Annotated in this window: 56 protein-coding genes and 1 CRISPR repeat array (2 of these 57 only partly in view); of the genes, 28 read left to right on the forward strand and 28 right to left on the reverse strand. The window is 47.6% G+C overall.

The genetic code is table 11. From position 1 onward, the window contains the following. Nucleotides 1-330, forward strand: the 3' portion of a protein-coding gene (locus tag NIES2104_RS25300; protein ID WP_192843625.1) for a PH domain-containing protein. The gene continues 93 nt to the left of window position 1, outside the view; 330 of the gene's 423 nt are visible here — the last part of the coding sequence; its start codon lies beyond the left edge, outside the window; it ends in the stop codon at nt 328-330. An 88-nt stretch (nt 331-418) separates the two neighbouring features. Here NIES2104_RS25300 and NIES2104_RS25305 read toward each other — a convergent pair whose 3' ends face one another. The 8 genes from NIES2104_RS25305 to NIES2104_RS25340 all read right to left on the reverse strand — a co-directional run bounded on the left by NIES2104_RS25305 (nt 419) and on the right by NIES2104_RS25340 (nt 6368). Next, entirely contained in the window at nt 419-1369 is a 951-nt protein-coding gene (locus NIES2104_RS25305) for a F0F1 ATP synthase subunit gamma (protein WP_059001035.1), read from the reverse strand. Between the two features lie 218 nt (nt 1370-1587). Continuing rightward, the gene (gene atpA / locus NIES2104_RS25310) at nt 1588-3105 is read right to left on the reverse strand and encodes a F0F1 ATP synthase subunit alpha (RefSeq protein WP_059001037.1); all 1518 of its coding nucleotides are present in this window, start codon (nt 3103-3105) and stop codon (nt 1588-1590) included. Between the two features lie 40 nt (nt 3106-3145). Continuing rightward, nucleotides 3146-3703, reverse strand: a complete 558-nt coding sequence (gene atpH, locus NIES2104_RS25315) for an ATP synthase F1 subunit delta (RefSeq protein WP_059001039.1) — start codon at nt 3701-3703, stop codon at nt 3146-3148. 4 nt (nt 3704-3707) lie between these two features. After that, nucleotides 3708-4271, reverse strand: a complete 564-nt coding sequence (locus NIES2104_RS25320) for a F0F1 ATP synthase subunit B (RefSeq protein WP_192843626.1) — start codon at nt 4269-4271, stop codon at nt 3708-3710. Between the two features lie 87 nt (nt 4272-4358). After that, on the reverse strand, nt 4359-4781 hold the full coding sequence (locus tag NIES2104_RS25325) for a F0F1 ATP synthase subunit B' (RefSeq protein ID WP_059002069.1): 423 nt from the start codon (nt 4779-4781) through the stop codon (nt 4359-4361). 71 nt (nt 4782-4852) lie between these two features. Then, on the reverse strand, nt 4853-5098 hold the full coding sequence (atpE, locus tag NIES2104_RS25330) for an ATP synthase F0 subunit C (RefSeq protein WP_017289641.1): 246 nt from the start codon (nt 5096-5098) through the stop codon (nt 4853-4855). Between the two features lie 45 nt (nt 5099-5143). Next, a complete protein-coding gene (atpB, locus tag NIES2104_RS25335; protein ID WP_059001041.1) occupies nt 5144-5896 on the reverse strand; it encodes a F0F1 ATP synthase subunit A in 753 nt (250 codons plus the stop codon). 61 nt (nt 5897-5957) lie between these two features. Beyond that, nucleotides 5958-6368 (reverse strand): hypothetical protein, encoded by a 411-nt coding sequence (locus tag NIES2104_RS25340; protein ID WP_059001043.1) that lies wholly within the window; start codon nt 6366-6368, stop codon nt 5958-5960. 378 nt (nt 6369-6746) lie between these two features. On the opposite strand from NIES2104_RS25340, the gene NIES2104_RS25345 reads away from it, so the two are divergent. The 6 genes from NIES2104_RS25345 to NIES2104_RS31375 all read left to right on the forward strand — a co-directional run bounded on the left by NIES2104_RS25345 (nt 6747) and on the right by NIES2104_RS31375 (nt 9544). Beyond that, nucleotides 6747-7049, forward strand: a complete 303-nt coding sequence (locus tag NIES2104_RS25345; protein WP_059001045.1) for an isochorismate lyase — start codon at nt 6747-6749, stop codon at nt 7047-7049. Nucleotides 7050-7083: 34 nt separating this feature from the next. Continuing rightward, nucleotides 7084-7251, forward strand: coding sequence for a type II toxin-antitoxin system HicB family antitoxin (locus NIES2104_RS31035; protein ID WP_072218134.1), 168 nt, complete (start codon nt 7084-7086; stop codon nt 7249-7251). Between the two features lie 93 nt (nt 7252-7344). Beyond that, nucleotides 7345-7791 (forward strand): PIN domain-containing protein, encoded by a 447-nt coding sequence (locus tag NIES2104_RS25350; protein ID WP_059001048.1) that lies wholly within the window; start codon nt 7345-7347, stop codon nt 7789-7791. A gap of 11 nt (nt 7792-7802) precedes the next feature. Then, complete coding sequence (locus tag NIES2104_RS25355; protein WP_059001050.1) at nt 7803-8354, forward strand: PIN domain-containing protein; 552 nt, start codon at nt 7803-7805, stop codon at nt 8352-8354. A gap of 114 nt (nt 8355-8468) precedes the next feature. After that, nucleotides 8469-8972 (forward strand): winged helix-turn-helix domain-containing protein, encoded by a 504-nt coding sequence (locus NIES2104_RS31370; RefSeq protein ID WP_059001052.1) that lies wholly within the window; start codon nt 8469-8471, stop codon nt 8970-8972. 5 nt (nt 8973-8977) lie between these two features. Continuing rightward, nucleotides 8978-9544 (forward strand): IS630 family transposase, encoded by a 567-nt coding sequence (locus tag NIES2104_RS31375; RefSeq protein WP_225895326.1) that lies wholly within the window; start codon nt 8978-8980, stop codon nt 9542-9544. A gap of 235 nt (nt 9545-9779) precedes the next feature. Here the strand turns inward: NIES2104_RS31375 and NIES2104_RS25375 are convergent, their stop codons facing one another. From NIES2104_RS25375 to NIES2104_RS25385, 3 genes are all read right to left on the reverse strand, one after another. Next, nucleotides 9780-10037: an immunity 17 family protein gene (locus tag NIES2104_RS25375; RefSeq protein ID WP_072218135.1), complete on the reverse strand. Its 258-nt coding sequence runs from the start codon at nt 10035-10037 to the stop codon at nt 9780-9782. Nucleotides 10038-10357: 320 nt separating this feature from the next. After that, nucleotides 10358-10681 (reverse strand): hypothetical protein, encoded by a 324-nt coding sequence (locus NIES2104_RS25380; RefSeq protein ID WP_059001057.1) that lies wholly within the window; start codon nt 10679-10681, stop codon nt 10358-10360. After that, complete coding sequence (locus NIES2104_RS25385) at nt 10674-10892, reverse strand: hypothetical protein (RefSeq protein ID WP_059001058.1); 219 nt, start codon at nt 10890-10892, stop codon at nt 10674-10676. The genes NIES2104_RS25380 and NIES2104_RS25385 overlap by 8 nt, the downstream gene beginning before the upstream one ends. 166 nt (nt 10893-11058) lie before the next feature. Between NIES2104_RS25385 and NIES2104_RS25390 the strand changes: the two genes are divergently transcribed. Both NIES2104_RS25390 and NIES2104_RS25395 read left to right on the forward strand, forming a co-directional pair. Further along, nucleotides 11059-11484: a hypothetical protein gene (locus NIES2104_RS25390; RefSeq protein ID WP_059001060.1), complete on the forward strand. Its 426-nt coding sequence runs from the start codon at nt 11059-11061 to the stop codon at nt 11482-11484. A 275-nt stretch (nt 11485-11759) separates the two neighbouring features. Further along, nucleotides 11760-11972, forward strand: a complete 213-nt coding sequence (locus NIES2104_RS25395) for a hypothetical protein (RefSeq protein ID WP_156427049.1) — start codon at nt 11760-11762, stop codon at nt 11970-11972. A 32-nt stretch (nt 11973-12004) separates the two neighbouring features. On the opposite strand, the gene hemL is transcribed toward NIES2104_RS25395, so the two are convergent. Beyond that, complete coding sequence (gene hemL / locus NIES2104_RS25400) at nt 12005-13303, reverse strand: glutamate-1-semialdehyde 2,1-aminomutase (RefSeq protein WP_059001064.1); 1299 nt, start codon at nt 13301-13303, stop codon at nt 12005-12007. 106 nt (nt 13304-13409) lie between these two features. On the opposite strand from hemL, the gene NIES2104_RS25405 reads away from it, so the two are divergent. Next, on the forward strand, nt 13410-13607 hold the full coding sequence (locus tag NIES2104_RS25405; RefSeq protein WP_059001066.1) for a ChaB family protein: 198 nt from the start codon (nt 13410-13412) through the stop codon (nt 13605-13607). Between the two features lie 45 nt (nt 13608-13652). Here NIES2104_RS25405 and NIES2104_RS25410 read toward each other — a convergent pair whose 3' ends face one another. Next, on the reverse strand, nt 13653-14030 hold the full coding sequence (locus tag NIES2104_RS25410) for a DUF1257 domain-containing protein (protein WP_059001068.1): 378 nt from the start codon (nt 14028-14030) through the stop codon (nt 13653-13655). Between the two features lie 11 nt (nt 14031-14041). Continuing rightward, nucleotides 14042-15625, reverse strand: coding sequence for an AAA family ATPase (locus NIES2104_RS25415; protein ID WP_059001070.1), 1584 nt, complete (start codon nt 15623-15625; stop codon nt 14042-14044). Nucleotides 15626-15689: 64 nt separating this feature from the next. Here NIES2104_RS25415 and NIES2104_RS25420 point away from each other — a divergent pair, with 64 nt between their 5' ends. The 4 genes from NIES2104_RS25420 to NIES2104_RS25435 all read left to right on the forward strand — a co-directional run bounded on the left by NIES2104_RS25420 (nt 15690) and on the right by NIES2104_RS25435 (nt 21409). Continuing rightward, the gene (locus NIES2104_RS25420; protein ID WP_059001072.1) at nt 15690-16493 is read left to right on the forward strand and encodes a hypothetical protein; all 804 of its coding nucleotides are present in this window, start codon (nt 15690-15692) and stop codon (nt 16491-16493) included. A gap of 172 nt (nt 16494-16665) precedes the next feature. Continuing rightward, nucleotides 16666-17856, forward strand: coding sequence for an ABC transporter ATP-binding protein (locus NIES2104_RS25425; protein WP_059001074.1), 1191 nt, complete (start codon nt 16666-16668; stop codon nt 17854-17856). 67 nt (nt 17857-17923) lie between these two features. Continuing rightward, entirely contained in the window at nt 17924-20068 is a 2145-nt protein-coding gene (locus NIES2104_RS25430) for a PAS domain S-box protein (protein ID WP_059001076.1), read from the forward strand. Nucleotides 20069-20119: 51 nt separating this feature from the next. Next, nucleotides 20120-21409 (forward strand): sugar ABC transporter substrate-binding protein, encoded by a 1290-nt coding sequence (locus NIES2104_RS25435; protein WP_059001078.1) that lies wholly within the window; start codon nt 20120-20122, stop codon nt 21407-21409. A gap of 38 nt (nt 21410-21447) precedes the next feature. On the opposite strand, the gene NIES2104_RS25440 is transcribed toward NIES2104_RS25435, so the two are convergent. Beyond that, nucleotides 21448-21717: a DUF1830 domain-containing protein gene (locus tag NIES2104_RS25440; protein WP_059001080.1), complete on the reverse strand. Its 270-nt coding sequence runs from the start codon at nt 21715-21717 to the stop codon at nt 21448-21450. Between the two features lie 415 nt (nt 21718-22132). Beyond that, nucleotides 22133-22615, reverse strand: coding sequence for a hypothetical protein (locus NIES2104_RS25445; protein ID WP_059001082.1), 483 nt, complete (start codon nt 22613-22615; stop codon nt 22133-22135). A gap of 138 nt (nt 22616-22753) precedes the next feature. Between NIES2104_RS25445 and hetZ the strand changes: the two genes are divergently transcribed. Beyond that, nucleotides 22754-23896, forward strand: a complete 1143-nt coding sequence (hetZ, locus tag NIES2104_RS25450; protein ID WP_202815115.1) for a heterocyst differentiation protein HetZ — start codon at nt 22754-22756, stop codon at nt 23894-23896. A 12-nt stretch (nt 23897-23908) separates the two neighbouring features. After that, nucleotides 23909-24898 (forward strand): hypothetical protein, encoded by a 990-nt coding sequence (locus NIES2104_RS25455; protein ID WP_059001087.1) that lies wholly within the window; start codon nt 23909-23911, stop codon nt 24896-24898. Nucleotides 24899-25057: 159 nt separating this feature from the next. On the opposite strand, the gene NIES2104_RS25460 is transcribed toward NIES2104_RS25455, so the two are convergent. Together NIES2104_RS25460 and NIES2104_RS25465 are read right to left on the reverse strand one after the other, a co-directional pair. Further along, nucleotides 25058-25657 carry a pyridoxamine 5'-phosphate oxidase family protein gene (locus tag NIES2104_RS25460; protein ID WP_059001089.1) on the reverse strand — a complete coding sequence of 200 codons (600 nt, stop codon included), beginning with the start codon at nt 25655-25657 and terminating at the stop codon, nt 25058-25060. Between the two features lie 9 nt (nt 25658-25666). Beyond that, entirely contained in the window at nt 25667-26284 is a 618-nt protein-coding gene (locus NIES2104_RS25465; protein WP_059001092.1) for a glutathione S-transferase family protein, read from the reverse strand. Nucleotides 26285-26378: 94 nt separating this feature from the next. On the opposite strand from NIES2104_RS25465, the gene NIES2104_RS25470 reads away from it, so the two are divergent. After that, nucleotides 26379-26933, forward strand: a complete 555-nt coding sequence (locus NIES2104_RS25470; protein WP_059001094.1) for a TetR/AcrR family transcriptional regulator — start codon at nt 26379-26381, stop codon at nt 26931-26933. A 22-nt stretch (nt 26934-26955) separates the two neighbouring features. On the opposite strand, the gene NIES2104_RS25475 is transcribed toward NIES2104_RS25470, so the two are convergent. The 3 genes from NIES2104_RS25475 to NIES2104_RS25485 all read right to left on the reverse strand — a co-directional run bounded on the left by NIES2104_RS25475 (nt 26956) and on the right by NIES2104_RS25485 (nt 29702). Next, nucleotides 26956-27357, reverse strand: a complete 402-nt coding sequence (locus NIES2104_RS25475; protein WP_059001095.1) for a salt stress protein, Slr1339 family — start codon at nt 27355-27357, stop codon at nt 26956-26958. Nucleotides 27358-27372: 15 nt separating this feature from the next. Continuing rightward, complete coding sequence (locus NIES2104_RS25480; protein WP_059001097.1) at nt 27373-27990, reverse strand: VWA domain-containing protein; 618 nt, start codon at nt 27988-27990, stop codon at nt 27373-27375. A gap of 113 nt (nt 27991-28103) precedes the next feature. After that, the gene (locus NIES2104_RS25485; RefSeq protein ID WP_059001100.1) at nt 28104-29702 is read right to left on the reverse strand and encodes an NAD(P)H-quinone oxidoreductase subunit 4; all 1599 of its coding nucleotides are present in this window, start codon (nt 29700-29702) and stop codon (nt 28104-28106) included. A gap of 57 nt (nt 29703-29759) precedes the next feature. On the opposite strand from NIES2104_RS25485, the gene NIES2104_RS32485 reads away from it, so the two are divergent. Further along, the gene (locus tag NIES2104_RS32485; RefSeq protein WP_192843627.1) at nt 29760-29945 is read left to right on the forward strand and encodes a hypothetical protein; all 186 of its coding nucleotides are present in this window, start codon (nt 29760-29762) and stop codon (nt 29943-29945) included. 363 nt (nt 29946-30308) lie between these two features. Here NIES2104_RS32485 and NIES2104_RS25490 read toward each other — a convergent pair whose 3' ends face one another. Together NIES2104_RS25490 and NIES2104_RS25495 are read right to left on the reverse strand one after the other, a co-directional pair. Then, on the reverse strand, nt 30309-31241 hold the full coding sequence (locus tag NIES2104_RS25490; RefSeq protein WP_059001102.1) for a glycosyltransferase family 2 protein: 933 nt from the start codon (nt 31239-31241) through the stop codon (nt 30309-30311). Nucleotides 31242-31283: 42 nt separating this feature from the next. Continuing rightward, nucleotides 31284-31994 carry a hypothetical protein gene (locus tag NIES2104_RS25495; protein WP_059001105.1) on the reverse strand — a complete coding sequence of 237 codons (711 nt, stop codon included), beginning with the start codon at nt 31992-31994 and terminating at the stop codon, nt 31284-31286. Between the two features lie 72 nt (nt 31995-32066). Between NIES2104_RS25495 and cobU the strand changes: the two genes are divergently transcribed. Then, the gene (cobU, locus tag NIES2104_RS25500) at nt 32067-32606 is read left to right on the forward strand and encodes a bifunctional adenosylcobinamide kinase/adenosylcobinamide-phosphate guanylyltransferase (protein WP_059001107.1); all 540 of its coding nucleotides are present in this window, start codon (nt 32067-32069) and stop codon (nt 32604-32606) included. A gap of 364 nt (nt 32607-32970) precedes the next feature. Here the strand turns inward: cobU and NIES2104_RS25505 are convergent, their stop codons facing one another. Continuing rightward, entirely contained in the window at nt 32971-33252 is a 282-nt protein-coding gene (locus NIES2104_RS25505) for an IS1 family transposase (RefSeq protein WP_202815116.1), read from the reverse strand. A gap of 675 nt (nt 33253-33927) precedes the next feature. On the opposite strand from NIES2104_RS25505, the gene NIES2104_RS25510 reads away from it, so the two are divergent. The 8 genes from NIES2104_RS25510 (at nt 33928) to NIES2104_RS31975 (ending at nt 45199) form a co-directional block, all read left to right on the forward strand. Continuing rightward, complete coding sequence (locus tag NIES2104_RS25510; protein ID WP_192843628.1) at nt 33928-34803, forward strand: hypothetical protein; 876 nt, start codon at nt 33928-33930, stop codon at nt 34801-34803. Between the two features lie 1110 nt (nt 34804-35913). Then, nucleotides 35914-37614, forward strand: coding sequence for a type III-B CRISPR-associated protein Cas10/Cmr2 (locus NIES2104_RS25525; RefSeq protein WP_059001115.1), 1701 nt, complete (start codon nt 35914-35916; stop codon nt 37612-37614). Next, the gene (locus tag NIES2104_RS25530) at nt 37607-38668 is read left to right on the forward strand and encodes a type III-B CRISPR module-associated Cmr3 family protein (protein WP_059001116.1); all 1062 of its coding nucleotides are present in this window, start codon (nt 37607-37609) and stop codon (nt 38666-38668) included. The genes NIES2104_RS25525 and NIES2104_RS25530 overlap by 8 nt, the downstream gene beginning before the upstream one ends. 31 nt (nt 38669-38699) lie before the next feature. Beyond that, entirely contained in the window at nt 38700-39512 is an 813-nt protein-coding gene (locus NIES2104_RS25535) for an RAMP superfamily CRISPR-associated protein (protein WP_059001118.1), read from the forward strand. 2 nt (nt 39513-39514) lie between these two features. Further along, nucleotides 39515-39937 (forward strand): hypothetical protein, encoded by a 423-nt coding sequence (locus NIES2104_RS25540; protein WP_059001120.1) that lies wholly within the window; start codon nt 39515-39517, stop codon nt 39935-39937. After that, nucleotides 39921-41609, forward strand: a complete 1689-nt coding sequence (locus tag NIES2104_RS25545; RefSeq protein WP_059001122.1) for a hypothetical protein — start codon at nt 39921-39923, stop codon at nt 41607-41609. Before NIES2104_RS25540 ends, NIES2104_RS25545 begins: the two co-directional genes overlap by 17 nt. Nucleotides 41610-41801: 192 nt before the next feature. Further along, a CRISPR array of direct repeats spans nt 41802-44477; the repeat unit is 36 nt; unit sequence CTTGCACCGATCCTTTGCGATCGGATTAGTTGGAAA. A 73-nt stretch (nt 44478-44550) separates the two neighbouring features. Further along, complete coding sequence (locus tag NIES2104_RS25550) at nt 44551-45039, forward strand: type II toxin-antitoxin system VapC family toxin (RefSeq protein ID WP_059001124.1); 489 nt, start codon at nt 44551-44553, stop codon at nt 45037-45039. Beyond that, a complete protein-coding gene (locus NIES2104_RS31975) occupies nt 45023-45199 on the forward strand; it encodes a hypothetical protein (RefSeq protein ID WP_156427050.1) in 177 nt (58 codons plus the stop codon). Before NIES2104_RS25550 ends, NIES2104_RS31975 begins: the two co-directional genes overlap by 17 nt. Nucleotides 45200-45815: 616 nt before the next feature. Here the strand turns inward: NIES2104_RS31975 and NIES2104_RS25560 are convergent. Continuing rightward, complete coding sequence (locus tag NIES2104_RS25560) at nt 45816-49190, reverse strand: Swt1 family HEPN domain-containing protein (RefSeq protein WP_059001129.1); 3375 nt, start codon at nt 49188-49190, stop codon at nt 45816-45818. A gap of 3 nt (nt 49191-49193) precedes the next feature. Next, nucleotides 49194-51989 (reverse strand): DUF1156 domain-containing protein, encoded by a 2796-nt coding sequence (locus tag NIES2104_RS25565; RefSeq protein WP_059001131.1) that lies wholly within the window; start codon nt 51987-51989, stop codon nt 49194-49196. Between the two features lie 338 nt (nt 51990-52327). Here NIES2104_RS25565 and NIES2104_RS25570 point away from each other — a divergent pair, with 338 nt between their 5' ends. Beyond that, the gene (locus NIES2104_RS25570) at nt 52328-53272 is read left to right on the forward strand and encodes a DUF4351 domain-containing protein (protein ID WP_059001133.1); all 945 of its coding nucleotides are present in this window, start codon (nt 52328-52330) and stop codon (nt 53270-53272) included. A gap of 1 nt (nt 53273) precedes the next feature. Here NIES2104_RS25570 and NIES2104_RS25575 read toward each other — a convergent pair whose 3' ends face one another. Both NIES2104_RS25575 and mobF read right to left on the reverse strand, forming a co-directional pair. After that, nucleotides 53274-56834 carry a helicase-related protein gene (locus tag NIES2104_RS25575; protein WP_059001135.1) on the reverse strand — a complete coding sequence of 1187 codons (3561 nt, stop codon included), beginning with the start codon at nt 56832-56834 and terminating at the stop codon, nt 53274-53276. Nucleotides 56835-56963: 129 nt separating this feature from the next. Continuing rightward, nucleotides 56964-57671: the 3' end of a MobF family relaxase gene (gene mobF, locus NIES2104_RS25580; RefSeq protein WP_059001136.1), read on the reverse strand. 2163 nt of this gene lie beyond the right edge of the window; the window shows 708 of its 2871 coding nt (coding positions 2164-2871); the start codon falls outside the window, past its right edge; the stop codon is at nt 56964-56966.

The following is a 57671-nucleotide window of genomic DNA, read 5'->3' on the forward strand; positions in this document are numbered from 1 at the left end:
AGATTTTTTCTATTTCTTCTTGTCTTATTTGTCATTACTGCTCCTGCTAGTGCTTTAGCATACATGGACTATTCCTTCTCAGAATTTGCGGTGACTAATAAACGAGTGATTGCAAAAGTCGGTGTAATTCGACGCAGTTCGCTAGAGTTGCTTCTATCAAAGATTGAAGGATTCCGTATTGAGCAAGGCATTTTGGGACGCTTTTTAGATTTCGGTACCATCATCACTTCTGGGACTGGAAGCACGAAAAATCCTTTTTCGTATGTTGCGTATCCGTTAAAGCTGAAAAGATGTGTTCACGAACAACTTGACAGATTTGAAAAGAGTTGAAATCAGGTAATCTTGATGAAGCTCGCTCTAATATCAAACAAAAAGCGCCCAGGAAATCTTGGGCGCTTTTAACATTGCAAAGTCGCTTTTAGGTCAGTGCATCTGCACCCGCGACCACTTCCAGCAGTTCTTGAGTAATCGCCGCCTGACGTGCCTTGTTATAAGACAACGTGAGCGAACCGATCAAATTCTTTGCGTTATCACTCGCGTTGTTCATCGCGGTCATCCGAGCCGCCAACTCACTCGCCGCCGATTCTTGCAGCGCTCTGAGCAATTGGTTATTCAGATACAACGGCAACAGCGCATCGAGAATCTGTACCGGATCTTGCTCGAAGATCATATCTTGCGGGAAGCTTTGACCTTCAGGAGCCGTGACCTTCTCGCGTTCGACTTGGAACTGTCCACCACGAGTTGTTAAGCGGAAGATTTCATCATCTGAAACCTCTAATCCTTGCGGATCAAGCGGTAACAAAGTCTGAACCACCGGACGAGACGCAATCAACGACACAAACTTGGTGTAGATTAGCTCGACTCGATCGACACTATCCGACAAAAACTGCGACAACACCACATCCGCGATTTGTGCCGCTTCTGCTGCGGTCGGAATTTGCTCTAAGCCTGCATAGCTTTCCACGATCGGATAATCCCGACGCTGAAAATACTGTGCCGCCTTCCGCCCGACCACAACCATTTTGTAGTCGATGCCTTCAGCTTTGAGTTCTTTGGCGCGAATTTCCGCCCGACGGATGACGTTCGCATTGTAGCCGCCGCACAATCCGCGATCGCCCGAAATCACGAGCAATCCAACGGTATTGACTTCGCGCTTTCTCAAGAGCGGTAGATCCGCTTCTTCAAATCTCAATCGTGCTTGTAAGCCGTACAGCACTTGCGCTAAACGATCGGCAAACGGACGGGTTGCGGTAACTTGTTCTTGTGCCCGACGCACTTTTGCTGCTGCCACAAGCCGCATCGCTTCTGTAATTTTTTTGGTATTCTTGACCGACTGAATGCGATCGCGAATTGCTTTTAGGTTTGGCATAGTTTGAAACGATTTAGAACTAAACGGAAGTGGGATGAGTTCTTTCGCTTCGTTGCCATCCTTAAATCCGTGATTCAGTCCCCTTTAGTGGACTTCGCACTGTTAGCCCCGAATTCTATTCCGGGGCGGACTGACAACGGAGCAAATAATCTCGATCGACGCTCCACAACTTAGATGTCGAACTCTGAATCAATCAAGATCCAGAGTTCAACCTAACTCTAAGCTGCCGCCATCATGGTTTGCTTCGTCTCGGTAATCGCTTCTTTCAGCAGACTTTCCGCTTCGTCGCTCAATACCTTCTGACCTTGAACGATCTCAACATACTTCGGTTTACCCGTCTTCAGGTAATCGCGCAAGCTCTTCACAAACGTCACCACCTTATCAACCGGGATGTCATCGAGATATCCGTTAATACCCGCGTAGATCACAGCAACTTGCTCTGCCACCGACAGCGGCGAGTATTGCGGCTGCTTCAGAATTTCACGCAGACGAACACCACGCGCCAACTGATTCTGAGTTGCTTTATCCAGGTCAGATGCGAACTGTGCGAATGCTTCCAATTCAGCAAACTGTGCAAGCTCCAGTTTCACCTTACCCGCGACTTTCTTCATCGCTTTGGTTTGTGCTGCCGAACCCACACGCGATACCGAAATACCCGCGTTCACAGCCGGACGTAGACCCGCGTTGAACAAGTCAGACGACAAGAAGATTTGACCATCGGTAATCGAAATTACGTTAGTTGGAATGTACGCTGAAACGTCACCCGCTTGAGTTTCGATGATCGGCAATGCAGTCATGCTACCGCCACCCAGTTCATCGCTGAGTTTTGCAGCACGTTCGAGCAGGCGGGAGTGAACGTAGAATACATCTCCCGGATAAGCTTCACGTCCCGGCGGACGACGCAGCAAGAGCGACATCTGACGGTAAGCCTGAGCTTGCTTAGACAAGTCATCGTAGATTACTAGGGTTGCTTTGCCCTTGTACATGAAGTACTCAGCCAAAGCTGCACCGGTGTAAGGTGCGAAGTATTGCAGGGTTGCCGGATCGTTCGCGTTTGCTGCAACAACGATCGTATATTCCATCGCCCCACGATCTTGCAGCACTTGAACAATGTTCGCTACGGTCGAAGCTTTCTGACCGACTGCAACATACACGCAGATCACATCTTCGCCTGCTTGGTTCAGAATCGTGTCAACAGCAACCGAGGTTTTTCCGGTTTGACGGTCACCGATGATTAACTCACGCTGTCCCCGACCGATTGGAATCATGGAATCGATCGCGGTAATTCCGGTTTGCATCGGTTCACACACGGACTTCCGCGCAATGATACCGGGAGCCATCGACTCGATCAAACGGGTTTCGCTGGTATTGATATCGCCTTTTCCGTCTAGAGGACGTGCCAAAGCATCAACCACGCGACCGATCATCGCTTCGCCCACGGGAATTTGAGCAATCCGTCCGGTTGAAGTGACCGAGCTTCCTTCTTGGATGCTGCGACCGTCGGACATCAAGACCGCACCGACGTTATCTTCTTCCAGGTTCAACGCCATCCCGACGGAACCATCTTCAAACTGCACCAGTTCACCGGACATGCACTTTTCCAAGCCATAAATCCGAGCAATACCGTCACCGACTTGCAACACGGTTCCGACATTTGCGACTTTCACGCCTTGATCGTAGGTTTCGATCTGTTGGCGAATAATATTGCTAATTTCGTCTGGTCTGATTGCTGCCATTGGAAACCTCTGTTAAAGGAATGAGAAAGGAAAAGGGGGTTTAGTTTGAACTGGTCAAACGTAGCGTAATCCGACGGAGTTGACCGCGCAGACTCGCATCAATCACTTGTGAACCAACTTTGATGATCACACCACCGATCAAGTCTGGATCGATCTTAGTTTCGATTTCGACAGAGTTCGCATTCGTCATCGCAATGACTTTCTGGCGAACCGCGTTCTTCTGATCGTCGTTGAGTTCAACCGTCGAGGTGACTTCCGCTAAAACGGTTTGCTTCAGCTTCCGGTACAGTCGTTGATACTGCTGACAGATCCCTTCGAGAAACACCACACGACGACGATCGATAAGCAACATGATGAAATTCCGCATGAACGGATGCACCGCGTCACCGAACACCTGAGACAAAACCTCTCTTTTGAGATCGCCTTTTGCCAAGGGATTCGCGATAAAGTCCTTCAAGTCTTGCGAACCGTTCAACGTATCGAGAATGTTGCCGACATCTTCAGCAAAGCGATCGGTAAGATCATTCGACTTGCCCAAAGACATCAACGCCTGAGCATAGGGATCTAAAACTTCTGACCTTAAAATATTGTCTGCCATCGCTCTATCCCTCGCTCAATAACGCAATACTGCGATCGACTAACCGCTGCTGAGATTCATCATTCAAGCGTCCGGGCAATTCACCTTCGGCGCGTTGCAGTGCCATATTTGCCACTCGCTGACGCAATTCGTTGATGATGCGTTCTTGCTCTGATGAGATGTCTGCCGCTGCGGTTTCACGCATCCGAATGATGTCTTGTTCTGCTTTCGCAAGAATTTCATCACTCGACTTCTTCGCGGCAGCTTCCGCATCAGAGCGAATTTTTGCAGCTTCTTGTTGCGCTTGAGCGAGTTTCTGCTGTTGTTCAGCCAGTTTCGCGGCGGCGGTCTTTCTCCGAGCTTCTGCTTCTGAAATCGCAGTCTCGATCGCGGTTCGGCGTTCGGTCAGAGCTTTACCCAAAAAACCACGCCCGAAGTAAACCACGATCGCAATCACGATGCTGAGGTTAATCAGGTTGGTTTCAAGAATATCGAAATTCAATCCGAAACCGCCCCCCTCTGCTTCTGCCACTGCTTCACCCAGGAGCGGGTGTAGCACTCCGCTGGCTAGTCGCAAATACATTTCCATGACATTCTTCCAAAACTGCGCGTGACTATCCCAAACTGGATGGGGAATAAAAAACGAATCGGGAGCCTTGATTAACCAGCAGCCTCGTTAAACTCCAGCTAATAATTTATCTAGAATTTCACGACTTAATGCTTCCACTTGTTGCTCTAACGTTGTCAGAGCTTCTTGTTTCTGCTGGTCTAACTCCTTCTGAGTCTGTTCCCGCTGTTGTTGTGCTTCTTGTTGTGCCGCTGCAATTTTCTGTGCTGCGATCTGGTTCGCTTCGGCTTGCGCTTTCGCGATCGCCGCTTGATAAGCCCGACGCGATTCTGCGAGTTCAGTTTCGTACTGTTTCGCTAACGCTTCCGACTTTGCCAATCGCTCTTTCGCATCAGCTTCAGTGCCCCGAATAAAATCGTTACGATCCTCAACCACTTTCGTTAATGGCTTAAAGAACACGGCATTGAGCACAGCGACTAACAGTAAAAATTGCACCGCCATCAACGGCAGCGTTGCATCAAAATCAAACATGATTAGGAGAAGGATGAAGATGAATAAGAAAGTGAGATCCAGAAAATCGATCCGGATCTCAGGCTTCATACTTATGCGAAGGGGTTTGCAAACAGCAGCACCAACGCGATCACAAGACCGTAGATGGTCAGCGATTCCATGAACGCGAGGGTCAGGAGCAACGTACCCCGGATTTTTCCTTCTGCTTCAGGCTGACGAGCGATCCCTGCAACAGCTTCACCCGAAGCGTTACCTTGACCGATACCAGGTCCAATTGCAGCAAGACCGATCGCAAGTGCAGCAGCGATCACAGAAGCAGCAGCAACGGTAGGATTCATAGTTCTTTCCTTTGAGTTGAATACGGTGAACAGATTGGAACAGGTCTACGGGGCGTGTTCTTCTTCGCCATGACCTTCGAGTGCTTCATGGATATAAGCACCCGCGAGCGTTGCAAACACAAGCGCCTGAATCGCACTGGTGAATAACCCCAGCAGCATCACAGGCAGTGGTACAAACAGCGGCACTAGAAGCACCAATACACCGACCACCAACTCATCCGCCAAGATGTTACCAAAAAGTCGGAAGCTGAGGGAAAGCGGCTTGGTGAAGTCCTCTAGAATCGCGATGGGCAGGAGAACCGGAGTCGGCTGAACGTACTTTGCGAAGTAGCCCAACCCTTTCTTACTGAAGCCTGCGTAGAAATATGCCAGTGACACTAAGAGCGCTAAAGCGACCGTGGTATTAATGTCATTTGTCGGGGCAGCGAGTTCGCCTTCTGGGAGCTTAATCAGCTTCCAGGGAACGAGTGCGCCCGACCAGTTCGACGCAAAGATAAACAGAAACAGTGTTCCAATGAAGGGAACCCAGGGTCGGTATTCTTTTTCGCCAAGCTGGTTTTTGGTCAATTCCCGCACATACTCCAGTGCGTACTCCATCAGGTTCTGAATGCCTTTTGGGATGCGTTGCGGGTTACGGGTTGCCAGCACCGAAGCGCTGACCAACAGCCCGATCACAATCCAAGAGACAATAAAAACCTGCCCATGAATCTTTAAATTGCCGATTTCCCAGTAGAGATGATGACCCACCTCTAGGTTGGCGATCGGTAAAACGTTGGGAGCGTCGAGGAAATTTAGCATTTCAGTTCAGGCGGCTTTTCCCAGATTCAAGGAGCAATATTTTTCTGCAAATTTCTATTTCTTAACTCTGAGTTTGATCAGGCGTGAATAGAGTTCGCAAAGTGTACACGAGTAGCGTTCCTTTATACGTGAGAAATCCCAGAAAAACAGGAAGTACATGAAGCTGCTTGGCTTGCGTGGCGACGATAATGACTCCCGCAAAGACGGCTAAATGTGTTTTGCTGATCTGTTGTTTCTCGGTACCGAGGCGTTCTACGTTTCGTGCCAATAACTTTAAGTAAACCACACCTGTACACGCTCCAATTAAATAATTCAGAGCAGTGTTGAGCGAATAGAAATACCAGACGGGAAAGAAGATCAATCCGGTGAGAACAACGGTCGTAATTAACAACTCGTTTTGGAGTCGATAATAGTCGTCCATTGACGCATTCGGTTCTGGTGTTTCTGTACCAGTTTGGATCGTTTCTTCCATAGCAGGCGCGGCTCCAAAGTTAGGTCTACATTGCCATGATAGCGATCGAAGTCGATTGATTTCCAAGCGATCCCGACAATGCTGAACCAGGTGTCATCATATCATGTGGAGGTAATAATACTTAATGACTTTTGGCAGGGGGATTTTATTGATTGACGATAAAAGGATCTCTAATCTGTCGGTGATCAAAAGTGACCTAAGTGTGCTGCAAGTGCGATTTAGATCGCTGACTCAAAATCAGAATCTTCTGCGATCCTGTCATTGGAGGCTCTCCTGATAGAAAGCTCTAATCGGCTGAGGCGATCTGAGTCGATTCAAATGATTGGCATAAAAAACGCCAGAATTAGATATCAGTTCCATCCCTTAACTTCGCAACCTATGAAGACACCTAATCAATGTGAGAGTATGGTAGAGATTCGCGCCGAAATCGATCGCTTAGATCGTCAAGTTGTTGCACTTCTAGGTCAGCGGTTTGCATACGTCAAAGCTGCATCTAAATTTAAGACCAGCGAAACCACTGTTAGAGCACCTGAGCGTTTTCAAGCGATGCTACAGCAGCGTCGAGATTGGGCGAAGGAGGAAGGCTTAAATCCTGATGTAATCGAAAAGATGTACCAGGATTTAGTGAATCACTTTATTGATGAGGAGATGAAGCACTGGAAACAAACTGGAACAAAGTAAAATAGAAGTGCCCGCTTTGCTGAGGAAACCGCTTGTGAAATTTAGCATAACGCTCGATCGTGATGAAGATGGCGTTTGGATTGTTGAGTGTCCTAGTATTCCTGGATGTGTAAGTCAAGGTGAGACTAAACAGGAAGCGCTTGACAATATTAAAGATGCGATCGCATCTTGTTTACAAGTTCGAGCAGAGCGCTCCTTCTGATGACTTGGGAGTTGCTCGATCGAGAGACAAGATTGGCTGTTTTGTCGTTTTTTACTTAAACTTAAAAAGAATCGCTTAGATGAAGACGCTAAAGTGCAAGAATCGAACGGGAAGCCGCTTGTCTTTCTAGATACGAATGTAGTGATTTCTTACCTGCGGGGTGAGTCATCGAGTTCGCGTCTGTTTTCTCATGACATTATTGATAAAGTTCATCTTGCAATCAATCCGATCGTGCTTCAAGAGATTTTCTTCCTCTCAGAAGTTCGCAATCACCCTGAGACACTGGATGAGATTCAGCAAGAGGTAACGCTATTGCCGCTAAATCTTGAGAAAGCCGAGGAGTATCTTAAGCAGGCGGCAACGCTTCGTAACCGAATCGCTCATTCAAATGATGTCTTGATTCTAAGTAGTGCTTCAGATTGCGACTACCTTGTAACCTACGATCAAGCATTAAAGACAACACTTGCTTCATTGTCAAGTGGTAAGCCAGAAGTTGTGACACCTGAACAGCTAATCTCTCAACTTACAAGCAAGGTTTGAGGATTTCCAGAGTGAAGGTTTACATTGATACAGGTGTTTTTATCGATTACCTTAGCTCACAAGCAATTGCTGGCTCAAGTTTGAGATCTACCGTTCGTCGAGGTCGTACTCCAGAGAAACTGTTTGAGGACGCGGAGAATGTTCTCAAAAAGATTGCTTCCTCACACACAGGAGCGACATCAAGCCTAACTTACTATGAAGTTGAAGAGGCTTTGTTTAGACAACTTACATCTGTTGCAACTGGCATGGCGAACGCAAGCACAATTCGAGTGCTCGCAGCCCGATCGATCGTGCCGCAGACGATTACGGCAGTTCGTTTTTTTAGTATTGAAGTGCTTGGTCTGACTGCCACAACAGTAGAGGCACAGCTAAACAACGTAGAATTATATGTCAGAGGAATACGGGCGGCTGATGCGCTTCATGTCGCTAGTGCGATCGATTTTGATGCAGACGTTTTAATTTCTGTAGATGAAGATGTACTGAAATTAGACGGTGCGATCATCAACAGTAGCGGAGTTCCGATCAAATTCTGCGATACCGATGTTGCATTAACGATCTTATAGAACCCATTTGAGATCTTTTGTTGTGTTCGCAAGGCTGACAACTTCTCATACCAAATTAAATGGAGAGGAAGGCAAATGACTTAAACTTAAGAAGAGTTGTTCAAGGTCGATAGGATGGTCGGAATAACCTCGGTTGAAGTCAAAGAAAGCCTGGAAGAGCTGGCAGTTCTCCTGAAGTCTGCCAAAACGCCGAAGGAAAAGGAGCGATTGCAAGTTCTTTATTGGCTGAAACAGGACAATCCACCCAACATTCTGACGATCGCCAAAGCAATTGGGAAACATCGCAACACGCTCCAAACTTGGTTGATGCAATACCGCAGTGGCGGAGTCGAAGCGATGCTGTCGGTGAAAAAATCACCGGGCGGAGTGCGGGTGATTCCGCAGTGGGCAGAAGAGGCGTTAGCCAAGCGACTTCAAGAGCCAGAGCATGGCTTTGAGAGTTATGGCGCAGTGCAGCAGTGGTTAGCAGACACCTTGGGTATCGAAGCTGAGTATCATGCGGTCTATCAGATGACCCGACATCGATTGAAGTCCAAGCTGAAAGTGGCACGCCCCCAACACTGCAAGCAAGACCCCGCGAAGCGCGAGGCATCTCAGCAAACCTCGCCGACGACCTAAACATCATTCGCCAGTATGCTCGGCAAGTCTGCCAAGACCTGCGCCCGATTCGCTACTTTGCCCAAGATGAGAGTCGCTTTGGACTGAAGACGCTATTGGGGCGAGTGATGACGGCGTGTGGAGTCAAACCGATTGGCGCGTGGCAATGGTTGTTCAAAGCATTCTGGATTTACGGAGCGGTTGACCCTGCGACGGGAGAAGCTTTTTTCTTAGAGTTTTCACATGTGGATACGGATTGCTATCAGCTCTTCCTCGACCAATTTTCTCAAGCCTATCCAGAGACATTGAATATTCTGCAAGTGGATAACGGGCGATTCCACACCAGCAAGGATTTGGTCGTGCCAGAAAACATCATTCTGTTGTTTCAACCGCCCTACTGTCCAGAACTCAATCCGATTGAGCGGTTGTGGCAACATCTCAAAGCTAACCTCAAGTGGGCATCGTTCAAGACCTTGGAGCAACTGCGAAGCAAGGTGGATCAATTGCTGACTGAGCTAACGCCTGAAGTTATTGGTTCCATCACAGGCTATGACTTCATCCTAAATGCACTATCTGCCCTGAATACTATTTAATTTGGTATCAGTTTCATAATCCAGATAGCTCTTGAACTATGATTTTTCTTCTAAATGTATGAATTTCCCGAAACGGGCTTTCCGTCCGCCTTGTATTTTCAAGAAGAGATCTCAAATGAGTTCTATAGAGAAAAGACAACTCGTATAATTCACAATCTGAAATTCCTACTGCTTACTTACGCTTTAGCAATTCTTCTCATGCGATTAACTCTGCCACAATTAAAGCAATCTAGCTTCAAGGCATAATATCATCCCATAGAACAATGTATCCAAATACAAGCAGGGGCGCACCGATCAGAGCGAACAGCGACAGCAATAGCCCAATCAGCGCATAAAAAAATCGTGCTTTAGTTCGTCCAATCAGGTTAACGACAAATCGCACGTTGCGTTGCTCAAAGAACCAGTTCCAATTGTAAAAACTCGCAAGTATCGAGAGTGGTCCACCAAGCAAACAGCTTGCCTCTAGTCCTGCTAACACGATCGATGCACGCATTGTTGATAGAACCTCACCGCCTAAGCTCAGGACGTGTATTACCCTCCATAAAGGTATCCAAACCAGCAAGAATGTCAGTATGGTAACAATTGTGAGTGTTCTTCGCTCTCTGAATTCTTGCCGTAGAAGTCTGAAACTGCGCTTCAAACACATATGTATAATCCTTCTGAGTGAGTAGAGGTTGGCGGACTTTCAGACTCAGAGTTCCCTACAAGTTAGAGTGCAGAACGTCTAATCAAACAAATGTTATTTGCGTCATAATACGAATGAGCGATTACCCCAATTCGTCACTCCTGAAAGAAAGTTGCCCGATCGAAACTTCACCTTCTTTTCAAACTGACCTCAAATGCCAACTCTACAGGCAAAAACTGCTCAACCGTTGCCGACAAAACCAAGGCTCTCGCTTCAAATCTGGACAAATTCCCGCCTAACGGGACAGCAAGCGTTTGTCGTTCCCATACGGCTCCCAGTTCTAAGCCCATCTCATACGGCAATACGTTCACACTCGAACCTGAATCCAATAAGCCTGTCCCTCTCAAAGATTGATTCCGATAGCTCAAGGTGATTGGAAGATAAGGCAGCGTACTCAATGCACCTAGATTTGAATCAACTTCGGTGAAGGCAAATCGGACTTTATCAACCATGTGACGCTACTTTTTCCTCTGCTAGTGCTCTAGCTAAGACCGCAGCAGCTTCAAACGAATCATGTAATCCTTGCGGTTCTGTTTTTTCTTGAGTCTCCAAAGGCTTTAAACCTGCCTCTTTGAGCAGTTCTCCGGTCAACAGATGAAGCAGTAAGAGCTTGTCAGAGTAAGACAAGTCTTTCAATTTGGGTAAGAGTTCGGCAAGAGACATTCGTTTTTCTCACGCTGGATTATTCCTATCTTAGAGGTTAGTAACGCTTCTGGTGGAAATGGCTCGATCGAAGTTCTCAAGAACATACCGCCCCTAGATAGGTGTGTGGCGATCGATCAAGCTGTTAAAAGTAAAGCCCTGCTATTAACAACCGGGAGATTGAACCGTGAGTAATCCAGATGACAGCGCTATCACTCCTTCAGCGGAAGACCAGCAAGATACCAAGATGCTTCAGATCGATGGCAATCGTCCGATCGACAATAGTGATCTTGATGTCCAAAAGGTTTTACAAATTGATGGAAATCGTCCGGTTGTAGCAGACGACATTGAGGTGCGTGGCACGATCGAGGTTGACGGTAGTCGTCCGATCGCAGCCGATACATTAGATAGTGACAAAAGCTTGGGAATTGATGGCAATCGTCCGATCGATCGGAGCGATTTGAATGTGGAAAGAGTGATGTATGTGGATGGTGAAAGACCGATCGCAGCGGATGAAGCTGAGGTTCGCAAAACGCTTCCGGTGGATGGCGATCGCCCAATCATGTCGGACAATCGAAAAACCCCAGATATGATTGAGGATTTCATCGATTAGGGATGTGCAGATAAAAATGTCGATCGCTTGACTCCATCCTAGAAATCGATTAGTCTCTCAAGTTAAGCAAATCTACAATTTGCGAGTCCGACCCAAGAACTAAAACCGCCGCTGCCCAAAGTTGTTACCAGCAACAGTGAGCAGCTAACCATCCAAGACTGCGACAACAGTCCGGGAGGCTAACGTAGGATGATAGCATCTGAAGTAGCCACCTCGATTTTTAATGGATTGGGGTGGCTTTGGTTTTTGGGCTTTCTTCACATAAGAAAAAGCCCATGAACATGAATCTACAAGACTTCTTACAGCGTTTTGAGTCCGATCGAGACGCGGACAAATTGCAGCACGTTTTGATTGGATCACCCGAAAGGATTCAGGAAGTTAAACAAACGCTTCATGCTTTGAGGTATGCCGATATTGGGCTGTGGAGTGCCATTATTCCAATGCCGGGAACGAGTCTATCGATGAGTGTGCTGACGCGGTATCGATAGGGAAATGGGGACTCGATCGAGTCCCCATCTGCTTATAAGTTCGACATGACAGAGCGAGCGGCTTCGATCGTGCGATCGACATCTTCATCGGTGTGAGCCAGCGAAGTAAAGCCAGCTTCAAACTGTGATGGAGCGAGATAAACACCTTGCTCTAACATGCCGCGATGGAACTTGCTGAACTTTGATAGATCCGATTTTTTCGCATCTTCGTAGTTATGAACCGGACCTTCAGTGAAGAAGAAACCGAACATTCCGCTAATCGAACCACCACATGACGGATGACCTGTTTCTTTCGCCACATCGAGTAGACCTTTGATCAAACGTGAGGTAATGCGATCGAGATATTCATAAGTTCCCGGTTGGCGCAGCAATTCGAGCGTTTTAATACCAGCCGTCATCGCTAAAGGATTACCCGAAAGCGTTCCCGCTTGATACATTGCACCGGAAGGCGCAACCATTTCCATGATTTCGCGACGACCGCCATAAGCCCCAACAGGCAGACCGCCACCGATCACTTTACCTAAAGTCGTCAAATCGGGAGTAATGCCAAATTTCTCTTGCACACCACCGTAAGCAATGCGGAATCCGGTCATCACTTCATCGAACACTAATAGCGCTCCATGTTCGGTTGTGAGTTCGCGCAAGCCTGCTAAGAAACCAGGATCAGGGGGAATGAACCCGGCGTTTCCGACGATCGGTTCGAGCATGACACCTGCAACTTCACCCGGATTCTCTTCGAGTAGCTTTTTCACCGCGTCTAAATCGTTGTACGGTGCATTCAGCGTATTGCTGGTAGTTGATTTGGGCACACCAGGGGAATCAGGTAAACCCAGTGTTGCAACTCCTGAACCTGCTTTCACCAAGAACATATCCGCGTGTCCGTGGTAGCAGCCTTCAAACTTGATAATCTTTTCGCGTCCGGTGAAGGCTCTCATCAAGCGCAGCACCGACATACAAGCCTCAGTGCCCGAATTTACGAAGCGCACCATTTCAATGCTGGGAACCGCATCGATCACCATTTCAGCTAAAACGTTCTCTAGATAAGACGGCGCACCGAAACTGGTTCCTTTTTCCGCAGCGGCTTGAATGGCTTGAATCACGTCGGGGTGAGCGTGACCGCAGATTGCCGGACCCCAAGTGCCGATGTAGTCGATATATTTATTTCCATCGACATCCCAAGCATATGCACCTTTGACGCGATCGAACACGATCGGTTGTCCACCGACGGACTTAAACGCCCGAACGGGAGAACTGACTCCACCCGGCATCAACTTCTGAGCCGCAGCAAAGATTTCATCTGATTTAGTGGTTTTCAAAGTACCTGTGATCAAAATTTTCTCCTTAAATCCAATCCTGAAGATATTCCGTAGGGTAGGGGATTTTTTCCCACAACAGCGTGATACTACACAATTATCCCATTTACTGGAGGCGACTTAGATGTCGTACCAAAGTAATCGCGAATTGCCAGAGAGTGTTCGCGATCGACTATCGGAAACTGCCCAGCACTTTTATAGGGTAGCGTTTAACTCTGCGATCCAGTGGTACGGTGAGGAGACAAAAGCCCATCAAATTGCGTGGAGTGCGGTGCGAAATCAGGCAGTGAGTCTAAATAGCGCGATCGTTGAAGTTCTGTAAAGTTTAAGTGCCGTTGAGAGTCCCCCTCGACGGCACTCGATTTATTTAAACCCAACGTCCTACAACGACTCGAACCGTTCCATCTTCTAGGACTTCTTCGGCTTCGATCGTATATCCTTGCTCTGCGGCAGTTTTCTGTAACTGTTTGTGAGCGTACTTTTGCTGAATCTCGTTCACGAATTGGGTTTGATTGATTCGCGCTCCCCAAAAATCAGCAATCAAAACATAATTATCGTCGCCTTCACGCCGAAAACCGAGGTCGTAACCGTTCGATCGACGAATCACGAATTCTGCCTCAGTTTTATCGCCTTGATAGCCGCGTACGAGTGCATTTTGCTCCACTTTGTAACCGAGTTCGCGCAGGGTTTCACACAGCACTTCGCCATCTTTGATCTGAACTTTGATTGTTGTAAAGTGTGACATTTGGATTTCCTCTAAAAATCAATTCCACGCTGGCGAGTAATGGCACGTAACTCTTCGATTAACTGTACATCTTGAGAAGCGGGACGTGCCCCCGAATTTGCCGCCCATTGTTTCAAGCCGTCGATTTGATCGCGTGCGATCGCGGCAAGTGGGACGGTTTCTTCGATCGCTTGCACAATGTCTTCAGTCGTAAAGTCTCGACGGTTGCCTAAACTTCCTTGACTGAAAGCGCGTTGCATTCCGTCAATGATGGTTTGTTCAATTTCTGCACCACTGAATTGATGCGTTTGACGAGCGAGTAAAGTGAGATCAAATTCTCGCAAACGGCTCGATCGTAATCGTTGTAGATGCACTCTAAAGATTTCACGCCGCTCTGGTTCGGTCGGCAAATTCAGGAAAAAGATTTCATCGAAGCGACCTTTACGGAGAAGTTCAGCGGGCAAGATTTGAACATTATTTGCGGTGGCAACGATGAAGACGGGACTCGTTTTTTCCTGCATCCAGGTGATTAAGCTACCGAAGACACGGCGACTGGTTCCAGAATCTCCGTCCATGCCTGCATTGATGTTTCCGAAGGCTTTATCGATTTCGTCCATCCAGAGCACGCAGGGTGCGATCGCTTCGACGATTCGGATCATTTGACGCACTCGGCTTTCACTTTCTCCGACCAGTCCCCCGAACAATCGACCTGCATCAAGCCGCAATAACGGTAGTCGCCATTCATGCGCGATCGTCTTTGCTGACAGTGATTTGCCAGTTCCTTGAATTCCCGCGAGTAGAACGCCTTTCGGGTTCGGAATTCCATAGCGCCTCGCCTCTTCGGTGAAGCTATCTTGGCGCATCTGTACCCATTTCTTCAGGTTATCCAATCCGCCGACGCTTTTAAGTGATTCCTGAGTTGTGAAAAATTCGAGAATTCCGGTTTGGCGAATGGCTTGGCGTTTAGCTTCGAGAACACTATCGATATCTTGTTCGCTGATGTGTTGTTTTGCTGCGATCGCTTTTGCTAAGACTCGCTGAATTCGCGCCCGACTCAATCCCTGACAGGCTTTTACTAATTGTTCTTTACCCAGCTGAGAGAGTTTGAGCTTTTCAGGCACAACAACCTGTGAGATTAAGGTATCAATCTCCTGAGTATTGGGTAGCGGGAAATCGATCACGGTCATTTCTTCGATGAATTCTTGCGGCACATCGAGAGAATGACTCGTGAGAATTAATGTTTTTCGACTGCGCTTGAGGTCACGAGCGAGATTCTTGATCTCACGAACGATCGGAACATTACTTGCTTGTAGTGGAAATTTCAGAACTGGATGAAGGTCGCGCAGAACATAGACCGCAGATTTATCGTTTGATGCTTTGGCAATTCTTCCGAGAGCCGCGATCGCGCTTCCTTTGTCGGCTCCCGTATCGTCCCAACCTCGCACAATATCCCAGCGTCTAAGTTCACGAGAAGCGCGATCGCAGACTTCCGCTAAGACTTCCTCGATCGGTTCTTCCTCGACTCCGACAAGGTAAATCAACGGGTATCGAGCGCGTAGCATCAGATCAAGCTGCTCGACTATTTCTTCGTGAGAGTGGGAGAGATTAGAAGCCATGTGCGCTATTGTGGCAGAAACTCCTCGATTCGATCATAGTTCAAATATACCATAATCAAGGAATATGTCCGATTCTCCGAATGAATTTGATGCTGTCTTAGGAAATTCTGCCCGTCCGATGATGGGTAGTGTAGTCTTGGGCGGACTTGAAGGAATTCGGCAACGCTTAAAAAGCGATCGCATTGATCAACGAATTGCTGCACTACAGCAAGTTCAACACGCACCAGCAGGATTAGATTTATTAGTTCAGGCGTTGAATGATTCTGCGATCGCAGTTCAAAAAGTTGCTTACAAGTTATTGCAGCCTTATCCTGAATTGCTGCAAAACTATCCCCACTATCGACTGTTTGAATGTTTAGCAGCATTGAAAGGGCATCACACTGGAATTACTGCGATCGCACTAGCAACTCAGCATTTAAGGTATTTCGATCGCAAAGTTGCGATTAGTGCGAGTCGAGATGGACTGATTCAAGTTTGGGATATTGCCGCAGAAGAAGCAACGTTTAGCATTCCTGCTTATACATTTGTGTACACGATTTCGATCGATACAGAAGCAGATATTTTTACAATTCAAGGGGCTAGACGACAGATTAAATCTTGGAGCTTGAAGAATGGGCAAGAGATTGATCCGACTGAAATCAAGCTCAGACAGATTGCATCAGTGACGCGGAACAACGATCGCTATTTGATCAGCGGCAGTCAAAACACGATCAAGGTTTGGGATTTGCAAGCAGGGCGAGAAATCTGCCAATTGAAAGGACATCAAAGTTTAGTTACCGCTGTTGCAGTCAGTGAGGATCAAGCTTTGATTGTGAGTGGAAGTGAAGATCGAACTGTCCGGATCTGGGGAATTGCAGATCAGCTTTGAGAAACAGCGATCGCATGAATTTGTGTGTGTCGATCGACAACAATTCCAGGCTTGAATAATTGAATCAGAGCCAGGTTAAATTCTAATAACAATCTGATGTTTGAACTGTGCGATTGAGACCAATGCTTCCGAATGCGCTACACTTTCTTCTACGAATTAGGGAAATGCGATCGTGGCTCAAGTCGTTCTCGAAAACGTCTACAAATCCTATCAGAAGGGAGATCAAAGCGAAAATTCTGCTGTTTTGCGATCGATTAATCTTTTGATCGAAGACGGCGAATTTATGGTTCTGGTTGGACCTTCAGGCTGTGGGAAAAGTACGCTGCTCAGGCTCATTGCTGGACTCGAAGAACTCACGGCTGGAAACATTCGAGTGAGCGATCGCGTTGTCAATGATCTCCCGCCGAAAGAACGCGACATCGCCATGGTGTTTCAGAACTATGCACTCTATCCGCACATGAGTGTCTACGATAATCTTGCATTCGGACTGCGCCGCACTAAGTTAGATGGACAAAATGCGAATTGGTCAGAGAATATAGCAGTCGGAATTACCCGAAATTTGCCATCTGGAATGCGGTTTGTTAGCGATCGAGAAAAAGCCGTGCAAGAACGAGTCAAACTGGTGGCTCGAATGCTACAAATCGAGCCATTGTTAAATCGACTACCCAAACAGCTTTCGGGTGGACAAAAACAGCGCGTCGCGCTCGGTCGAGCCATGGCACGCAATCCACAAGTTTTCCTAATGGATGAACCGTTATCGAACTTAGATGCAAAACTCAGAGCCGAAACACGGGCGCAGATTGTCAAACTTCAGAGACAACTCGGAACCACAACGATTTATGTGACGCACGATCAAACTGAAGCGATGACTATGGGTGATCGCATTGCCGTGATGAACGCGGGACAAATCCAACAACTTGCCACACCGTTAGAACTCTACACCCGTCCTGCAAATCGATTTGTCGCGGAGTTTATCGGTTCACCGCCTATGAACTTTCTACCCGTCCAAGTCCGCGCCCCGCTCACCTTACATCACGCCTTATTTCAACTCACACTACCTGAACGCTGGGGAGCCGCGCTAAACCGCTACAACGGCGAAATGATCACACTGGGAATTCGCCCTGAGCATCTAATGTTCGCTGATTCCACCCCAAAATCTGTTTTGGTTGCTGTCGATTTAGTCGAGGCTTTGGGACATGAAACCGTTCTGTCTGTACGTTTGGCAGACAATTCCGACACGATGCAAGTCCGGATCGAACCCGATCGCCCTGTAAAACTTGGTGAAGCTCTGCGGCTTGATTTCCCCACAGACAAAATCTATCTATTCGATAGTAAAACGGGTGCAGCGATCAGCCCTTATTAATTGCTCTCAATCTAATTTACTTTTTGGGAACTCTATTGATCAACGTGTTTTACATCAGGGTTTCAGGATGATTGGCGAAATTGAGCAGACCGCATTAGAGCTTTGGCAAGTTCTCGATCGAGTTGCCGCTCCAATTTTTATCAAAGATCGTCAGCATCGAGTCATATTTGCAAACCGCGCACTCTGCCAGCGATCGCACTACAGCCTTCCAGAATTTCTCGAAAATGTCGATCGCATTCTGTCCGCTGAGATCAGAGACGATGAAGCCATTTTTCTCACCGGAACTCAAGTGACCCAATCCGGCTATCTCCATGATGCGACGGGGATTGCTCAGGAGATTTCGATCGTCAAAGCGATCACCTATGATGCAGTCGGAACACCTTACATTGTTGCCACGATCGCTGATGTGCTGACTCAACCCAAAGCAACTCAACTAGAGCAGGAAATCCAAGAGCGAAAAGCCGCAGAAGCCGCCCTAGTGCGATCGCAGCAACGCCTAACCCTGCTCATTCAACAATCACCGTTTATGTTCGTGGAGTGGACGGCTCAATACCAGATTCAGACTTGGAATGCCACTGCTGCTAGAGTTTTCGGGTATCGGCGCTCAGAAGCGGTGGGTCGATCGCTCGATGAAATCTTACCAGAACTCGCACGAGAAGAAGTACTCAATCAAATTGCGCCCTTGTTAACACAATCAGGAGTCACTCAGCAAGTTCAAACCCATCAAACCCAGAGCGGTCAAACCATTGTCTGTGAGTGGTATCACTATCCTTTACTCGCCCCAAACGGCAGCGTTCTGAGCATTGTTTCGATGGGAATTGACATCACCGATCGCGTTCAGAGCGAAGCCGAACGCCGACAAGCAGAGATTGCCCGATTAAAATCTGAGAAACGATTGTCTCTACTGATTCAACATGCTCCTTTAGCGATCATTGAATGGACACCTGAATTGCTCGTCAAAGACTGGAATCCAGCGGCTGAGAGAATGTTCGGGACATCGCGGATCGAAGCGATCGGGCAATCTTGCGATCGCTGGACTCCAGAAAAGGTTCAACCCGAAATGAACAAAGTTATCACTAAATTAATTGAGTGCAAAGGTGGGACGCATAACATCAATGAAAACATTAGAAGCAACGGAGAAATCATTACTTGTGAATGGTACAACAATCAGATTTTAGATTTCGATGGAAACGCGATTGGCATTGTTTCGATGGTGATGGATATTACCGATCGCATTCGACTCGAAACCGAACGAGAGCAAACCGCGATCGCGCTGAAACAATCCGAATCTCAACTCCGCCAACAAACTCAAGAACTCGAAAACGCCTTCAAACAGCTTCAAAAAACTCAGGCGCAACTCATTCAAAACGAAAAAATGTCCAGCTTAGGGCAACTCGTCGCAGGCATCGCTCACGAAATTAACAATCCAGTGAGTTTTATCTATGGCAATGTTGAACCTGCAAAGCAATACATTGAAGATTTGCTCCATGCAATCCATCTCTACGAAACCGATCACCCGCTTCCAAGTGAACGAATTGCTGAGCAATTACAAGACTTAGATTTAGAGTTTACTCGACATGACTTATTCAAGCTGCTCGATTCGATGGGAACTGGAGCAGAGCGAATTCGGGACATTGTGCAATCGCTGCGAAGCTTTTCGCGCCACGATGAAGCCGATCTCAAAGCCGTTGACTTACACGAAGGAATTGACAGCACACTGATGCTATTGCAGCATTTGTTGAAATCGAATCGCGCCTCTGGAAATCCGATTCTTCGCCCCACGATTCAGGTGATCAAACAGTATGACAAGTTGCCGAAAGTGCAGTGCTATGCCGGATTATTGAATCAAGTCTTGATGAATCTGTTCTCGAATGCGATCGAAGCGATTAACGATCGTTGGCAAGCTGAAGAAATCGATTTCACACCGACCATTGAGATTCAAACTTCTCTCTTTCAAGAGACAGAAACTGCGGAATGGGTGAGAATTGCGATCGCGGATAACGGTATCGGTATGACTACGGCAACTCATCGCCGCTTATTTGATCCCTTTTTCACGACAAAACCTGTGGGACAAGGATCAGGACTCGGTTTATCTGTGAGTTATCAAATCGTGACTGAGCAACATGAAGGGCGATTGAAATGTGAGCGAACCTGCGATCGAGGTGCCACTTTTGTGATTGAAATCCCAGTGAAACAGTTGTTGTGGAGTTGAGCGGACTTATCCGGTAAACTGGGCTACGCTGCGATTCAATTGTTTAGATCCATGCGTCAAATCAGATCTTGGAAAACGTTCACGATATTTACAATTTTGGGAGTTGTTCTCAGTTGGCTTGTCAGTTGTGGAAGTGGAACCCCAACAGGACAAAATGCAGCCGATGATCAGCTTGATTTTTGGACGATGCAACTCAGTCCGCAATTTGATGACTATTTCAAATCGCTGTTTGCCAAATTTGAGCAAGAAAATCCAGGTGTGAAAATTCGCTGGACTGATGTTCCGTGGGCGGAAATGGAACGTAAGATTCTTACATCGGTTGCCGCAAAAACGGCTCCAGATGTGGTGAATCTCAATCCTGGATTTGCGTCTCAGTTAGCAGAACGCGGAGCCTGGATGAATCTAGATGAGAAGATTCCAGCCGATGTGAAGCAGCAATACTTTCCGGGAATTTGGCAAGCCAGTATACTGAACGGTCAAACCTTTGGTGTGCCTTGGTACCTCACAACGCGGGTCGCGATCTACAACACAGATTTAATGAAGAAAGCAGGAATCGCGAAACCGCCTACCACTTATGCAGAACTCGCTCAAGCTGCAAAGCAAATTAAAGACAAAACTGGAAAATATGCCTTTTTTGCAACCGTCGTTCCGAATGATTCCGGCGAAGTGATGGAATCATTCGTTCAGATGGGGGTTCAGCTTGTCGATTCTCAGGGCAAAGCCGCGTTTAATTCACCTCAAGGCAAAGCCGCGTTTCAATACTGGGTGGATATGTACAAAAATGGCTTGATGCCGAAGGAAGTTCTGACTGAAGGACACCGACACGCGATCGATCTTTATCAACAAGGCAATACCGCAATCCTGGCATCCGGAGCCGAATTTCTGAAGACCATCTCCAAGAATGCGCCTTCGATCGCGAAAGCTTCTCAGTCCGCGCCCCAAATCACCGGAGACACAGGCAAAAAGAACGTTGCCGTGATGAATGTGGCAATTCCGAAAGACACCGATCAGCCGGATGCCGCCGTAAAATTTGCGCTATTCCTGACTAACAATGAGAATCAGCTTGCCTTTGCCAAAGCAGCAAACGTCCTTCCTTCAACGATCCAGGCAACGAGGGATACTTATTTTACGACTGCACCCGCGAATGCAACCTCGATCGACAAAGCCAGAATTGTCAGCGCCGGACAGCTTCAACAAGCAGAAGTCCTAATTCCCGTAATCAAAAATATCAAGTCCTTGCAGCAAACGATCTACGAAAATCTTCAAGCCGCAATGCTCGGACAGAAAACGGTCGATCAAGCCCTCTCTGACGCTGCCCAAACTTGGAACAGCCAATCTTAAAGAAATCCCTCACTCAAAGTCCCCCACTCATGGGGGATTTAGGGGACACAAGCCGCCAACAATGAAGCGATCGAATCAGAATCCCGGACTCTTAGCCGCTCACAAGAAATCGTATCGGTCAAAGTCGAACGCGCTCCTGCGTGAATTTCCAAATGAGCCGCTTGGGGCGCTTCAAACATCAGCCGCTCTCCCGGAAAAACGACCCGCTCAAAATACCAGTTTGGAAGATCCACAATGCGAACGATTTGAATGTGGCGCGTCGCATTCGTATAGCAGCAAAGGGTTGCAGCACTAACTTGAGAATTCATTTGCTAAACCAAAAAATCAAACTTTGGCGATCGTAACAGCCTTTTTTAATTCCGAAGCTCTTCCTTTTAGCAGATTCACAGGGTTCCCAGAGAAACTAATTTTCTGCGCTTTCGCACTCCGAAAAATCGCCTAAAAGCTTGTTCTATCTTCGATCAGAGCAATTTTAAGCCGGAAATTTTATATAAAGCTTTCATGAAACGGGGCTGAGAAAGCGTAAGGATTGTGTTTGAATCAGAGAGTTGAGGTTGTCTCCGTGTTCATCACGGTGCAATCTGGTATCAATCAGAAAAAGATGAGTATTCAGACGGTTGACTTTCAAGGAGTTTTTCTCCAGCCAAGGTCAGAACTGCAATTCTAAATCCTTCTACCAAGACTTAGATTTACAGTTCCAGCCCGCCCGAATTTCACCTTACATCAGGCGATATCACTTGGAATATTGAAATTAGTCACTGCATCTGCCTGTTCTCGCCAATATTCCTGAATCATGACTTCGAGTTCCGATCGCTGAACTTCTGTTCCGATCGTTGCATTTCCCGGCGTTTCAAAAAAAATCGTGCTGTACTCTTTATCCATCGCCAGCATCTGAAACAGGATATGTGTCACCGGAACAGGCAACGCGATCAAATTCGGATCAGCCAAATTATAAGGACTAGAAGCCACGTCCTTGAGGCTGGGAAAGGCATAAATGACGTTTTTCTCAGGTTCGTTCTGGGCACGATGACCAAGCGTTAGCATCACCCAATTTTGATCGAGCGTCTGCACCACGTAGTATTGAAGATGTCGTAACCGTTGCGCGATCGCGCCTAACACGGGAGCGATCGACTCAATCAACTCAGGAGTAGAGCCGTCTTGGGGAGCTTCATCGATTAGCGTTTGAAGCTGTTGATCTAAATTCATAAACCGTGCCATCCGCAAATAATCAGGGATTTCTACCACTATTGTGATCTAGGCATCACAAAAAAGTTCCATCAAACCAATGAGAGTAAGCCATTGATTTGCACGACACTAGAAACTGTGGGGGAAATCTGCCAGAGCGTGGACGCGATTTTTCAGCTCCTGTTAAACGAACTGAAACAAGCCACCACCGCCTCTGAGCGAAACTGCCGGGAAGTTGCCGATCGACTGACCCAGGAAGTTGTCCGAATCTGTTCAGAAAGCAAACGGATTCAAGCATCTGGAGAAATTCAAACGTGGGCAACCACACTCGCGAAACACCGATTACAGCAATGTTTGACGTACTATCGCCTCGGTTCTCGTCGGGGTCGCGCTGAGTTGCACAGCAATTTGAGCGCGGTGATTTACCGTTACATCACGCCACCGCAAACCCAATCAAGTTATCAAGCGCGGTTAGTTCTAATCGAAGATTTCTTACAAGGCTTCTATATGGAAGCGCTGAATGCGTTTCGTCGGGAGTCGCAGTTGGGAGCGAGTTACACGCCTCGATCGACGTTAGAACTTTCGGAATATATGGCGTTCACCGAGCGCTACGGCAAGCGGCGAATTCCTCTTCCCGGACATCGCAATCAGCAACTCATTATTCTCCGAGCGCAAACCTTCTCACAACAGCAACCGATCGAAACCCTAGTCGATCTAGAGCAAGCTGCTGAAGGTTCGATGTCCGAGGGCGAAAATCCTTGGAACATGGCATCGATTCAGCAGGTTCGCGAACAAATGGTCGCTCAAGAACCGGAATTGGCAGAAGACACCCTACGCCAATCGGTGATTAAAGAACTCGTTGCCTACCTCGAAGAACGCAAGCAAACCGACTGCATCGACTACTTCACGTTGCGGCTTCAAGATTTGCCTGCGAATGAAATCGAAGCGATTTTGGGCTTAACCCCACGCCAGCGGGATTACTTACAGCAACGATTCAAATACCATTTGATTCGATTCTCGTTCTCGCACCATTGGGAACTCGTCCACCAGTGGCTAGAGGCAGACTTGGAGCGCAATCTCGGACTCTCGAATCGCCAGTGGCAAACGTTACAACAACGCGCCACGGCAAATCAAGCAAAACTCTTGGATCTCAAGCAACAAAAGTTACCGGAAAGCACGATCGCACAACGATTAGGTTGCACCGTGAATCAAGTTCAGAAACAATGGTTTAAACTCCTTGAGCAAGCTTGGGAAATTCGTAATGACCAAGATTCCGGAGGAACCATCACGGCTGATGAATAGGGTGTTATCACAATGGATCACAACTTAGACAAGAGAACACAAGTTCTATTAAAACTGTTACAAAATCTCGGTCTTGTCGATCGACCTGATCTCCAGACAGATTTGCTACAGCCGCCCCTAAATCGTGATCCAGTCAGTGACTCCGTTCGTGGGATTAGTTCCTTCCGAACGCGCTCCTCACACGAGGATTCATCACACCAACCGGGAGAGATACCTGCTGTGCAAGATCGTTTTCATGCGCTGCTAAAACATCGTCTTCTTCAGGAAGCTCAGAACAATCCGCCTCTTTTCCCTTGGGAAAAAGAATCTGTGGATTATGATGCTGAGCCGTCCCGAACGGAAGCGCAACCTGCTTTAGTGGCTGCATCTGTTTGGTTACAACAAATTCGTCACATGAATTTGCCGATTCCCATGCCCGAAGCGGTCATGACCGAACTTCTGGCGCGGTGCCAATCGGTGTTATTCTCCTCGCTCCGAGAAGGAGCAAAATTGGTTCGGGCAGTCGATACGCTGTTTCCGGGTCAAACTCAACTGCTGAACAATGTTGCGGGTTACGTGATGGTGTCACCGGCTCGGTCTAAGGTTGCCAAGCTGCAAGACCTCGCGATCGAAATTGGCGAAGAACTGCCCCAGTCCTACGAAGGCGCGATCGAGACGCAACAAATGGCGTTATCGCTCTTAGCAGCACGGGAAATTCTCAGCACGTTGATGCTGACGGTTTCGACGGATCACCCACAATTAGAGCGCGAATGGCTCACCGAACTGGGAGCGTTTACGCTGAAGGTTGGGTATGAAACTGAGCGGTTATCGATCGAAGCGATGCTTCCTTGTGGCGGCAGTTTGTCGTTTCAGGGCGACGAGTCTCGATCGCTCGTCGATCGCAATGATGCGGGTCGATTGAGCTTGGAGATTCGGGAATTCGATGTCGATCGTGTTTACCCGTTAGAGATTCGCTTGGGTGAGCAGGATTTACTGACGTTTGCGATCGGTGTTCAGAAATAAAATTTGAGGCTGTGATTCAAGGGTGGAGGCGAATTGCTTCCACCCTTCATTTTTTTGCTTACAAAGCTTCGATTTTGACGGCTCTGTCGTTGTAGATTAGCTCCCCTCACCTAAGAAACAATGCAGCGTTAGTTGCACGTGAGACAGGATTAATATTCCTCAATTTCGCTCACTTAACTGTTGCTCTAATTGAGCAATACGAGCGTGTAGGGGAGCCACTATCGTCTCTACTTCAGCCGCCGAGTAGCGAATCGGGATGTGCTGCGGACAGTTCTCGCTGATTGCTTCTACATGGAAAAGAATTGCACGTTCAACCTCAGCGAGATAACCAGGAACTCGAAGCTGCTCGATTAATTTCGCATCTCCTTCAACAAATTCGGCTCTGCCCCAAATCTTGATGCGTTTGCGGTGACGGTAATCCATCAGAAATAGAAATGCCTTATCATTGCCGGACAGATTGCCGATCGTAATGTACTGTACATTGCCCGCGAAATCAGCAAAGCCTAGTGTTTTTTCGTCCAGCACCTTGAGGAATCCTGGTGAACCCCCGCGAAACTGAATGTAAGGGTAGCCCTTAGAACTGACCGTTCCTAAATAAAACCCATCGAGCTGAGCAATAAATTCCTCAATTTTTGGGGTGATGGTATCGTTAGCAGAACCACTGGCGATATATTTCTCATAAGTTTGCCGCGATCCTCGTTGTTCCTGTGCAGCTTTGACTTCAGGTGTGAATGCAATTTCTCCAAACTTGCGTGGCATAATCTTCTCCTAAACGGTGCTCGATGCTTCAATTCCATTCATCGCGATGAAACCGGGAAGACGTTTGACGCGATCGAGCCACTCAAGCACGCTGGGATAATTGTCGAGACTAATCTTGCCATCGGGACTTAGGGCAATGTAAGGAAACACTGCAACATCAGCGATTGTTGGATGTCCCAGTTCCAGCCATTCCTGCTGTGCTAGATGATGATTCAGTTGAGTCAAGATAAACTCAGATTTTTGAGTTGCCAGTTCCAAATTGATGCTTGTGAGATTAAACAGATGATGCAAGCGTGCCGATTCGGGACCCTGTCGGATTTCCCCTGCTGTTGTTGAGAGCCAGCGCACGACTCGACTCATCGATTCTGCCTCCAATGGTAGCCAAGACTGATCACCATACTGCCGTGCTAAATACACCAGAATCGCTTGGGCATCTGGCAGCACGATGTCTTCGTCAACCAGAACTGGAACTTGTCCAAATGGATTTAGAGCCAAGAATTCAGGCTGTTTGTGTGCGCCCTTGAGCAAATCGACTTGAATCCACTCGTAATTTAGGTTCAGCAGCGACAGCATGAGTTTTGCTTTGTAGCTGTTGCCAGAAACGCTGTGTCCATAAAGTTGAAGCATGATTTGTTTTTTCCGAAGTGTACCGTTCGTCCGGTCTAACTAACTGTACCGAACGTTTGGTATACTGTCAATCAGTCCGTTTAACTTTCCACTCATGCCTAAAGAAACCCACATTCCTTGCTTATTGCGTCTATTTCGGCAATATGGCTATGATGGTGCAACTCTAGCCAAAATCTCTGAGGCAACAGGGTTAGGAAAAGCTAGCCTTTACCACCACTTTCCTAGGGGCAAAGATGAAATGGTTGAAGCAGTGCTAGATGCTCTAGAAGGCTGGATGAATCAAAATATCCTACAAGCGCTAAAAGCTTCAGGTGATCCCCTATCTCGATTCGAGCAAATGTGCGATCGCTTAAGCGAAGTTTATGAAGAAGGAACACAACCTTGCTTATCAGCAATTTTGCTGTTAGGTTCTGCTCGTGATATATTTCACGATCGCGTCAAAGTACTCTACCGGGCTTGGATTGAAGCGATTGCAGAAGTTTTAGTGACGGCGGGTTTAGATCACACAGCAGCGACGCAGCGAGGAGAAGATGCTGTCATTACAATTCAAGGTAGTTTAATTCTGTCCCAGGGGCTGAATGATTCTGTTTCTTTTCAAAGAGCTATCAAACAGTTGCCACAGCAGTTATGCAGGGATTTAAACCTATAGCTCTTTACTGAATTGATCGACTCTAATCTCGATCGACTTCCCGCAATGCCTCAAGATAGTCGATCGCGGCTTCCATCCGACTTCGATAATTACAAGCAAATTCCTCAAACCATCGCCCCTCACTCGAATTCGGGTCAAGCATCTTTAACCATTCCTCAGCCCGAACAACTAAAGCTTGGCGGCGCTGTTGCTTGAGTTGTTCAAGGCGTTCTTGTTTTTGTTGGGCTTCTTGGTTGAGAGAGTCTTGGCGCTCTTGCTTTAATTCATCGAAAAGACGATCGCTAGACGGACTAGGGACAACCTGCGGTGAACCATCGATTTGTTTGAGCAAATCATCGATCGACGATCGCGCCGCGTTTGCAGCAGGGCGAGGTTCAGCAGGAGAATTGTTCAGACTGTTGAGTAATTTATCGATCTCATCCATCGTCCGTCTTGTAGATTAATCAGCGATCGCGTTCATCAACACTTCGGCAAGACTCAAATCTGCCATGTCATCCATTGTAATCGTGTCGCAGATGTCGAACTTCGCGCCCACACCGGAAAGCTGATCATCAAGTGCCGCGAGAAACTGTTTTGCTCCTGGGTCGTTACCGATTTGGAGGAAGGTGATTGCGAGTTCTTCATCGCGTTCCATTTGTTGAGTGGAGCGGATGATTGCATCGATCACGGCTCGTCGATCGTCGGGTGCGCCATCGGTTACGACTAGAATCGTTTCGCCTGATTTGGTTTTTCCAGCGGCTTTCCGTTGGAAATAATTTTGAGTGGCATCCCATAACACCGAGGCGAGATTGGTTGAACCGATCGGATCGTTCTCCATAAAAATCTGTTCGACTTTGCTAGAAGTCACATCATCGTAACGCTTGAACCGACTTGAAAATAGATAAACCGTGATGCCTTCTGGATCAAATTGTTCACACTTACGAGCGAGGGCAAGCGTCGATTCTTGTAGGGCTTCCCAACGGCTTCGACCTCCGGGTTGATCCGCCATAGACATACTTCCGCTTTTATCGAGAATAAGGGTATAGTCCCGATTCTTGAGCGACTCAAAACCTGACATGGGCAACTTCTCCTTTAGAATTCGCCTTCAGTTTTCCCAAAGTATTACTACAGCATGCCAATAGGAAAGCCCGGAAAATTTCCGGGCTTGTTCAAATCCATCAGGGACTATGCCTACTTCAGCATTCCCAGCAATTCAGGTTCAGGAGCGGAAATTTGAGGAGCCGCTAAACCAGGGAAAGCCACCATTTGTTGAGCGATCACTGGAACCGCGTTTCGAGCATTTTGCGCGACTTGAACGGTTTTCACATCGTAAGTTTGGGTAATCAGTTTAGGATAGAGACCGATTGCAACGATCGGGATAATCAAAGCTGCCGTGATGAACAATTCTCTGGGATTTGCATCAAGGAAGACTTCTTTTTCAACCGCTTTACCTTCTTTGCCGTAGAACATTTCACGCAGCATCGAGAGTAAGTAAATCGGGGTGACAATCAAACCAACCGCAGAGAGTAAGACAATGACGGTTTTGAAAACCGAAGTGTAAGCGTCGCTCGTGGTGAAACCGAGGAAGATTGCCAATTCACCGACAAAGCCGCTCATTCCAGGAAGTGCCAGCGATGCCATCGAACAAATCGTGAACAGTGCAAAGGTCGAAGGCATTTTCTTTGCCAAGCCGCCCATGTCATCCATGTTCAGCGTATGAGTACGATCGTAGGTGACACCCGCTAAGAAGAAGAGCGCTGCTGCAATCAAACCGTGAGACACCATTTGCAGAACCGCACCGCTCATTCCGATTTCGGTGAAGGAAGCGATACCGAGCAACACGAAGCCCATGTGCGAAATCGACGAGTAAGCCATCCGACGCTTCAGGTTACGTTGAGCAAAAGAAGCTAATGCACCGTAGATGATGTTGACGATTCCGAGGATTGCGAGAACTGGAGCAAAGTACACATGAGCATGAGGTAGCATTTCCATGTTCATGCGAATCAGCGCGTAACCACCCATTTTTAGCAACACACCTGCCAGAATCATCGAAACCGGAGCGGAAGCTTCACCGTGAGCATCAGGTAACCAGGTGTGCAGCGGGAAAATCGGGAGTTTGACACCGTAAGCAATCAGCAGACCTGCATAAACCAGCAATTCAAAGGACAGTGAGTAGTCTTTCAGTCCTAGCTCCTGCATGTTGAAGGTGAAGTTGTCACCGTAGAATGCCATCGCCAACGCCCCAACCAAGATGAAGATCGAAGCGAGTGCAGTGTAAAGAATGAACTTTGTTGCGGCATAGAGGCGTTTTGGTCCGCCCCAGATTGCGACCAAGATATAGACCGGAACCAGTTCGACTTCCCACAGTAGGAAGAACTGAATCATGTCTTGGGCGCAGAAGACTCCGATTTGAGCTGCGTACATGACGAGCATCAAGAAGAAGAATAGACGCGGTTTGTTCGTGACTTTCCAGCCTGCCAGCATTGAGAGGGTTGTCACCAGAGCGGCGAGAACCACCAGCGGCATCGAAATTCCATCGACTGCAAGCGACCAGTTAATACCCAGTTGCGGAATCCAAGAATAGCTTTCGGTCAACTGAAAATCTGGGTTCTGGAAGTCGTAGTGTTTCCAAAACGTATAAATCGAGAGAACGAGATCCGCCAAACCGACTCCTAATCCGTACCAGCGTACCGTTTTCCCTTGTTTATCAGGGATGAGCGGGATTAGAAGGGACGCTGCAAAGGGCAGCAGAATTAGCGTCGTTAACCAAGGAAAAGAAGTACTCACCATGACATCAGTGACCAAGTTGTAGAGAGCAAAGGGGGTATCGGTCGGTGTAAAGCACCAGTGACTCAATCCGCTAAGAAGCCCAATCAAATCAAAAAGAAGACGGTCAAACGGTGGGCGGCGGGAGTCGTGGCGGCGGAAAGTGTCTCTAAAGCGAGGCGGCGGTCACAATTCCCACAAGGTACTTGGCGGATCAAGCGTTCGAGCGGAGGACAATCCGATGAGGATTTGTACCTACTGAGATAATCTTACTCCAGTTTTGTTAAGTAAAGTGAACTTAAACGACGGAATGTAGGGTTTTTGGCATTGGACTATCAGAAGGTGAAACATAGAAATCCCTTATCCACAGGACTTTCTAGTGATGACACTGCGAAGATTCTCTATGAACCACCGCGTTTACGGATTAAAGCATCCGCAGCCATCAGAACTTTACAATGGTTTACATTATAGTAAGCCGCTGTGAATCGTGACAAAAATTTAACAATTGGCTCTACCGCTTGATGGATGAAGGTTTCAGCGGTTTTATTTGGAGGCGTGCGACTTTACGATCGACATTTCCTAACATTTGACTGAGATAAAAAGTGAGCGATTTCGGACTGATTCGCGGAATTACGATCGCTTCAGCGAAACCATTCCCTGTAACGCTTTGATCAAATAACCAATTTGTCCATAGCTGTAAACGAGATTTTCAAACCGTTGAGCGGGATCAGCGGCAAGCTTGATCGATTTATACAGTCCTCGGATTAAGCGTTCTCCGCCGCGTCGAAATTGTCCGAATCCGGCTTCTCCGGCGATTTGTTCTCGATAGCATTCACTAATTCCTTGCCACCAACCACGATCGAGAAACCACTGGCGTTTTACCCGTTCCGGTGCGACATGATGCGCGACGTGGGCAGTGGGCAGATAGGCGACTTCCCAATCTGTTTGAAGCGCCAGATTGGTCATATGAAGTTCTTCGTTTGAAAGCAAATTCTTGCCGACTCGACCGAGATTGGGATCGAATCCGCCGATCTGATCGAGGAAGGATTTACGAATCGAGTAATTTAAGCCGCGTGGGGTCAATCCGGGACGATCGATTTTCACAACCGTATCTCCCAAATCATAAGCACCTAGATTTCCAGCGAGTCCATCAGAGAGCCATTCGGGGGCTGTGATTCCGTCTGTCCAAATGAGAGTGACTTTACCGCCTGCGATCGCAAGCCTCGGATTTCCTCGATAGGCGTTGTAAATTGTTTTGAGCCAGTGAGGAGACGCGATCGCATCATCATCTAAGTACGCCAAGATTTCACCGTAAGCAAGTTTTGCTCCTGTATTTCGTGCCACCGATAAACCGAGTTCTGACTCGTAAATGTAGCGGAGTCGTTCATCTTTGAGGCGGGATTCAACGACTGAGCGAGTTTGATCGGTTGAGGCGTTGTCTACGATGATGATTTCAAAATCGGCGAAGTCTTGGGCGAGGAGACTATCGATCGCTAAACCGAGATAGCGATCGCGATTGTGGGTGCAGATAATAGCGGAGACAAGCGGTTTCGGCGTGACCATAACAGAACTTGAGTAAAATCAAGCTCAGAGTACCCGAACGCTTTAGTCTTTCATCTTGCTATGTAGGCTCACGAGCGATTCAGCCAATCCAGTAAGGCGATTTTCGAGATGCTGTTTGCGATCGAGCAGTTGGCGAAGTTTGTGATATCTAGCGATCGCGAGACTCAGACTGGGAATCTGATCCGCAGGACAGGGATAAGACCAGCGTTGACCGTCAGCGTTAATTCCACAGAGACGGTATCCGGCTTTCGGTGCGCCTTTCGTTCCGGGAATTGGACTCGCGCAAATCTCCTCAATGTAAGACATTAATTGATCAACTTCTGCATGACGCAAGGTGGAAAGATCACCGAGGGGCTGACCTGCATCGGATTCGAGCCAACCATCGACAATCGGACCTTCAAGATAAAGATCCTGAATTTGGCGCAGGGTTTGATTCAATTCGGCTTGCCAGTTGTCCGCGATCGTTTTCATTTCTAGCAGCAAGCTGGAAGCGAGTGCTGGATTTGTTGCGTTGCGGTGACTGGTGAAACTTGGAGTTTTGAGCTTGGGTAAATTGAGCGGCTTCGGCTCGTTGTCGATTGTGGGAGGAGTGACAATTTCTGGCTCGATCGCTTTGGGGGGCTTCGTGTGCAGATCAAATGAAACCGAACGCTGAGAAACTTCAGGTTCAGGAGTTGGGGCAGTGGATAGGGTCGGAACTTTCTTATTGAGTTGAAGGAGCGTTTCTTCAATCCGACGCAGATCTTTCTTCATTGCTGCTTGAATTCCCTTGAATCGAGGTAAACGTTATTGTAGCGGTGAATTCAATTTCGGGATAGGTGCAGGATGGCAACGCTCATTTTAGTGACAGGAGCCGCTCGATCGGGAAAAAGCGAATGGGCGGAACAATTGGCGGCAGAATCGGAAAAATCCGTCATTTATATTGCTACTGCTCAAGAGAATCCAGATGATCCAGAGTGGCAAGCTCGAATTGAAAAACATCGATCGCGTCGTCCTGACACTTGGAAAACTCGATCGATTCCCGTCGATCTAAAAGAAACGATCCTCGATTCAACTGATCTCGATTGTTTGCTGGTCGATTCGCTCGGAACTTGGTTAGCAAATCTACTCGAACAATCAGACACGGAATGGCAAAAGACATTAGAAGAACTTTTAGAAAGCTTTGATCAAACAGAAAGCTTGATTGTTTTTGTTGCAGAAGAAACGGGTTGGGGAGTTGTTCCGGCATATCCGATCGGGCGATTGTTTCGCGATCGATTGGGCAATCTGACGCGACGGATTGGTGCGATCGCAAATACGGTTTATCTCGTAACCGGGGGACATGCGATCGATTTGACTCAGCTTGGAACTCGACTGAAGCCATAATCAACCTACAAATTTGGTTCAGCAAAATGATCCGCTTCTAGCAATCACATCATCTACAGATCGCTTCTGGTGGATCAGTGATGATTCTCTTAATCTCTGGCTCAGATCTGTTATGCACAGTCATAGAGGGATCAGATAAAACCTCAGTGAAATTAATAATTTATAAATTCTAGTTCTAATTTAAATGTTGACGATCGACTCTCTTTGACCGCTTTGCTCCTCTGCGTCAGTGAATCTTATGAAATCTCTCGACCCTCAAGATCAGACCTCAATTGATACTCTTGAAACCCAAAATCCAAAACCGAAGACTTGGTACGGTTTACTATGCGCTGGATGGTAATGTTCTAGATGTGTGTATATGCGGTCATACTACTCGTCCGAAGTCGTGGCGATTGATGAACAGTCCAATCACTGTGTCGTGCATCTTCTCAGTCTTAGAAAAACAGATCGTCTTTCGGGCGAGTCGCTTAATCCGAGTGCTTAAGGTCAAATGCTTCGGCTCAATCCGCTGTGGGTTGGCTTTTCCAACCGTGTGTTGCTGCTGATCTAACAATCGTAAGTAGGCTTTCCAACTATCCGTGTAGAATCGCCCAATCGAAAAGGGAGCTAACAGTAGAGGAAAGTTGTTTGAGTGCAGTATCCTCATGAGTGGCGAGGACGTAGGCAAGCACCTTTCCAGTTCGCTGGTGGCAATCGGGACAATGCATCGGTTCTAGCACCATCTTTATCGACTGTCTTTAGCTCGTCGCTTTTATTCCCTCATGTGTCCACACATCTAGAACATTACCGAAAATTCTCGATTTTTGGCAAACGATTGGGTACGCCATACCAGTTTCATACCAATATCTGAATTTCTCCTACTGGAAGTGACGTTCTATGATGTTCTTATTGAGAATTGGGTGTCCCTGAGATTCCTAAAGTGAAAGGGCTGAAAGCCAATGCCTTCAGCCCTTTCATTCAATCGGAGCGGCGGGATTTGAACCCACGACCCCTACTACCCCAAAGTAGTAAATTATGTTTTGCATCGCTTGAGTACAGCTTGTTTCTAGTTTTTTATTAGACACAGCACCAATTCTGCACCAATTTAATACTCTGATTGCTAGAAATAGTTTCACAGTCAGCACCGCTAAAATTCGTTAGAAAACTTATCCGACTCGAGACGAGTTGGTCGATTGGACTAATGGGGCAGGATATAGTCATAAATCTGCTACTGTAATTGTCTTTTTTTGCAAATATTCTGGTGGCTTTTCAGGTGGAAATCAGAGAATTGAGATCGCTTCTCCATGCAATCACGCTTCAAAGTGTGTGCCGATCTGTATGATTGTGGTCAACGATTCGCACTGCATTTATGGACTGGCTAACTTCTTTCGAGCTTTCTCAACTGGGCGATTGGATGATGGCTCAAACACCGACTCCTTCGCCGACACCTCGATCGAGCGATCTTGAATTGCTCAGAAGCCAAATCGAATTTCTGAAAACTTCAAACGCTCAACTCAGCGATAGTTTTACCAAGTTTCTGGAATCGATGAAGTTCGCGCTGACTTTTCTGAGCATTCTAGGGGGCGTGGCGGTTGCGATCGTTGGGTTTCTGGTGGGGCAGAATGCGTTGGAGGCGAAAAAGAATATTCGAGAAGCGAGAGAGAATTTCCGAGAAGAAACCCGAATTACGACTCAGAGAATTCAGCAGCAATTTGAGTACCAGTTGGCGGCGCAAGTGAGAGATATGGTCGAACGGGAGGTGAATAGTGTTCGGCGAGTTCTCGATCGAGAACGTATTATCGGTTCTGCGATCGTGGATTACTATTTGCCGTCCAACGATTCTGAACCGATCGAGGAAAAACTGCTTCGAGAACGAGGCTTTCAGGAAGTTCGATTCTGGAATCGAGGCACTTTGAAAACATTACCAAACTCGCAATTCGCAGATGTTGTCGTTCTGGATTTGATTAATTCTCAAGTATTTCCTCCACAAGTCACGCAGCAGGAAAAAGAAGCGATCGTTGAGAGCTACATCAAGCAATTGAAGCCATTGTTATCACCCTATTCAGCTTTAGTGTTTTATGTGAAAGGCGGGCGCATTGACATAATCGACCATTCAGGACTGAAATACTATATTCCGGCAAATGCCACCGTTGCGCTGATTGGTGCGGTTTCAGATTCTGCTTATGTCGCTTATGGTCAGAAACAACTGAGAAACTGAAATCGGCAATAAGTTGGAGAACTGAATGCGATCGCAAAAGAATTCGTTGAGGTTGTAAGTCGATCACAATTCTCTAGAGGAAAGCGCGATCGAGCGTTGGAATTGCTGCGATCGCGCTTCATCGAAACCAAGGAATCTATGGTGAGATTAAATATGCCGAGGTCTGGTTTCCAACTAATCCGATCACACTTGACCGGAAACAGTCGCTCCATGACTGCTGAGGAGAAGCAACAAGGCAAAGAATTGTTTCCAACTAATCCGATCGCACCCGACCAGAAACACAAACCTTCTGGGGGGAGTTTGTGACAGTTTCAACCAGATACGTGTTTCCAACTAATCCGATCACACCCGATGAGCGGAAGCTTGAGAATTTCGCTGTAGGAGCGCAATCTTCAAGCAATCCGCTCTGAACTTGAGCGGAAACTTCTTTGACAACAGCGCCCGCACAGATAGGCATCAAATGCTTGTCATAAATGCGTTATTTCCAACTAATCCGATGAATATCGGCAACGCATCTATCTTATCTATATATTTGCAGATTTTTTCACGTTGAGTCAGACGCAATCACATTTTAACCTGATGACTGTAATTTTTTTGTCCAGCTATAGTTTTTATTGCTACTATACGAAAGTGATTTCTATACGGAGAAGTAAACCCATGACTTAGCTAGTTTTCTCAAACAGAATGTGCAGCAAACCATTGTCATAAATCAGTAAGAACTCAAATCATGAAACCATCGTTTCTGTTAGACTCACTTACCCATTTTTGCCTCTCGTTTCCTGGTTTAACTCTCGCCTCCATCCTTCGTCTCAAGAACCTTTTAAGTGATTGGATGGCAACAGTCTTTCAAATTCAGCCTAATCGTGAACGTCGATACCGCAGGCTAGTTGCAGGCGGTAAATTCTGTTTTTTGGGCATTTCCTTGGCAGGATGTTTTGAATGGTCTTCAGGAGAGCACTTGGAGCGATCGAAGCGCATCCGTCGTAGAAGATTACAACACCGACAACGCTTCTAATTGAAGTAGTACTGGCTGCGAATACGACTTTTACGGATCAGTATTCGTAGCCTTTGTAAACAATACTCAGTGAATCTAAAGCCATCTCATACTCTATGAGTTCTTCACCTCTTTCTACAAGCTACACTGCAATCACCTTTGCCCCAATCCAAGGCTTCATCGAGAACTCCCGCAAACTCCGCGACCTCTACGGCAGTTCCTACCTGTTATCCTTTCTCTCCTGGTCAATCTGCCACGCCGCCGAAACCCAAAACTTCCGCATCATCTCCCCCGCACTCACCAACATCGCCCAAGGACTCCCCAACGTCATCTTAATTGAAGGGAAATTCGAGGCAGAAACGGCTCAAGCTGCATTCAATCAAGCTTGGAGATGTGTTGTCGAAACTTGCCGTCAGTGGATTGAAACCAAACTCGTCACTGCTCCCGATGGCAAGCTTTGGCACTATCACTGGGAACGCGACTGGAGCCTGTGGGCGAACTATGCTTGGGAATTCTTCTGTGTGCATGGATACGAGGGAGAAACCATTACCCAAGTCAAAGCGAAACTCACTCAACTGAAGCGATCGAGACAATGGACGGGGATCAATTGGACAGGAGAAAGCTCGACGCTATCGGGCAGTGATGCGATCGCATATCCTGAGCTTGGACGCATTGCTGATCCTCGCCGCTACAACTATCACGAGCAGAAGATCAAAGTCGAGCAATTCTATCAACAACTCAGTCAAAAGCTCGGAGAAGCCTTTATCGATCCGAGAGAAGAACTCAGCATCCCGGAACTGATCAAGCGCATGATTACGCATGGAGATGTGGCGCAAAAAGTTAGCGATCGCTTGCGGCAATTACTCGGTGAATCACAGCCTGAACAACCCGATGAATTGGATAAACTGATTCAAAATATCAAAGAGCAGCTTAGACCCGAATCATTCAAAGAACTGAATCGACTCAAGCGAAAACGCAATCCGAATCAACCGGAATACTGGACAGGCTGGTTTCAAGGTGATGGCGATGGAGCGGGCAATTATCTCAAGACATTAGAGACTGACCAAATCACAGAGTTTAGTCGAGAGATGCGACAGTGGGGATGTGATTTACCGAAAGCCTCACTGCCCGGTGATAGTCGGATTGTCTATGCTGGCGGCGATGATTTTTTAGGCGTGCTATTTGCAGAGAACTATCAGATACAAGCTCACGACTGTTTAGCATTTTTCACCAAGTTCAAACCGAAGGTCTGGGATGTTCCCAAGAAGAAACCGATCAGTGTAAGTGTTGGATTTGTGTGGGCAGGGGCAAAAGTGCCTCAGCGAGAAGTGCTGCAACACTGTCGAGAAGCTGAGAAAGTCGCAAAACAGCAAGGACGCGATCGCATTAATTTTCGCATTCTGTTCAACAGTGGCACTTATCTGGAGTGGGCGTGTCCTTGGTGGGTGTTAGAGCGAGGATTGTTTGATCAATATTGCGATCGTAATAAGAAAGAAGGCGAACAAAAATGGGTTCATTTCTACAACGATGTTGCCGTTCTGGAATCGAGACACGCTTTTGGAACTGGAACAGTAATCAACATCGAAGTGACTCATGCACTATTCAAAGCATACTTTGGTGAAGATGACGACTTACTTGATGAGAAATATTGGTGGAATCAGTACGACGAACACAATCATCAAACCTTTGCAGGGATTCTAGGCAATCAAGCGAACTGTTCGCCGGATGAAATTAACCTTGCCCTTAAAAATTGGCTCGTCAACTTAGCGAAAGTTGGATTTCATTTGCAGAGTGAATGGGGGCAAGGCGATGTTTAAGTATTTGATTCAGCTTGAGCCGTTGGGATTGCTTTACGGCAGTGCTGGTCGCTTTCTGTCACCAGATAACTTGGTGGGTCGATCGGGAACTCGATTTCCTCCGAGTGCTGCGGTTGTTTCAGGACTGTTTGCTGCGTCTTATGGCAATGCTGCAATCCAAGACTTGCAACTTGCTGGTGCATTCTGGGCACAAAGCAGTGCCCCCCAAAACTTCTATGTTCCATTACCGCTTAATTTTACATCTCACACTCCGTCGCACCAGAAAACACTTCAAGCGGGACACATTACAGCAAAACTCACTTGGAATGACGAATGGCAGAGTCATGGAGAAGAGCAGAGTAAGAGCCATTCAGGAGGATGGATTGCGATCGACTATTGGCAAATATTAACGCGATCAATGACTGCTATCTCCCAAGCGAATCCTGTTGTCTACGCTGATCCTTGGAAATTTCTACCTCACCTGCATCCACGCCTACAAGAAACGGAACGGCGAGTCGTTAATCCAGAAGAAAACGGTGGCAGTTTATTTCTGGAAAACTCAGTGCAGCTTCACCCTGAAGTGTGTCTCGTGTATCTCTCGAATCTTCCGCTTGAGTCTGGATGGTATCGCTTTGGCGGTGAAGGGCACATGGTTGATATCACTTGCCACGAGTTGAGCGAATCGACTCAAACACTCTTGCGGCGACCAGTTGGAAACTGTTTTGCGCTGATCACGCCTGCTATCTGGGGATCGAATCGATTATCGTATCGCGCCCCGATGATTGGTCAGGAGAAGCAATGGGCAGTCACCACGATGTTGACCGAGCGACCGACACCGTTTCGGTATCGATTAGGCGATCGACTCGATGAACAAGGAAACAAAGTGCGTTCTGCCCATCAGCCAAAACGACTTTCGCGAGGACGGTACGCGGTTCCTGCTGGAACAGTCTATGTGCTGCAAGAACCCTTGGAAGTCCCTTGGCAAGATTGGTCGATCGATTGGTTTCCGAAAGAAGGTCCATCGCTCAAACGTTGGGGATGTGGTCTTGCATTACCGTTGGAGCCGTTCAACTAAACCGAAAAATTTGAGACAAAGGAAACGCTAAATGTACACCAAACGTTATGGCATTATCGAAGCACTCGCGCCGCTGCATGTGGGAGCCAGTGCCGGAGAAGAAACGGGAAATCTGAACTTGATCTTCCGTGACCAATTCACTCAGACGGGCATCATTCCAGGGAGTTCGATTCGCGGTCGCTTTCGGGCAGACATGCGCCAGGAGAAACCCGGAGAGGAGCATCATTGGTATGGCAAAGCGATCAAAGAAGGCGACTCCGAAACGACAGAAGCTTTCGTGAAATTTGAATATGCGTCGATCGTTTGGTTACCTGTGTTCTGTCCAGGACAGCCTGTAGTCTGGGTGACTTGCCCCTGGCTGCTCAAGCGATATCAGAAGATTGCTTATGATCAAGCTATCGCGAAAGCATCATTACCGCTTCCCTACTCTGCACCGAAAGGATTGGGGCGACAGATCGGCAATAATATGACCCGGACTCTCTTTTTCAATCTAGGTTTTATTGAGCTAGAACACGAAGTTGACCTTTCGCCTTGGGTGCATCCAGGCGTGAACTTAAACGCGAACAATTTGGTCGTTGTTGATGATAACGACATCGCAATGATTCATGATATGTCCCTGTTTCGTCAGAGTCGAGTCAAACTATCAGACACCGAGAAAAAAGTTGACGGCGGTGGATTTTTCAACGTCGAAGCGTTACCAGAAGGAACGGTCATGGTGTTTCCGATCGCAACTCGCGCTCAAGGATGGCAGCCCTTTCACTCAGACACTTCAGAGCTATATTTTGGTGGGTTGGAGTCGATCGGGTTTGGTCGTTGCCATGTCACATTGTCGGAGGAGAACTAATCATGGGTTGGAAATCTTATGATCTCGATCGCATTGCTCAAAAATTAGTCCTGAATGCCAGAGCAAGAGATTCACAATCACTCAATCAGTCCCATAAGATGCGAATGGCAGTCGCTTACGGGCTGGAACGGTTCTGGGGTGAACATTTACGCCTCAGTGGAAAAGAACAACAGAAATCAGACTACTGGAAAGAAACGTGGGATGAACTCGTTGCCATCATGAAACGAGCAGGCGTAACGATTCCCAATGATCCAGTCAATGTCAATGATGTGAAACAAGTCCAAGCGATGTCAGAGAAGCTATGGGCATTGAGATTAGAAGATCAACGAATCGCGATCGCGGTTCTGACACAACTCTGTGATTGTGTCGTCTGGTGGACACAACGCTACAAAGTCGGGAGATTAGTCGATGACAGTGATTCCTGAGCCACACAAGAAAGTCCCGATGCTGTTTCGGGCACAAGTGAATGGACGCTGCCAACTTCAGCGCATCTTGAAAGATGAAGAACCGGATGCAGTGCAATGGACAGATGAATGGGTCGATAAAGTCTACCCTGAGCTACCGGAACTAGGGGAGACTGTTCGATCGAGAACTTACAAAATTACTTGGCGATTGATCACCAATTGCGGCATGGATGATAGTGTGATTCGTCCGGTGATTGGGGCGCGGGGCTGGGTGTACTATCCGGGGAGCAGCATGAAAGGACTGTTTCGCCGCGCTTGCACTCCCGAACAAGCCGCAAAGTACTGTGGCAATCTTGAAAAACCTGGAATTCTACGGTTTCAAGGTGGCTATCCGATCGACACCAGTTGGACAGAAAACCTGGTCGATATTGTCCATCCCCAACAAGGCTGGCAAGTCGAAGACCAAGCGAAAAAATCGGCTGCATTTGCTCAGATATCCCTCTACAAACCAACTCTGCAATTTAGTATTTCTAGCAGCGCTAAAGATGTGAATTGGGAGGAGGTTTGGCAGATTTGGGAAAGCGCGATCGCAACTGGATTAGGCAGTCGCGTCTGTGCTGGCTACGGTCACGTTGAAACCAGCCGCGAAACTTCTGTCGCTCAAGGCTTGAAAGTTCTCTACCGCACTCGCCTCAAAGGACAGGGACAAGCTCCAAAACTGCTCAATGGTAGCGGCGAATTTCGTCCGAACATTTTTCGGGCAGCGTTGCGGGGTCATGCACTGAGAATCTTTGGTGGACTGACCGACGATCGTACTGCAAAACGCTTAGTCGAAGAGTTGTTTGGCGGAGTCAGCGGTCATGGTGTTGTGGGACTGGTTGGCTTGCGCTTTCAGGAATCTCGATTGGCTTTACCGAAGTTCCAAGCTGGATCGGCTTATGAGCAAATCGCTTATGAGGTCGAAGGAGAACTGAGTTTACTGTTAGCCCGATCGCTAAAAGATCCCACGCATGAGGAAACGCTGAAGAAACTACTGGCGCAATTGGTTCAGTTTGCGATCGTACTCGGCGGATTTGGGAAGTCTTGGCGACGAGCGGATCATCGCTTGTTTTTTGAGGAGTACTACGAGAACGATCGCTATAAGCCGCTGATTGGGTGTCATTGGCAATGGTTGGGGGAAATGGCGTTGCGGCGGGATGTGCAAGTGCGATCGCTCGATCAGCTAGGGGGATTTATTGAGAAGGTGCGAGACACGGCTGCGGCTTGGATGCGGTTTCAGCAGGTGAGTCCGAATCCGGCACGGGCGGCGGATTGGCGGGAGGCTTGGCATCCGGAGCGGGTGCAGGTTTGGGGGCGATTGGCGGCAAGTGGGGAGGAGAGTGAGGCGATTCGCTGGTTTCATGGAGCGTATCAGGAGCGAATTGCTCGTGTGCAGGCGGAAGGATCGATTTATCGATCGAGTGGGTTGACTGGGAAGGTGGGACAGATTGGGCGATTGTGGCATCGGATGTATCCACGGGTGAAGCTGGTGAAGAAGAAGCAAGATCCGGAGGGGAAGCCGGAACCGAGGGTAACGGGTGAGTTTTTGGAGTGGTTGACGATTTTTCCGGATGAGTCGCAGGAGTGTGAGCAGTTTTTGCGGTTTTTGCAGGGTGAACCGTTTGGATTTCGACGACTTTGGGGAGACGAGTGATATTTTTGGCAAAGGTCGGCGATCGGCTGAAACCCTTATTCTTTCGTGGAGGTTCGCGATTCAGTAACGGTGAGAGTTTCAGCGATTTTGCATTAAATTGTTTTCAATAAGAAGAGGTTTATTGATTTTCAAAGAGAGGTTTGCCAAAATCGGGTGTAGAATCCAGATAGAGACTGGCTTCTAGAAGCTGGGCTTGCACCGATCCTTTGCGATCGGATTAGTTGGAAACACATAAGAGCGTTGAAAACTCGTTCGATCGTTTGCTTGCACCGATCCTTTGCGATCGGATTAGTTGGAAACCAACCAATGAAAGTTACAGATTCACTGTTTCTAACTTGCACCGATCCTTTGCGATCGGATTAGTTGGAAATCAAACGATCAAAGCAGGTATCGAACCCACCTATCTTGCACCGATCCTTTGCGATCGGATTAGTTGGAAATCCCCATGCCCGAAACCGAAACATCTGCCGATTCGTATTCTTGCACCGATCCTTTGCGATCGGATTAGTTGGAAATAAAAACGTAAACAATGATTGTTGTTTCAAAACAATACCTTGCACCGATCCTTTGCGATCGGATTAGTTGGAAATTTTAGCCGTGGTTTAGGAAGCATCATATTAGTAGCTTGCACCGATCCTTTGCGATCGGATTAGTTGGAAATTTCTCGCTCCTCACAAGCGAGTAGCTCATACTTAACTTGCACCGATCCTTTGCGATCGGATTAGTTGGAAATCGTGCGGATTCTTTCTAGGAGACATAGCCGCATTTTTCTTGCACCGATCCTTTGCGATCGGATTAGTTGGAAATGTAATAACGTACGAAACCTTTCCAATCATTCGGAAAACTTGCACCGATCCTTTGCGATCGGATTAGTTGGAAATTCCGCCGAATCGCTTCTTGTTCTTCAGCCGTGCGTTTCTTGCACCGATCCTTTGCGATCGGATTAGTTGGAAATCCGCTAGATTCGCGATTTTCTTTGTTAAGGGCATCACTTGCACCGATCCTTTGCGATCGGATTAGTTGGAAATGTTCGCACTCATCACAACGGAATTCATAATTCTGGCTTGCACCGATCCTTTGCGATCGGATTAGTTGGAAATTTTTCCATATTTTCAGTAATGCGATCGTCTAACGTCCTTGCACCGATCCTTTGCGATCGGATTAGTTGGAAATGAACGCTTTACGACTGATTAAAGTAGAGCACTTCTCTTGCACCGATCCTTTGCGATCGGATTAGTTGGAAATGCAGTTGCAATGCTTGGGAGATTTCGTACAAGAGGCTTGCACCGATCCTTTGCGATCGGATTAGTTGGAAATGCTTTGGCGACAATCTTTCCGTGCATGAGCGATTCCTTGCACCGATCCTTTGCGATCGGATTAGTTGGAAATCGCCTTGTAAATCGGGTTGTGATTTTGGGTCACACAACTTGCACCGATCCTTTGCGATCGGATTAGTTGGAAATGATGAATCGGATCTTCACCCCGACGCATCAACAGCTTGCACCGATCCTTTGCGATCGGATTAGTTGGAAATTACGATCGCGCCTGCTGCTGTAACTGGTAAAAAGCTTGCACCGATCCTTTGCGATCGGATTAGTTGGAAATTGTTTCATTCCAATCGATCGATCGATTAGGCGGAATCGCTTGCACCGATCCTTTGCGATCGGATTAGTTGGAAATTCCTTGCAGCTAAAGCACGGTCTTCCAGGTCTTGAGCACTTGCACCGATCCTTTGCGATCGGATTAGTTGGAAATGCCTGCAATGTTTTTGAACAGAATGAAATTCCGCCTACTTGCACCGATCCTTTGCGATCGGATTAGTTGGAAACGATCTACACTTTTAATGATTGGACTCCTTCCTAATCCTTGCACCGATCCTTTGCGATCGGATTAGTTGGAAACGTGTAGGTGTAGGAAATAGTGGAATTGTCGGTAGAACTTGCACCGATCCTTTGCGATCGGATTAGTTGGAAACCCACCAATAATGGGGCTTAACTCTGGAGATACATCAAACCTTGCACCGATCCTTTGCGATCGGATTAGTTGGAAACTGAACCGCTCAAGAAACTCGACAACGACACGGGGGCTTGCACCGATCCTTTGCGGTCGGATTAGTTGGAAACTCATTTTTGCAGTATGCCAACGCATGACAATTCAGACTTGCACCGATCCTTTGCGATCGGATTAGTTGGAAACTGTCTCGTAGTTCGGGTAGTGCTGTCACCAACGGGCATGACTTGCACCGATCCTTTGCGATCGGATTAGTTGGAAACTCCGCATTAGGGTAGCGCCCTCTAATTTGTTCAAGTGATTGTTCTTGCACCGATCCTTTGCGATCGGATTAGTTGGAAACTGACTGATAATTAAGATCGAGGTTTCGACTTGTTTGCTTGCACCGATCCTTTGCGATCGGATTAGTTGGAAACCGTTGGATATTCGTCAAATGATTTCCTTGGCGTTGACTTGCACCGATCCTTTGCGATCGGATTAGTTGGAAACTACCATCGGTCTTTGGTTTGCAGTCGGATCAGTTTTACTTGCACCGATCCTTTGCGATCGGATTAGTTGGAAACAAGTGAATTTTGTTGAAATAGTTTGGGTCTGTGTCTTTCTTGCACTGATCCTCTGCGATCGGATTAGTTGGAAACGAGTATCGCAGACAGGTCGATCGACTTGGGAATGTTCCTTGCACCGATTGATTGCGATCGGATTAGTTGGAAACCAGTAGATGAAACTTGGAGTATGAGTCTCACGCATCTCGCACCGATCAATTGCGATCGGATTAGTTGGAAACTGCCCATCGTTTGTCGTTTGTCGATTGAATACAGCAAACTTGCGCCGATTCTTTGCGCTCGGATTAGTTGTTTAATTGCAATAATCAATTTGCTGCGATCGCGTTTTCACGAATGCGATCGCATTTATTTTCAAGCCGCTTGATCAAATGAAGCCGAAAGTCTACATCGAAACGTCAATTCCCAGCTTCTACTATGAGGTCAGAATTCAGCCTGATATGATGGCGCGGCGCGATTGGACGCGGGACTGGTGGAACACCGTCAGTGATAATTATTTCCTCGTCACCAGTCTTGCAGTATTGGATGAACTCAACCGCGGCGACTTTCCGGGAAAAACTGAAGCGATCGATCTTCTCAGCAATTTAACCATTGTTCCAATTGAAACCGCGATCGTGGAAATCGTTGAAACATATATTCGGCAACAACTGATGCCCAACGATCCGGTTGGCGATGCCCTACATCTTGCTCTGGCTTCCTATCACAAGTGCGACTTTCTATTAACTTGGAATTGTCGCCATTTGGCAAACGCAAATAAATTTGGGCACATCAGACGAGTCAACGCTATGCTTGGCTTATATGTTCCAACACTGATCACGCCATTAGAGCTAATCGGAGCGCAAAATGACGAAGAAGGATGAAGCGATTACCCAAATCCGCAAAGTTCGCCACATGATTTCTGAAGAACACGGGCATGAGCCGCAAAAGCTAGTTGATTACTACATCGAGCTACAAAAGAGTTATCCTGATTTCAAATCCTTCAAGGATCAATCTACAGAGACAGTTCAAAGCTCAGTATGAGTTAGACGATCGCGGTCAGATTCAGTTGATTGATTGCGATCTAATTAGTTGGAAACTGTAAGTCCTCTTCTTTCGCAATCTTTAGAAAATGCTTGCACCGACCCTTTGTAGATCGGATTAGTTGGAAACAGCTAGATGTCCAAGACCTGATGTACGTTTGCATCATCTTGCACTGATCCTTTGCGGTCGGATTAGTTGGAAACATCCAGGGTTCAAGCAAGCGGTTTACATTCTGCTTGCACCGGTCGTTTGCGATTGGATTAGCTGGAAACTTCCCGTCCACTGTAATCGTTTTGCCAAAGCAGCAAGCTCTTGCACCGGTCGTTTGCGATCGGATTAGTTGGAAACTCCCAGAATTCGGGTTGCCTCCATTGTGTGGTTTCGTCGATCCTTGTACCGATCCTTTGCGATCGGATTAGTTGAAAACCTCGAATTAATGATGACTTGATCGACGATTTGCTGCTTCCGATCGCAAGCGATCGGATTAGTTGAAAACTTGATTCCAGCGTTTTGAACCTGATGGTCTTGCCCGAACTTTCACCGATTGATTGCGATCGCAGTTGTCAGAGATTCAAAAATGACGAATGCGATCGTTTTTTACTTGTCAACAAAAACTTCAATCTTCCTCAAAGCTTTGTTGAGAAAAGCGTAGAACACGGCAGTTTTCTGAAACGGTGCGAATGACGTTATCTGGAATGCCGTCTGGCGCGTTCACCTGAATTTCGAGCGTGATTTGGACATCGGCATTGAGACTGCTGAGATGCTGGATCACTTCATTCGCAATTTGCGAGGTGTCGCGTGTGAGCCGAATCGGGTCGATCGATACAGCACCATAAAAACGCTGTACCTGTTTTTTCGGAGCAGCGATCGATGGCAAACTGCTTTCACTAACTCGGAGAGATTGATTTGCTTGAGTCTTGTGATTTGGGTCTTGTCCGACTTCAGCGGAATTGTTTGTATCAACGATCGCATTTCGAGCCGCTTCATCTGCATTCAACTGACGGAGTGCGACTTCAGGCTTAACAATGAAGTTTTGGGAACTCAATGAAACTGTAAAGGATTCTCTCGTTCCTGCTTTTAAGCCCAAATAGCGCTGTTTCGTGTCATCCCAACCCGTTGCATAAGCAAAATTTTCCTCCCAAAGCATTGCTGCTGCACCATCTTGAATCGATTGAATCAGGATTTGCTCGTTTTTGAGTCTGGGGAGATAGAGGTAGTTCGATAAGTATGTCCAGAGTTTCTTAAGATCGAGGTGATCGACATCGCGCCATAGATAATGATCGAGTGCCTCTAATCGCAGAAAGTTCGCCGCGCAATTCGTCAGCAGATGACCTTCATGCAATGCTTTGCGGCTGGCACGCAGAATCGGAGAATCTTGCCCCTGGAGACGAACCTCTGTCCAGATTAATTGGTCTTTGGGATTAGTTGCGCTGGGATCGTGACCGGGAACGAGCAGCCATTGGTAAGCTTCTTTTAGCTGATAGTCAACGGTTTCAGTTGTTTGGGTGCGTTTAGCGATCGCTTGGTTACTCTGAAAAACATCTAAGTTGAGAACCGTTTTGTCTTGAACGATCGAGTCCCAAGCCAAATACTGACCGACACTTTGTTCTAGAATGGCAACCTTGGTTTTGTCAGGCACGAGGAACAACAGCAAATTTTTACAGTAGCGGGGACTCGCTCCCTTGTGACTGAGAATTGCCTCAACTTGCTGACGGGCTGCACTATCTGAGGTTTTAGCAATGTGAGAATGTTGGGAACTCAGAACAACAAGGCGAACTCCCATTGTTTCTTCGTCAGGAATGTCAGCCGTTGAATCAGGAGCAATGTGAACGCCCGCAAATTCGCCCCGCTGCTTATCACTTTTTAGACGATTGATGATTTCTTCCCAGATTCGGTCTTTGTCTTCTTGGATCTGGGTGGCGCGATCTTGAGCGGTGCGCGTGACATTGGGCTGAGTGGAGATCCAGTACCGATTGTTGCTATCGACGTAGAGATAGGTGGCTTGGTCGGTGAGGCGGCGGAGAGCATCCCCGAAGGTTGCGACGGTTTCGCCGGGTTGAACACAACCGAGTTTGATTCGGCGATCTTCAATGCCTCGATTTGCGGCTTGGAGCGTGGGAGCCGAGCCGAGATAGATGGTTCGAGTGACGCGGCGACAGGCAGAGTAGCGTCCTAAGTTTGGGTTTTGATTGTCGATCGAAACAGGTAGCGAGTTTGCACCATCCACATCTTTTTCGATCACTGGAACCCAAGGATCGTCTAGATAGCGGGTGAGTTCGGTCTGCACTTGAGTATCATCCATTGAGATACTGGCAGGCATGATCAGAAGGTTCTTGTCTCCTCTGTCCCAAAGAGAATGAATCACTTTTGCCATCAAGCGTAAAACGCCACGGGTGCGCTGAAATTTGTCGAGGGTTGACCAGTCGGAGTAGAGTCGATCGAAGACTTCAGGATGAATCGGATACGCTTCTTCAAGGCGACGCTTGTAGCTAGCTTCGCGGCATTCGGAGGGAAATTCTTGTGCCTGATTTTGATAGAGATCGAAGAAAGCACGAACGACCGCATCGCGCGCAATGTAGGCATCGGGGTTGATCGGTTGAAAGAGGCGGCGACGCACAATTTCAAAGCTTTCTTCGGCGCTGGCGGGTCGCCACGGGGATTCGACTCGCCCGATCGCATTTTTGAGCCGATCGAGTGCCTGTTTTCCGCGATCGCCACCAATTTCGATATCAGAAGCCGGAATGCTGACGACGAGGAGAGTACGATCGGCGTTTTTGGCAGATTCGCTTAGGGTTTGGGCAAAAGTGACGTGAGTATCGAAGTTTCCGGCGGGAAGGTCGTTTTCTTCGTGAAGCTGACGGGCATAAGCAACCCACTCATCGATTAGAACTAGACACGGAGCATAACGGTTAAAGAGTGAGGTGAGCACATCGCCGGGGTTTGTGGCAGTTTCGTCGGATTGGCGAATCATTTCGTAAGCGGCTCTGGCTTCTTGGGTTCCGCCTGCTGATTTGCCGAGTTGCCAAGCGATTTCGCCCCAGAGGGTGTGAACGATCGTGCCATCGGGTTTTTCGTGGGGTTGTCCTGGAGAAATCTTGTTACCGACCAGCACAACGGTATTGACAGTTTGAGGAGGTTCAGAAACGCCGACTTCTGCAAAAATTGGCTCTAATCCAGGTAAGTCTTTGGCATCGACTCCAGAACAAAGGTGATAGAGGGAGAGCATGGCATGAGTTTTGCCGCCTCCGAAGTTGGTTTGAAGTTCGATGACGGGGTCGCCACCTTTGCCACTGAGTCGGGTTAAGGCATTTCCGAGTAGATGTTTGAGTCCATCGGTTAGATAGGTGCGGCGGAAGAATTCGTTGGGTAGGCGGTATTCATCGGAGCCTTTGTCCAGAAAAACTTGCCAGAGATCTGCTGCAAATTCGGCTTGTTGATAGCGACCGGAAGCGACATCTTGATGAGGCGTGACGATTTCGCGCCAGGGCTTGAGTCCGCTAACAGGTGTGCCTTCGAGGGAAGTGGCAGCGGCGCGGCGGGTTTCTCGACGGGCTTGTTCTTCGTAGCGCAGGCGGCGAAGTTCTTGGCGTTGCTTCTCAATGATTTCGGCTTCGGGGGCGGAAATTTCATTCAGGAGACGGACGATCGTATCTAATGCCCGCTCGGTGTCTTCAGTCGAAAAATTGCTGTGTGCCCAAGTATTCCGAACTTCAAGGAGTTCGTTGATGTAGGCGCGATGGTGTTTGCTGAAGATACTGCCGAAAACGTCTTTCCATAGTCGATCGATGAGTTTCAACTGAAGTGAAACGTCTTCTTGGAGCATTTGCTCTGGGGTGGATTTGGACGATCGATTGGCGCTGAGGGTGGGGGTGATTTGGGTGAGCCAAGCGGAACGATAGCGATTTTTGAGTTCTCGATCGATGAAAGGATAGAGACCGTCTCGCAGGAGATCAAGGGCGCGACCGACTCGTTCTTTGTTGGTGATTGCCATGACTTATATGGGGAGGAGTTCGATTTGCTGGGTGGAGGCGGATTGAGCGGCGAGACGGGTGATTTCTGCCCAGGAGATCACAAGGCTGTTGTAGGCGATCGCTTCTTGGGTCCAGGATTTGCGATCGCAGATGTTGTAGAGGCGGTAGGCGAGATCGCGGTAGATTTCAGCGCGATCGGGGTCGAGTTGGTTGAGCAGGAATGCGGCTTGATGTTCTCCGCGTTCTTGCAGGGTTTTGATCAGGTGTTGGGTGGCTTCCCAGTCGGGGATGCGGGTGTCGCCTATGGGGTTCCATTGGGCGGGGAGATCGTCGCGGTGCAGAAGGCGGACTTTGCCGTATTTGGCGGTGAGAATGCCTGCGGTGACTAAGCCTTGAATGCTGGTGACTTTGGCTTTGGAGAGGGTTTCGGCATCGCCAAAGTTACCGTCCTCGAATTGGTGTTGCTCGAACCAGGTGAGTGCCCAACGGGTGTCGGCATCGAGTTCGCCTTCCTGTTCGGTGAGGTATTCGTCGAGGGTTTGGTTGATCAGTTGTAGGGCGGTGCGGACGCGCATGGGGGAGCCGTCGGATTCGAGGACTTGTTTGTAGCGGGAGAAGACTGCCATGCCGGGTCCGATGCTGGCTTGGGCGAGATCGACGGGGGCGATGTTGCCTTGCTGCATGGCGCGGAGGGCGGCGGGGAGTTCGCGTTTGAGGGCGGTGAGGAAGTCGCGGCGGGTGGTTTTGGCGGCGTTGGTGGGGAGAGGGCGACAGACGAGAGCGATTGAAGAAGCAAGAGCATTCTTGCCCTGTCCCACTATTCGATTGTCTCTTTCTGTTCTCATAGGCCACGTTCCAGTTACACTAAAGCCTGATTGAATCAGACTTTCCAGCATAGTCTCCCATCCTGTAGATGCAGCAATCCTCAGCGCATTTGCACTATCCTTTTTCACTTCAGTTTGTTTAAAGGCATAGAAGACAGTGAATGGATAGTCAGGATGAGAGGCTTCGTAAGTTCTTCTAAATGCTTCGTGCAGTCCATCCTCAAAAAACTGGCGAGCTTTTTCTTTATCGCCTCCAAATCGATACGGTGCAGCAACTAATTCTTGTTCTTTTGGAGTTGCTATCGTGCTGAAGAGGGTAGGATAAATATCCTCAAGTGAACGACGCAGCCAAACATAAAAGAAGTCAGACAATTCTGCGTAACTAATGTTGTCATAGTATGGAGGGTCAGTTGTAAATACAAGTGCTGGCACAGAAGTATCTCTAACATACTTTGTTGCGTCCTGCTGGTGAGCGTAACCAGGCAGTCCTTTTCCAAGATTATTGATTGCACGAACTACAGTCTTAATCGTAGTTATATAGTCACCAGCAGCGTTGTTAAAAGTGTTAGATTCAGCGTAATCCCACACCATTGGAATAGCTTGTTTTGTAAAAGCGTGAATTGCCTGATCTGTACTCGGTGACCATGTTGCTAATGCACATAAACTATCACTTAGTTTGCTTAGAGCAAGTCCTAAATAAGTTGTGACTGCATCTGCATAAACTGCCGAATCAGTTGAATTCTTCTCTGAGCTTGCTTCTCTAGCTTGATTGATGTCATGACATATCTGTTTGTGTGCTTCTTTAACTAAATCACTGAGAGTAGTAAGGGCGACAAGTTGACGAGGAGTAAAAAGATCTGCGGGAGTATACAATCCAAAGTTACGGCACCATAAATCGCGAGGATTTGGAGCAAATTCTATTGCTAGATCTGTAGTATCAACCTTTGGAATCTCAGGACAAGGAGCAAAGTAAGCAGGTAGATACAATCTACCTCTCTTGGCTTGAACTACTACGGCTGTTGGTACAATGCCTAGAAACTTGGCTTTCGCTTGCTCAGATACATAATCTCTTGTTGTTACCGTCTCACAGAAGGCGCATTCAAAAATTCCTGATGTTCCGCGTTTGAATCCTTTTTTTGGATCTTCGTATCGTTGAGGTGGCTTATTGCTGATACTGAATTTAACTTCTTGTCCTGAGACTTCAGGTACTAAGTAAGCTTCTTTCCCCTTCTTTGAAGATAGAACAAACGAAGATAAAAGCGGCATCTGACATCCACAAGTCGGATTCGGACACTTCACCGTTCTCGCCCACAACCAAGCAATAACCGTCGCCTCACCCTCACCCAATTCCTTTGGCAATTTCACCTTCGGATACAGATGCCCAATCCGCTTTTCTGCCTCATCCCGAATCCATTTCCCGTAGTAGCGCACATCTTCCGCCAACCCTTGCGCCCCAAACCATTGATTCGCCTTCAGTTGCTTCTGTGCCTCCGGATTCACAGGCGGCAGATCCTTAAACTTCGGCGGAATCTCAATCAACGCCTTCGTAATCAGCACCGCCACCGGATTGATATCACTCGCATGAGCTTCCAACCCCAACCGCTGCACCTCCAACGGAATCGATCCCCCACCACAAAACGGGTCAAGCACCGGAGGCGGATTCCCATTCGTCGATTTCAGAATCTCTGCTTGCGCCTCTGCTAACAATGCCTGATTATTCACATTCTCCCAAGCCACCAGTTTTTCGATCAATTCCAGCAGTCGCTTTCTCTCTGTTGCCTGTGCTTCTTCAGTTGGAAACTCTTCGGGTCGTGCAGAAGGATCATCGACCAAAGATGCAAATAATACAGCCCGACAAGATGCAAGCGGTCTCCGCGCCCACCAAAGATGCAGTGTCGAAGGATGCCCGTGACGAATCGACTTTTCACGCGCTGACTGTTTGTTAATCTCTTCTAGAGGGAGGGAGACTTCAATGAGTTTCTTACGATCGGGCATCGCTTTACACTTCTTAAACTGGGTTGGTACTTATACGTATGTAACGAAGTTTACCCAGACTTAAGGTTTCAGCACGCACAAAGCCTTAACAATTCCTACACAAAATCTTGATAGATGAAATGCACTACTTCAGTGATTGCACGGATTTAAAGCAAAGAACGTCTGCTACAAATAGCATTCCGCGAAATCATCCTTACGTATACTTAGATTCTCAGCAGAAACTCTTTCGCCGTTTTATAAAACTTGCCTGCGTTCAAAAAGCGTAATTCAGGAACTTGTTCGACGAGGAACGCGATCACTTTTTCTGTCAATATAGTTCTGTTGAACTGACGCGATCGATGACTGATTCTCCCCGTGCTGATTTCGATAGCCCTTGGAAGGAAGCGCTAGACGACTACTTTCAAGAATTTATCGCGTTCTTTTTCCCGCAAATTTACGCTGATATCGATTGGAACAGGGAATACGAATTTCTCGACAAAGAACTCCAGCAGATCGTCCGTGATGCAGAAATCGGCAAACGTTATGCCGACAAGCTTGTAAAAGTGTGGCGCAAAAGCGGCATTGAAGCCTGGGTCTTGGCGCACATTGAAATTCAAGCCCAAGAAGAAACAGGCTTTGGTGAGCGGATGTTTATCTACAATTACCGACTCCGCGATCGATACGATCGTCCAGTCGTCAGCCTAGCCGTCTTAGGCGATGATCGCTTCAATTGGCGACCTTCTCAATATCAGAATGAATTCTGGGGTTGCGCGATTACTTTTGACTTCCCGATCGTCAAACTCTTGGACTATGAATCGCGGTGGGATGAATTAGTCAGCAGCACAAATCCCTTTGCAACCGTTGTAATGGCTCATCTCAAAGCCAAAGAAACGCGTAACAATCCGCTCGATCGCAAACTCTGGAAATTCACGTTGACTCGGCAATTGTATGAAAGAGGCTACGATCGAGAAGACATTCTAAAACTGTATCGATTTATCGATTGGTTGCTGGCACTCCCAGAAGATTTAGAATTAGAGTTGAAACAAGACCTAGACCGATTACAGGAGCAACAGACCATGCCTCACGTCACAGGGATAGAAAGACTTGGCAGCGCTAAAGTTATTCTTGTTCAATTAACGCGACTTTTTGGAGAGCTTCCCTCTAATCTTCAGAGTCAAGTTCAATCTCTGTCTGCATCTCAGCTAGACGAGTTGGCACTTGCTCTTCTGAACTTTACAAGTATTGAAGATGTAACCAACTGGTTACAGGCAAATCCAACACAGCAGCCCCCGTGGAACGCTTGAGTTATTGTGGCGCATTTCCTCGCTCCCACAATTCTCGCCAATCATAGTTCACACTCGTCACGCCAAAATCTGGCTCCTTCTGAAACGGCTGCCAGACGTATCGCACGATCGACGATTGCTCCACCCGATACTCTCCCTGCGAAGCTGCCACCCGAAACGCATCGCCTTCTCTAAATTCCTCCGATTTCGGAACCTGCACCAACGCTAAAACGAATTCCTCTGGCTTATTCAACGCAGTCAGAATCTCATTCTTTGTTACCGTAACGGCTTCCGCCCCTTCAATCCGTCCCTTCACTTCAATAAATAGCAGTGTTCCATCGGGCAATCTCGATTCGATATCGTAACCGCATTTTTCCGCACTCACATCTTGAGGTTGGTGCCCCAGAGATCGCTCTGCTGTCATCACTGCTTTCATCGCTTCGAGTTCTACCCGCTTCGTCTCTTTCGCGAACAAACTTGGTGTAGACTGTCGTTTTCCTTGAAGTCGCTGAAGCAATCCGATCGAAACGACGATCGCACCTCCAATCACCACAGGCGGTAACGGTGAAAGTCGCCGTTCTTGCTCCAAATCTGCCAATCGTTTTTTCAGTCTAGATTCCAGTTCATCGGCTCTCGTTCTTGCTTTGGCTGAATTGATCTTGGCGTTTACTTTTCCGGCAGCTTCTTGCTGAGATAGCACGATCGCTCTTTGATCCCAATAGTTAATCTCTTTGGTCAATCGTTCTTTTACAGCAACGATCGTTTTATCAATCAGTTCTTCTTTGCGCTGCCGAACTTCCTGAAGATGCTGCGGAACCAAATGTGCGATCGCATAACTCGTCGCCTGAGATTCCAGATCCTTTTTCAGCCATGATTCTGCTAACACAGATGCGATCGCTGCCTTTTCTGCATCAAACAGCGATCGATAGTTCAAGTAAGGCGCATATCCAGCATTCTGAGCCTTTCCCTCTGCATCAATTTCAACATACTGCATCCGTCGTGAAACAATGCGTCGCTTACCACTCGCGTCAGTGCTGGCATCCTGAATCGAATGCTCCAGATACACCAACGCTCGCACTTGTTCACCCGGATCATTCTCATCGACCAGAACTGCACCTTGTTTGAGCAAATCTCGATAACGCTCTTGAATTAAATCGATCGTTGCATCGAGCAATGGATGACCTGGACAAACAAAAGATGCAACGGGCTTTCCTGGCACAGTAATCAATGTCTTCTCAAAACAAATCCGTTCATAGCTCCGCAAAATCGGTTCTCCCATGCCAAACCCCTCCCGACTGCGGATCACTGCTGGAACATGAGTAATCTCATAGCGTTTTGACTCTCGTTGCTTGACAGTACCACCCAACTGCTTAAACGCCTCTAAGAAGAAAGACGCGATGAAATGAGGTTGTAGCTTTCGGGCTTCGGCGCGTTCCATCTGATCCCGAATCTGCTGCACACCTGACGCATCCATCAAATCTCGTACTAATGCTCTTTCTTCCAGCAATTCGCGTAACCGTTGCTGATCGAGCCGATCTGCCACAACTTGATTCAGTCGATCGCGCACCTCAGAACGATCTCCGTACCGAATCGCCTGAATCAACAGTTCACGCAGTTCTGTTCCCGCGATCGCTTTGCCCAACACATCAAACACCTTACCGCCGAGTGCTTTTTGTTCGAGTTCGAGTTTTTTCAGTAGCGATCGATAAACTTCCCCTTCGCGAGTCTCTGCCGCAACTAAATTCCAAAGATGACAAACCTCAGTCTGTCCAATCCGGTGAATCCGTCCAAACCTCTGCTCTAGCCTGTTGGGATTCCACGGCAAATCATAGTTCACCATCAAATGCGCTCTTTGCAAGTTGATCCCTTCACCTGCGGCATCCGTCGCCAATAGGACTTGAACATCAACATTCTGCTTGAACGAAGTCTCAACTCTCTTACGTTCCTCTCGTCCCATTCCGCCATGAATCATCACGACTGACTCCGGACGACCCAGTAACGTAGAGATGCGATCTGCCAGATAATTCAGCGTATCGCGATGTTCTGTGAAAATGACCAACTTGCGACGATACCCATGTGCATCAAACAGTGTCGCCTCATTTTGCAAGAGTTTTGAGAGTTCTTCCCATTTTTTATCTGTGCCACTGCGTCTAACTTTCAGCGCTAACTGTTCCAATTCTTCTAGCTGACTAATCTCTGCCTGAAGTTCTGCCACAGTTCGAGCCGCCGTCGATTGATCCACAACTTCTTGCTCAGTTGCCTCTCGCTCCTCTCCTGGCGTATCCTCGAAGTCATCCTCCCAGTCTTCAGGCTCGATCGTTTTCCCAAATTCGATCGATTCTCCTAATCCCCGCTTGGATGATTCCTCTTCTTGCAACCGTTTTCCAAGTCGTTCTCGCCGCCGCCGAATCGATTGATAAATCGCTTCTGGGGAAGAAGCTAACCGTCGCTGCAAAATGGTCAGCGCAAAGCCAACCGTTCCTTTACGTCCATCATTTTCGAGTGCATCGGCTCGATTGAACTCGACTCGCACATACTCGGTCACTCGTCGATACAGCATCGCCTCTGAATCAGACAGCGGATACCCAACCGTGTGAGCAATCCGCTCTGGAAACAGCGGCTTTCCATCAAACTTGAGCAAATCTTCCTTAACCAATCGCCGCATCAAATCTGATGTGTCGCAAACATGAACGCCATCGCGGAACTTGCCTTCAAAGCGATCGCTATCCAACAGCGCCATAAACAACTGAAAATCTTCCTCTTTCCCGTTATGTGGCGTTGCGGTCATCAATAAGAAATGCCGAGTCACGGTAGAAAGCAGTTTCCCCAATCTGTATCGCCCAGTCGCCTGAATCTCGCCACCAAAGAAAGAAGCAGACATTTTGTGCGCTTCGTCGCAAATAATCAAGTCCCAGTCCGTTTGCTTCAGCTTTTCCTGTAAGTTCTCATTGCGGCTCAATTGATCCAGCCGAGCAATCACTAATGGCATCTCAGCGAGTGCATTACCTGTACGAGCCGACTGAATGCGATCGCTGGTCAGAATCTCAAACGGCAGGTGAAACTTCGTCGCAAGCTCATCCTGCCACTGAATCGCTAGACTTCCCGGACAAACCACAAGACAGCGATGCAGATCTCCCCGAATTACCAATTCTCGAATCAACAGCCCTGCCATGATGGTCTTCCCCGCTCCTGGATCATCTGCTAGCAAGAATCGAAGGGGTTGGCGAGGGATCATTTCACCATAAACGGCAGTGATTTGGTGTGGCAACGGATCAACCAACGACGTATGGACAGCCAACAGCGGATCAAATAAATGGGCGAGTCGAATTCGATGCGCTTCAGACACAAGGCGCAGTAAAGCTCCGTCTCCATCGAAGCTCCACGACTGCCCTTCCGTAACGACTTCCAAATCAGATGCCTGACTTCGGAAAACCAACTCAGTACCTAGATTTCCATCGGCATCTTTGTAAACCAGCTCTACCGCGTCCGTTCCATGCCAAGTTACATCTACGATCGTCACATTCCGATTTGACAGAATGCCTTTCACGGTTTTGCCACGAGTCAAGTCTTCGAGTTGGGACATGAATTTACTCTGATTTCTAATGCCAGATTTTTCAGAATCCAGCCCACCAAAATTTCAATGACCATTATGAACCGTATTTCATCAGCGGATGAAAGCTTCTTTTACGAGCAATTTCTGTGTTTGAAAACTTTAAAGCTGAATATCAGGTGGTGTGGCTGCCTTGCTTTTCTTTGATTGTATCTGTTTCTGGATTGACCAGTCTCTCCAAACCCCGCGCCAGCTTTCAACATGATTGGGAGCGATCATCGTTCTATGAGGTACGTTTTCCTTCATCGCTTGCTTTACTTCGTCCGTGCAACTGGTAGACACTCGAACTTGCGGAATATCTTTCAGCAGATCGATCGGTAATTGATCAACCCGCATGGCAGCGATATAGAGCGTAGGAATATTTTTACTGCCTGTTGTATTTATTCCGTGAACTGCCAGTACTTCTAGCGGGTCGTCAAGTATGATTGCTCGCTCAAGAGGCTCTCGTGTTGCCATCCAAAAACTGCTGGCTGCGTGATATTTAGCATTTGGCTCAGTTGGGTCTAAGTAGCCTTCTTTAGAGAGCGTCAACCCGTGATAGTTCTTGTCGTCTAATGTGCGCTCAACGAACACCGCTTGTTTTTTCTGATTGCTGTAAATCCAGCCCTGCTGATTCAGTTCTTGCAATAACCAATCTGGAATCTTGTATTCAGTCACAAGATTTTGCCGCACCGTTTCCCAGCCGTGATCGTTCCGTTCCGGCAACCACTCTTGTCCCGACGGTTCCAACTCGATCACAGTATTTTCTAAAATCGAGTTAGACAGCCCATCCTGTTCTGGAGAAGATTGCTGCGATCGAGAAAGTGTTTC

The organism is Leptolyngbya sp. NIES-2104, from assembly GCF_001485215.1.
GTDB lineage: Bacteria > Cyanobacteriota > Cyanobacteriia > Leptolyngbyales > Leptolyngbyaceae > Leptolyngbya.

Excerpts from the sequence above, each read along its gene's own strand:
- atpB (WP_059001041.1), bottom strand. The coding sequence starts at position 5,896 with ATGCTAAATTTCCTCGACGCTCCCAACGTTTTACCGATCGCCAACCTA.
- NIES2104_RS25405 (WP_059001066.1), top strand. The coding sequence starts at position 13,410 with ATGTCGTACCAAAGTAATCGCGAATTGCCAGAGAGTGTTCGCGATCGA.
- NIES2104_RS25410 (WP_059001068.1), bottom strand. The coding sequence starts at position 14,030 with ATGTCACACTTTACAACAATCAAAGTTCAGATCAAAGATGGCGAAGTG.
- NIES2104_RS25570 (WP_059001133.1), top strand. The coding sequence starts at position 52,328 with ATGACTGATTCTCCCCGTGCTGATTTCGATAGCCCTTGGAAGGAAGCG.
- NIES2104_RS25575 (WP_059001135.1), bottom strand. The coding sequence starts at position 56,834 with ATGTCCCAACTCGAAGACTTGACTCGTGGCAAAACCGTGAAAGGCATT.
- NIES2104_RS25395 (WP_156427049.1), top strand. The coding sequence starts at position 11,760 with ATGAACATGAATCTACAAGACTTCTTACAGCGTTTTGAGTCCGATCGA.
- NIES2104_RS25485 (WP_059001100.1), bottom strand. The coding sequence starts at position 29,702 with ATGGTGAGTACTTCTTTTCCTTGGTTAACGACGCTAATTCTGCTGCCC.
- NIES2104_RS25415 (WP_059001070.1), bottom strand. The coding sequence starts at position 15,625 with ATGGCTTCTAATCTCTCCCACTCTCACGAAGAAATAGTCGAGCAGCTT.
- NIES2104_RS25465 (WP_059001092.1), bottom strand. The coding sequence starts at position 26,284 with ATGCTTCAACTTTATGGACACAGCGTTTCTGGCAACAGCTACAAAGCA.
- NIES2104_RS25545 (WP_059001122.1), top strand. The coding sequence starts at position 39,921 with ATGACAGTGATTCCTGAGCCACACAAGAAAGTCCCGATGCTGTTTCGG.
- NIES2104_RS31975 (WP_156427050.1), top strand. The coding sequence starts at position 45,023 with ATGACGAAGAAGGATGAAGCGATTACCCAAATCCGCAAAGTTCGCCAC.
- NIES2104_RS25460 (WP_059001089.1), bottom strand. The coding sequence starts at position 25,657 with ATGCCACGCAAGTTTGGAGAAATTGCATTCACACCTGAAGTCAAAGCT.
- NIES2104_RS25475 (WP_059001095.1), bottom strand. The coding sequence starts at position 27,357 with ATGGATGAGATCGATAAATTACTCAACAGTCTGAACAATTCTCCTGCT.
- NIES2104_RS25345 (WP_059001045.1), top strand. The coding sequence starts at position 6,747 with ATGAAGACACCTAATCAATGTGAGAGTATGGTAGAGATTCGCGCCGAA.
- NIES2104_RS25385 (WP_059001058.1), bottom strand. The coding sequence starts at position 10,892 with ATGTCTCTTGCCGAACTCTTACCCAAATTGAAAGACTTGTCTTACTCT.
- NIES2104_RS25455 (WP_059001087.1), top strand. The coding sequence starts at position 23,909 with ATGGATCACAACTTAGACAAGAGAACACAAGTTCTATTAAAACTGTTA.
- cobU (WP_059001107.1), top strand. The coding sequence starts at position 32,067 with ATGGCAACGCTCATTTTAGTGACAGGAGCCGCTCGATCGGGAAAAAGC.
- NIES2104_RS25560 (WP_059001129.1), bottom strand. The coding sequence starts at position 49,190 with ATGGCAATCACCAACAAAGAACGAGTCGGTCGCGCCCTTGATCTCCTG.
- NIES2104_RS25305 (WP_059001035.1), bottom strand. The coding sequence starts at position 1,369 with ATGCCAAACCTAAAAGCAATTCGCGATCGCATTCAGTCGGTCAAGAAT.
- NIES2104_RS25435 (WP_059001078.1), top strand. The coding sequence starts at position 20,120 with ATGCGTCAAATCAGATCTTGGAAAACGTTCACGATATTTACAATTTTG.
- NIES2104_RS25430 (WP_059001076.1), top strand. The coding sequence starts at position 17,924 with ATGATTGGCGAAATTGAGCAGACCGCATTAGAGCTTTGGCAAGTTCTC.
- NIES2104_RS25325 (WP_059002069.1), bottom strand. The coding sequence starts at position 4,781 with ATGTTTGATTTTGATGCAACGCTGCCGTTGATGGCGGTGCAATTTTTA.
- NIES2104_RS25525 (WP_059001115.1), top strand. The coding sequence starts at position 35,914 with ATGAGTTCTTCACCTCTTTCTACAAGCTACACTGCAATCACCTTTGCC.
- NIES2104_RS25380 (WP_059001057.1), bottom strand. The coding sequence starts at position 10,681 with ATGGTTGATAAAGTCCGATTTGCCTTCACCGAAGTTGATTCAAATCTA.
- NIES2104_RS25375 (WP_072218135.1), bottom strand. The coding sequence starts at position 10,037 with ATGCGTGCATCGATCGTGTTAGCAGGACTAGAGGCAAGCTGTTTGCTT.
- NIES2104_RS25320 (WP_192843626.1), bottom strand. The coding sequence starts at position 4,271 with ATGGAAATGTATTTGCGACTAGCCAGCGGAGTGCTACACCCGCTCCTG.
- NIES2104_RS25445 (WP_059001082.1), bottom strand. The coding sequence starts at position 22,615 with ATGAATTTAGATCAACAGCTTCAAACGCTAATCGATGAAGCTCCCCAA.
- NIES2104_RS25495 (WP_059001105.1), bottom strand. The coding sequence starts at position 31,994 with ATGAAGAAAGATCTGCGTCGGATTGAAGAAACGCTCCTTCAACTCAAT.
- NIES2104_RS31370 (WP_059001052.1), top strand. The coding sequence starts at position 8,469 with ATGGTCGGAATAACCTCGGTTGAAGTCAAAGAAAGCCTGGAAGAGCTG.
- NIES2104_RS25540 (WP_059001120.1), top strand. The coding sequence starts at position 39,515 with ATGGGTTGGAAATCTTATGATCTCGATCGCATTGCTCAAAAATTAGTC.
- NIES2104_RS25480 (WP_059001097.1), bottom strand. The coding sequence starts at position 27,990 with ATGTCAGGTTTTGAGTCGCTCAAGAATCGGGACTATACCCTTATTCTC.
- NIES2104_RS25440 (WP_059001080.1), bottom strand. The coding sequence starts at position 21,717 with ATGAATTCTCAAGTTAGTGCTGCAACCCTTTGCTGCTATACGAATGCG.
- NIES2104_RS25490 (WP_059001102.1), bottom strand. The coding sequence starts at position 31,241 with ATGGTCACGCCGAAACCGCTTGTCTCCGCTATTATCTGCACCCACAAT.
- NIES2104_RS25470 (WP_059001094.1), top strand. The coding sequence starts at position 26,379 with ATGCCTAAAGAAACCCACATTCCTTGCTTATTGCGTCTATTTCGGCAA.
- NIES2104_RS25565 (WP_059001131.1), bottom strand. The coding sequence starts at position 51,989 with ATGCCCGATCGTAAGAAACTCATTGAAGTCTCCCTCCCTCTAGAAGAG.
- NIES2104_RS25420 (WP_059001072.1), top strand. The coding sequence starts at position 15,690 with ATGTCCGATTCTCCGAATGAATTTGATGCTGTCTTAGGAAATTCTGCC.
- atpA (WP_059001037.1), bottom strand. The coding sequence starts at position 3,105 with ATGGCAGCAATCAGACCAGACGAAATTAGCAATATTATTCGCCAACAG.
- NIES2104_RS25340 (WP_059001043.1), bottom strand. The coding sequence starts at position 6,368 with ATGGAAGAAACGATCCAAACTGGTACAGAAACACCAGAACCGAATGCG.
- NIES2104_RS25505 (WP_202815116.1), bottom strand. The coding sequence starts at position 33,252 with ATGAGGATACTGCACTCAAACAACTTTCCTCTACTGTTAGCTCCCTTT.
- NIES2104_RS25550 (WP_059001124.1), top strand. The coding sequence starts at position 44,551 with ATGAAGCCGAAAGTCTACATCGAAACGTCAATTCCCAGCTTCTACTAT.
- NIES2104_RS25530 (WP_059001116.1), top strand. The coding sequence starts at position 37,607 with ATGTTTAAGTATTTGATTCAGCTTGAGCCGTTGGGATTGCTTTACGGC.
- atpE (WP_017289641.1), bottom strand. The coding sequence starts at position 5,098 with ATGAATCCTACCGTTGCTGCTGCTTCTGTGATCGCTGCTGCACTTGCG.
- NIES2104_RS25535 (WP_059001118.1), top strand. The coding sequence starts at position 38,700 with ATGTACACCAAACGTTATGGCATTATCGAAGCACTCGCGCCGCTGCAT.
- atpH (WP_059001039.1), bottom strand. The coding sequence starts at position 3,703 with ATGGCAGACAATATTTTAAGGTCAGAAGTTTTAGATCCCTATGCTCAG.